At 43.7% G+C, this 57,671-nt stretch carries 45 protein-coding genes, 11 tRNA genes and 6 rRNA genes (1 of these 62 only partly in view); all 62 read right to left on the bottom strand.

Annotated elements, in window-relative coordinates:
• Positions 1-974 carry the 5' portion of a glutamate--tRNA ligase gene (gltX, locus tag MKY11_RS00615; RefSeq protein WP_007496275.1) on the bottom strand. Its footprint begins 478 nt before the window's first position, so only the first 974 of its 1,452 coding nucleotides appear in the window; the start codon lies at positions 972-974; its stop codon lies beyond the left edge, outside the window.
• Positions 975-1,068: 94 nt separating this feature from the next.
• Positions 1,069-1,545: a 2-C-methyl-D-erythritol 2,4-cyclodiphosphate synthase gene (gene ispF / locus MKY11_RS00610; protein ID WP_007496273.1), complete on the bottom strand. Its 477-nt coding sequence runs from the start codon at positions 1,543-1,545 to the stop codon at positions 1,069-1,071.
• A 3-nt stretch (positions 1,546-1,548) separates the two neighbouring features.
• Positions 1,549-2,238: a 2-C-methyl-D-erythritol 4-phosphate cytidylyltransferase gene (ispD, locus tag MKY11_RS00605; protein ID WP_008345432.1), complete on the bottom strand. Its 690-nt coding sequence runs from the start codon at positions 2,236-2,238 to the stop codon at positions 1,549-1,551.
• A gap of 13 nt (positions 2,239-2,251) precedes the next feature.
• Positions 2,252-3,352 carry a PIN/TRAM domain-containing protein gene (locus MKY11_RS00600; protein WP_047946821.1) on the bottom strand — a complete coding sequence of 367 codons (1,101 nt, stop codon included), beginning with the start codon at positions 3,350-3,352 and terminating at the stop codon, positions 2,252-2,254.
• 153 nt (positions 3,353-3,505) lie between these two features.
• The gene (disA, locus tag MKY11_RS00595) at positions 3,506-4,585 is read right to left on the bottom strand and encodes a DNA integrity scanning diadenylate cyclase DisA (protein WP_007496267.1); all 1,080 of its coding nucleotides are present in this window, start codon (positions 4,583-4,585) and stop codon (positions 3,506-3,508) included.
• A 2-nt stretch (positions 4,586-4,587) separates the two neighbouring features.
• A complete protein-coding gene (gene radA, locus MKY11_RS00590; RefSeq protein ID WP_017359160.1) occupies positions 4,588-5,967 on the bottom strand; it encodes a DNA repair protein RadA in 1,380 nt (459 codons plus the stop codon).
• A 93-nt stretch (positions 5,968-6,060) separates the two neighbouring features.
• Positions 6,061-8,496 carry an ATP-dependent protease ATP-binding subunit ClpC gene (gene clpC, locus MKY11_RS00585; protein WP_007496263.1) on the bottom strand — a complete coding sequence of 812 codons (2,436 nt, stop codon included), beginning with the start codon at positions 8,494-8,496 and terminating at the stop codon, positions 6,061-6,063.
• Positions 8,493-9,584 carry a protein arginine kinase gene (locus MKY11_RS00580; protein WP_024718295.1) on the bottom strand — a complete coding sequence of 364 codons (1,092 nt, stop codon included), beginning with the start codon at positions 9,582-9,584 and terminating at the stop codon, positions 8,493-8,495. The genes clpC and MKY11_RS00580 overlap by 4 nt, the downstream gene beginning before the upstream one ends.
• A gap of 4 nt (positions 9,585-9,588) precedes the next feature.
• Entirely contained in the window at positions 9,589-10,146 is a 558-nt protein-coding gene (locus tag MKY11_RS00575; RefSeq protein ID WP_007496258.1) for a UvrB/UvrC motif-containing protein, read from the bottom strand.
• A 14-nt stretch (positions 10,147-10,160) separates the two neighbouring features.
• Positions 10,161-10,625: a CtsR family transcriptional regulator gene (locus MKY11_RS00570; protein ID WP_003217184.1), complete on the bottom strand. Its 465-nt coding sequence runs from the start codon at positions 10,623-10,625 to the stop codon at positions 10,161-10,163.
• A gap of 177 nt (positions 10,626-10,802) precedes the next feature.
• Positions 10,803-10,918: ribosomal RNA gene (rrf, locus tag MKY11_RS00565) — 5S ribosomal RNA — on the bottom strand.
• Between the two features lie 61 nt (positions 10,919-10,979).
• Positions 10,980-13,910, bottom strand: a 23S ribosomal RNA gene (locus tag MKY11_RS00560).
• 183 nt (positions 13,911-14,093) lie between these two features.
• Positions 14,094-15,642 (bottom strand): 16S ribosomal RNA (locus tag MKY11_RS00555).
• A 124-nt stretch (positions 15,643-15,766) separates the two neighbouring features.
• Positions 15,767-15,842: transfer RNA gene (locus MKY11_RS00550), tRNA-Ala, on the bottom strand.
• 8 nt (positions 15,843-15,850) lie between these two features.
• Positions 15,851-15,927 (bottom strand) — tRNA-Pro (locus tag MKY11_RS00545).
• Positions 15,928-15,934: 7 nt separating this feature from the next.
• Positions 15,935-16,011: transfer RNA gene (locus MKY11_RS00540), tRNA-Arg, on the bottom strand.
• 11 nt (positions 16,012-16,022) lie between these two features.
• Positions 16,023-16,108 (bottom strand) — tRNA-Leu (locus MKY11_RS00535).
• A gap of 12 nt (positions 16,109-16,120) precedes the next feature.
• Positions 16,121-16,192 (bottom strand) — tRNA-Gly (locus MKY11_RS00530).
• A gap of 30 nt (positions 16,193-16,222) precedes the next feature.
• Positions 16,223-16,305: transfer RNA gene (locus MKY11_RS00525), tRNA-Leu, on the bottom strand.
• Between the two features lie 7 nt (positions 16,306-16,312).
• A tRNA-Lys gene (locus tag MKY11_RS00520) sits at positions 16,313-16,388 on the bottom strand.
• 37 nt (positions 16,389-16,425) lie between these two features.
• Positions 16,426-16,501: transfer RNA gene (locus MKY11_RS00515), tRNA-Thr, on the bottom strand.
• A gap of 33 nt (positions 16,502-16,534) precedes the next feature.
• Positions 16,535-16,610, bottom strand: a tRNA-Val gene (locus MKY11_RS00510).
• A gap of 782 nt (positions 16,611-17,392) precedes the next feature.
• A 5S ribosomal RNA gene (gene rrf / locus MKY11_RS00505) occupies positions 17,393-17,508 on the bottom strand.
• A gap of 61 nt (positions 17,509-17,569) precedes the next feature.
• Positions 17,570-20,500 (bottom strand): 23S ribosomal RNA (locus MKY11_RS00500).
• 183 nt (positions 20,501-20,683) lie between these two features.
• A 16S ribosomal RNA gene (locus MKY11_RS00495) occupies positions 20,684-22,232 on the bottom strand.
• The 16S, 23S and 5S rRNA genes sit together here with 9 tRNA genes alongside, the layout of an rRNA operon.
• 342 nt (positions 22,233-22,574) lie before the next feature.
• On the bottom strand, positions 22,575-24,074 hold the full coding sequence (gene lysS, locus MKY11_RS00490) for a lysine--tRNA ligase (protein ID WP_024719373.1): 1,500 nt from the start codon (positions 24,072-24,074) through the stop codon (positions 22,575-22,577).
• Between the two features lie 90 nt (positions 24,075-24,164).
• Positions 24,165-25,166, bottom strand: a complete 1,002-nt coding sequence (gene dusB, locus MKY11_RS00485; RefSeq protein ID WP_008341796.1) for a tRNA dihydrouridine synthase DusB — start codon at positions 25,164-25,166, stop codon at positions 24,165-24,167.
• On the bottom strand, positions 25,159-25,392 hold the full coding sequence (locus MKY11_RS00480; protein ID WP_008341798.1) for a helix-turn-helix transcriptional regulator: 234 nt from the start codon (positions 25,390-25,392) through the stop codon (positions 25,159-25,161). The genes dusB and MKY11_RS00480 overlap by 8 nt, the downstream gene beginning before the upstream one ends.
• Positions 25,344-25,847 (bottom strand): 2-amino-4-hydroxy-6-hydroxymethyldihydropteridine diphosphokinase, encoded by a 504-nt coding sequence (gene folK, locus MKY11_RS00475; protein WP_007496156.1) that lies wholly within the window; start codon positions 25,845-25,847, stop codon positions 25,344-25,346. The genes MKY11_RS00480 and folK overlap by 49 nt, the downstream gene beginning before the upstream one ends.
• Positions 25,844-26,206, bottom strand: coding sequence for a dihydroneopterin aldolase (gene folB / locus MKY11_RS00470; RefSeq protein WP_342502102.1), 363 nt, complete (start codon positions 26,204-26,206; stop codon positions 25,844-25,846). The genes folK and folB overlap by 4 nt, the downstream gene beginning before the upstream one ends.
• Positions 26,199-27,056: a dihydropteroate synthase gene (folP, locus tag MKY11_RS00465; protein WP_024719371.1), complete on the bottom strand. Its 858-nt coding sequence runs from the start codon at positions 27,054-27,056 to the stop codon at positions 26,199-26,201. The genes folB and folP overlap by 8 nt, the downstream gene beginning before the upstream one ends.
• 9 nt (positions 27,057-27,065) lie before the next feature.
• A complete protein-coding gene (pabC, locus tag MKY11_RS00460; RefSeq protein WP_342501740.1) occupies positions 27,066-27,914 on the bottom strand; it encodes an aminodeoxychorismate lyase in 849 nt (282 codons plus the stop codon).
• Positions 27,911-28,504 (bottom strand): aminodeoxychorismate/anthranilate synthase component II, encoded by a 594-nt coding sequence (gene pabA / locus MKY11_RS00455; RefSeq protein ID WP_008341810.1) that lies wholly within the window; start codon positions 28,502-28,504, stop codon positions 27,911-27,913. Before pabA ends, pabC begins: the two co-directional genes overlap by 4 nt.
• Before the next feature lie 13 nt (positions 28,505-28,517).
• Complete coding sequence (locus MKY11_RS00450) at positions 28,518-29,936, bottom strand: anthranilate synthase component I family protein (protein ID WP_342501739.1); 1,419 nt, start codon at positions 29,934-29,936, stop codon at positions 28,518-28,520.
• Between the two features lie 124 nt (positions 29,937-30,060).
• Positions 30,061-30,984, bottom strand: a complete 924-nt coding sequence (gene cysK, locus MKY11_RS00445) for a cysteine synthase A (protein ID WP_017359310.1) — start codon at positions 30,982-30,984, stop codon at positions 30,061-30,063.
• Between the two features lie 77 nt (positions 30,985-31,061).
• The gene (locus tag MKY11_RS00440; protein WP_326378208.1) at positions 31,062-31,964 is read right to left on the bottom strand and encodes a peptidyl-prolyl cis-trans isomerase; all 903 of its coding nucleotides are present in this window, start codon (positions 31,962-31,964) and stop codon (positions 31,062-31,064) included.
• 52 nt (positions 31,965-32,016) lie between these two features.
• On the bottom strand, positions 32,017-32,892 hold the full coding sequence (hslO, locus tag MKY11_RS00435) for an Hsp33 family molecular chaperone HslO (protein ID WP_007496169.1): 876 nt from the start codon (positions 32,890-32,892) through the stop codon (positions 32,017-32,019).
• Positions 32,893-32,906: 14 nt separating this feature from the next.
• Positions 32,907-33,683: a type III pantothenate kinase gene (locus MKY11_RS00430; RefSeq protein WP_008341820.1), complete on the bottom strand. Its 777-nt coding sequence runs from the start codon at positions 33,681-33,683 to the stop codon at positions 32,907-32,909.
• A gap of 164 nt (positions 33,684-33,847) precedes the next feature.
• Positions 33,848-35,752: an ATP-dependent zinc metalloprotease FtsH gene (gene ftsH / locus MKY11_RS00425; protein ID WP_024719367.1), complete on the bottom strand. Its 1,905-nt coding sequence runs from the start codon at positions 35,750-35,752 to the stop codon at positions 33,848-33,850.
• A 95-nt stretch (positions 35,753-35,847) separates the two neighbouring features.
• Positions 35,848-36,387 (bottom strand): hypoxanthine phosphoribosyltransferase, encoded by a 540-nt coding sequence (gene hpt, locus MKY11_RS00420; RefSeq protein ID WP_007496175.1) that lies wholly within the window; start codon positions 36,385-36,387, stop codon positions 35,848-35,850.
• A gap of 15 nt (positions 36,388-36,402) precedes the next feature.
• Positions 36,403-37,806 carry a tRNA lysidine(34) synthetase TilS gene (gene tilS / locus MKY11_RS00415; protein WP_017366442.1) on the bottom strand — a complete coding sequence of 468 codons (1,404 nt, stop codon included), beginning with the start codon at positions 37,804-37,806 and terminating at the stop codon, positions 36,403-36,405.
• A 96-nt stretch (positions 37,807-37,902) separates the two neighbouring features.
• On the bottom strand, positions 37,903-38,913 hold the full coding sequence (locus tag MKY11_RS00410; protein ID WP_342501738.1) for a protein kinase family protein: 1,011 nt from the start codon (positions 38,911-38,913) through the stop codon (positions 37,903-37,905).
• The gene (locus tag MKY11_RS00405; protein ID WP_342501737.1) at positions 38,897-39,631 is read right to left on the bottom strand and encodes a VWA domain-containing protein; all 735 of its coding nucleotides are present in this window, start codon (positions 39,629-39,631) and stop codon (positions 38,897-38,899) included. The genes MKY11_RS00410 and MKY11_RS00405 overlap by 17 nt, the downstream gene beginning before the upstream one ends.
• A gap of 76 nt (positions 39,632-39,707) precedes the next feature.
• Entirely contained in the window at positions 39,708-42,191 is a 2,484-nt protein-coding gene (gene spoIIE, locus MKY11_RS00400; protein WP_342501736.1) for a stage II sporulation protein E, read from the bottom strand.
• Between the two features lie 203 nt (positions 42,192-42,394).
• A tRNA-Glu gene (locus tag MKY11_RS00395) sits at positions 42,395-42,466 on the bottom strand.
• 25 nt (positions 42,467-42,491) lie between these two features.
• A tRNA-Met gene (locus MKY11_RS00390) sits at positions 42,492-42,565 on the bottom strand.
• A 179-nt stretch (positions 42,566-42,744) separates the two neighbouring features.
• Positions 42,745-43,143 (bottom strand): S1 domain-containing RNA-binding protein, encoded by a 399-nt coding sequence (locus MKY11_RS00385; protein ID WP_003217901.1) that lies wholly within the window; start codon positions 43,141-43,143, stop codon positions 42,745-42,747.
• 82 nt (positions 43,144-43,225) lie between these two features.
• The gene (locus MKY11_RS00380) at positions 43,226-43,600 is read right to left on the bottom strand and encodes a septum formation initiator family protein (protein ID WP_007496186.1); all 375 of its coding nucleotides are present in this window, start codon (positions 43,598-43,600) and stop codon (positions 43,226-43,228) included.
• Between the two features lie 18 nt (positions 43,601-43,618).
• Complete coding sequence (gene yabQ / locus MKY11_RS00375) at positions 43,619-44,257, bottom strand: spore cortex biosynthesis protein YabQ (protein WP_342501735.1); 639 nt, start codon at positions 44,255-44,257, stop codon at positions 43,619-43,621.
• Positions 44,254-44,562 carry a sporulation protein YabP gene (yabP, locus tag MKY11_RS00370; RefSeq protein WP_342501734.1) on the bottom strand — a complete coding sequence of 103 codons (309 nt, stop codon included), beginning with the start codon at positions 44,560-44,562 and terminating at the stop codon, positions 44,254-44,256. The genes yabQ and yabP overlap by 4 nt, the downstream gene beginning before the upstream one ends.
• A gap of 74 nt (positions 44,563-44,636) precedes the next feature.
• Positions 44,637-44,897, bottom strand: coding sequence for an RNA-binding S4 domain-containing protein (locus MKY11_RS00365; protein ID WP_008341839.1), 261 nt, complete (start codon positions 44,895-44,897; stop codon positions 44,637-44,639).
• Positions 44,894-46,378 carry a nucleoside triphosphate pyrophosphohydrolase gene (mazG, locus tag MKY11_RS00360; protein WP_342501733.1) on the bottom strand — a complete coding sequence of 495 codons (1,485 nt, stop codon included), beginning with the start codon at positions 46,376-46,378 and terminating at the stop codon, positions 44,894-44,896. Before mazG ends, MKY11_RS00365 begins: the two co-directional genes overlap by 4 nt.
• Positions 46,368-47,972: a polysaccharide biosynthesis protein gene (locus MKY11_RS00355; protein WP_217967624.1), complete on the bottom strand. Its 1,605-nt coding sequence runs from the start codon at positions 47,970-47,972 to the stop codon at positions 46,368-46,370. The genes mazG and MKY11_RS00355 overlap by 11 nt, the downstream gene beginning before the upstream one ends.
• A gap of 204 nt (positions 47,973-48,176) precedes the next feature.
• The gene (gene spoVT, locus MKY11_RS00350; RefSeq protein ID WP_007496196.1) at positions 48,177-48,713 is read right to left on the bottom strand and encodes a stage V sporulation protein T; all 537 of its coding nucleotides are present in this window, start codon (positions 48,711-48,713) and stop codon (positions 48,177-48,179) included.
• A 139-nt stretch (positions 48,714-48,852) separates the two neighbouring features.
• Complete coding sequence (mfd, locus tag MKY11_RS00345; RefSeq protein ID WP_342501732.1) at positions 48,853-52,386, bottom strand: transcription-repair coupling factor; 3,534 nt, start codon at positions 52,384-52,386, stop codon at positions 48,853-48,855.
• 67 nt (positions 52,387-52,453) lie between these two features.
• A complete protein-coding gene (locus tag MKY11_RS00340) occupies positions 52,454-52,684 on the bottom strand; it encodes an anti-sigma-F factor Fin family protein (RefSeq protein WP_003217967.1) in 231 nt (76 codons plus the stop codon).
• Positions 52,685-52,739: 55 nt separating this feature from the next.
• Positions 52,740-53,306 carry an aminoacyl-tRNA hydrolase gene (gene pth / locus MKY11_RS00335; protein ID WP_024719358.1) on the bottom strand — a complete coding sequence of 189 codons (567 nt, stop codon included), beginning with the start codon at positions 53,304-53,306 and terminating at the stop codon, positions 52,740-52,742.
• 140 nt (positions 53,307-53,446) lie between these two features.
• Positions 53,447-54,073 carry a 50S ribosomal protein L25/general stress protein Ctc gene (locus MKY11_RS00330; protein ID WP_017359319.1) on the bottom strand — a complete coding sequence of 209 codons (627 nt, stop codon included), beginning with the start codon at positions 54,071-54,073 and terminating at the stop codon, positions 53,447-53,449.
• A 138-nt stretch (positions 54,074-54,211) separates the two neighbouring features.
• Entirely contained in the window at positions 54,212-55,165 is a 954-nt protein-coding gene (locus MKY11_RS00325; RefSeq protein ID WP_003217907.1) for a ribose-phosphate diphosphokinase, read from the bottom strand.
• 22 nt (positions 55,166-55,187) lie between these two features.
• The gene (glmU, locus tag MKY11_RS00320) at positions 55,188-56,558 is read right to left on the bottom strand and encodes a bifunctional UDP-N-acetylglucosamine diphosphorylase/glucosamine-1-phosphate N-acetyltransferase GlmU (protein WP_041506539.1); all 1,371 of its coding nucleotides are present in this window, start codon (positions 56,556-56,558) and stop codon (positions 55,188-55,190) included.
• Positions 56,559-56,756: 198 nt separating this feature from the next.
• Positions 56,757-57,053 carry a septation regulator SpoVG gene (gene spoVG, locus MKY11_RS00315; RefSeq protein ID WP_008357439.1) on the bottom strand — a complete coding sequence of 99 codons (297 nt, stop codon included), beginning with the start codon at positions 57,051-57,053 and terminating at the stop codon, positions 56,757-56,759.
• Positions 57,054-57,277: 224 nt separating this feature from the next.
• The gene (gene ridA / locus MKY11_RS00310; protein ID WP_008341860.1) at positions 57,278-57,655 is read right to left on the bottom strand and encodes a 2-iminobutanoate/2-iminopropanoate deaminase; all 378 of its coding nucleotides are present in this window, start codon (positions 57,653-57,655) and stop codon (positions 57,278-57,280) included.
• Between the last annotated feature and the right edge of the window lie 16 nt (positions 57,656-57,671).

The raw sequence follows: 57,671 nt of genomic DNA, 5'->3' as shown, positions 1-57,671 counted from the left end.
TTCACCCATTTTAGTTTATGCATATCGAAGAGAGCTGGTGACTTAGAAAGTCGATTGACATCGAAAATATCGATGAACTGCTCTTTTGTAAATAGTTCCTCTTCACCAACTGGAGACCATCCAAGCAGTGCAATGAAGTTAAACAAAGCTTCTGGTAAATAGCCCAAGTTCTTATACTGTTCGATGAACTGGATAATTGATTCATCACGCTTGCTTAATTTCTTGCGGTTCTCGTTTACAATCAGCGTCATATGTCCGAACAGCGGAACATCCCAGCCAAATGCATTGAAGACCATAATTTGTTTAGGTGTATTCGAGATATGATCCTCACCACGAAGAATGTGAGTCATTTTCATCAAATGATCATCCACCGCTACAGCGAAGTTATACGTTGGCGTACCATCTTTCTTCACAATAACAAAGTCACCGATGCCGTCTGTTTCAAATGAAATCTCGCCTTTGACCATATCGTCAAATTTGATGATTTCTCCTTTAGGCACTCGGAAGCGGATGCTTGGCTCTCTTCCTTCAGCAATCAGCTTGTCCTCTTCTTCTTTTGATAAATGACTGCATTTACCAGAATATCGAGGCATTTCACTGCGGGCAATTTGTGCTTCACGCTCTTCTTCTAATTCTTCAGCCGTACAATAGCACTTATATGCCAAATCTTTCTCTAGCAGCTCGTCATAATATTTTTTGTAAATATCATTACGCTCTGATTGTCTGTAAGGACCGTAGCCGCCATCTTTATCAATGCTCTCGTCCCAATCAATCCCGAGCCATTGCAGGTGGCGAAGCTGGCTTTCTTCTCCGCCTTCTACATTACGCTTTTGATCCGTATCCTCGATTCGAATAATAAATTTGCCGCCTTGGCTGCGTGCGAACAAATAGTTGAAAAGAGCCGTTCTAGCATTCCCAATATGTAAATGACCAGTTGGACTCGGTGCATAACGAACACGCACTTCATTTCCCATGAGTTTAACTTCCTTTCATCTGCATCATGTTGTCTGACACCAATTTTTTATAAACGTATTTTATCATCAAAACCCATTCTCATCAAAACGGATTTTACTTTTTCTGAAGAAGTACGGTTGCTTGAGAGGCAATTCCTTCGCCTCTTCCTGTAAATCCAAGTTTCTCTGTTGTTGTTGCTTTGACATTCACCTGTGTGACATCTGCCTCAAGGGCTTCTGCGATTTTCTCACACATTGGCTGAATGTATGGTGCCATCTTTGGTTTTTGCGCCATGATCGTGCAATCGATATTCACCAGTGTATAGCCTTTTTCTTTTACAAGTGCCCACACGTGTTGAAGTAATTTAAAAGAGTCTGCATCTTTAAACTCCGGATCCGTGTCTGGGAAATGTCTGCCGATATCTCCTTCTGCAATCGCACCTAGGCAGGCATCCGCCACAGTATGAAGCAGTACATCCGCATCTGAATGCCCAAGTAGACCCTTTTCATAAGGGATCGTCACACCACCAATAATAAGAGGTCTTCCCTCTGTTAATTGATGCACATCAAAACCTTGTCCTATTCTAAACATGTTCTAGTACCCTCTTTCCGCATCCATAATTGCCTTGGCAACCAATAAATCATCCGGTGTTGTCAGTTTAATATTGGTATAGTCTCCTTGGACAATATAAACACTCTCACCGTGTAATTGTTCCACAAGACTGGCGTCATCTGTTCCAAGAAAGCCTGTCCGCTCCGCATGTTCATGCGCTTCTTTTAAAATAGAATGACGAAAAGCTTGTGGGGTCTGGACTGCCCACAAGCTCTGACGTTCAATGGTTTGTTCCACTTTGCCTTCTTGAACGCGTTTGATTGTGTCTTTCACTGGTACCGCTACGACTGCGGAGCCTTTTTCAATCGCTGCTTTAACGAGCAAGTCAATCTGTGTATGCTTAATAAAAGGCCTTGCGCCATCATGAACAAGCACGATGTCCGCATCTTGCACAGCCTTCAATCCTTCGTATACACTTTGCTGCCGTTCTTCACCGCCAGTGACAAGTGAAACAGGCGTTTGAAAAGCGTGTACCTTCAGTAGCCTTTCAAAGTCACGACGCTCTTCTTCATTGATCGCTAAGATCATGCGTCTGCATTGTGAATGAGCGTCAAACACCTTCAGTGTGTGGATGATGACCGGCATTCTTTTCAATTCAATAAAAAGTTTATTGCGGCCGGCCTTCATTCGCTTCCCCTGCCCCGCAGCCGGAATAACTACTTCATAATACATGTTCGTTCTCCCTTTAGAGCGCCTTCTCCAGAAGTTTTGGCTTCGCAAAAATCATTCTTCCAGCAGCAGTTTGCAGCACACTCGTGACGAGCACATCAATGTCTTTTCCAATATAATTGCGTCCTTCTTCGACCACAATCATCGTACCGTCATCTAAGTAAGCAACACCTTGGTTATGCTCTTTCCCATCTTTAATGACCTGTACCTTCATTTCTTCCCCAGGCAGCACAACCGGTTTGACTGCATTGGCTAGATCATTGATGTTTAACACTGCTACTTTTTGAAGTTCGCATACTTTATTTAAATTAAAATCATTTGTCACAACAACACCTGAAGTTAACTTAGCGAGTTTCACAAGCTTGCTGTCAACCTCTTGAATATCTTCAAAGTCACCTTCGTAAATTTCAACTTTAATATCCAGTTCTTTTTGGATACGATTTAAAATATCAAGACCTCTTCGGCCTCTATTTCTCTTTAATACATCAGAAGAGTCTGCAATATGCTGTAATTCCTCGAGTACAAATTGAGGAATGACCATCACACCTTCTAGGAATCCAGTTTGACAAATATCTGCGATTCTTCCATCAATGATAACACTTGTGTCTAAAATTTTCAGCTTTTTATCTTCTATTTCAGGTTCATCATCAGCTGCTCCTTTTTTCTTTGTGACCTTTGCAGATCGAGAGAACAGCCCCATCATTTCATCCTTCTTCTTAAACCCTACCTGAAATCCAAGGTATCCTAAAAAGAAAGCCAGGAAAATCGGAATAATGGTACCAAAAATATGATATGGGATATTGTTTAGCGGGATCACGTTTACAATAAGATATGCTAGAATAAGTCCAAATACTAAACCGAAACTTCCAGATATAAGATCAGGAAGAGGCGCCTTCAATAGAGAATCCTCGATCCATTTCACCCAATTAACCACATAGCCTGTGCACCATTTACCAATGATAAAGAACACAGCGGCTCCTATTAGTGCTGAAGAGTAAGCATTTGTTATGAAAGGTATGTCCTTCAAATTTAACAGCAGAAATAACTCTGGAATGATAAAAATCCCTACAACTGCACCGAAAATGATAAAAAACGCCTGAACGATTCTTTTTAACATACCTTCACCTCCTTTATTTTTCATCTGTCAATCCACCTTCATCTGACATTGATATATGCTTAAGTTTCCTATCATCATGAACAGAAAACAAAACCATCATTAATATACCCATATTCATCCATTTTTAACCGTATTTAAGAAAAATTTCTCTTTTTATAGCTGACGGTCGATATAATGTTTTTCTTGCAGTCTTTTTAATCCTTTTTTTATCTTTTTCGCCCTTACTTCTCCAATTCCTTCTACTTCATCCAAATCTTGTACATCTGCTTCCATAATTCGATCTAGCACACCAAATGCTTCGACCACGTTTTCAACGATTGGCATAGGCAGTCTAGGGATTTTATGAAGTAATCTGTATCCTCTAGTGTATACATATTCGTCAATATTTGTAGATGCTGGATAGCCAAGTAACTTGTACAAAATGGAGTCATCTAAAAGCTCAAAACTCGACATATCTTGGAGCTGTTTCAGCAGCACATATGGATCTTTGATCTTTTCTTTCACGTAATCTTTAATAAATAACGCCGCTTCCTGCTCCATATCTGTAATCAGCTCATTGACTTGCAGACGGATCAAGTGTCCTTCTGTCCCAAGCTCTTTGATATACATATTGATTTCATTTTTGATTCTAAGTACCATTTCATAACGATGTAGCACGGATAATACATCACCAAAGGTCACAAGCTCTTCAAATTCTAAGGCGCTTAACGCAGAAATGGCATGATCTAAAATGGTTTTATATTTCTCAAGTGTTTGTATCGCTTGGTTGGCCTTCGTCAAAATAAAACCAATATCTTTCAGCGTATATCGTCGATTCCCTTGGTATAAGGTAATGACGTTCCGACGTTCAGAAATGGCAATGATTAAGCAACCTGTCTGCTTTGCTACACGTTCAGCCGTTCGGTGTCTCATGCCTGTTTCTGATGAATGAATGGTTGCATCCGGCATAAGCTGTGTATTCGCATACAAGATTTTTTGACCAGAGTCACTTAAAATAATCGCCCCATCCATTTTCGCCAATTCATATAAATGTGCTGGGGAGAAAGCAGAATTAATATGAAATCCTCCATCTACCACACTTTTCACTTTATCATTATAACCAACAACAATGAGCCCTCCAGTATTGGCTCTTAGGACGTTTTCAATCCCTGCCCGCAGGGGTGTCCCCGGTGCCACAAACTGGACAATATCTAAGAGATCGACTTCTCTCGCTCCTTTTTTCTCTTTTTCCATTTCTATGATCCCCCTAGTGAAATACGAAGTGCCTCTGCTACATTTTCTACACCGACTAACTCAATCCCTCTCGGTTTTTTCCATCCATCTATATTCGCCTGAGGAATAAACATTCGCTTAAATCCTAGTTTAGCAGCTTCCTGCACACGCTGTTCAATTCTTGATACTCTTCTGACTTCTCCCGTCAGACCCACTTCTCCTATAAAGCAATCTGCTTGATGCGGCGCTGCATCTTTAAAGCTTGATGCAATACTGACGGCAATAGCCAAGTCAATCGCTGGTTCATCAAGTTTCACACCACCTGCGACCTTTAAATAGGCATCTTGGTTTTGCAGTAGCAGCCCTACCCGTTTTTCTAAAACGGCCATAAGCAATGACACTCGGTTATGATCAAGGCCAGTAGCCATTCTCCGTGGATTCCCAAAGCTCGTCGGTGAAATAAGTGCTTGTATCTCCACTAGAACAGGTCTTGTTCCTTCCATTGAGGCAACAACACACGATCCAGATACACCTGCTGACCGCTCTTCTAAGAAGATTTCTGATGGGTTTAATACCTCTGTGAGCCCTTCCTCTCTCATTTCAAAAATTCCTAATTCATTCGTTGAACCAAAACGGTTTTTCACTGCCCTTAAAATACGAAACGTATGATGACGCTCCCCTTCAAAATAAAGAACTGTATCTACCATATGCTCTAAAAGGCGCGGCCCAGCAATCGAGCCCTCCTTCGTCACGTGACCAACGATAAAAATAGGAATACCATTCGTCTTGGCAATTTTCATCAGCTGGGCAGTGCATTCCCTCACCTGAGAAACAGATCCAGGAGCTGACGTGATATCGCTTTGATAAACGGTTTGAATTGAATCGACCACAACAAAAGCGGGTTTCATCTCTTGTATAGCAGACGTTATATACTCCATATCGGTTTCAGCCAAAACATGTAAAGAGGCACTTTCAATACCGAGACGGTCCGCCCTAAGCTTCGTTTGTTTGATTGATTCCTCACCAGATATGTACAACACATTCTGATTTTGATCTGATAGCTGTGCTGAAACTTGTAATAATAGTGTGGACTTCCCAATCCCAGGATCACCGCCAATAAGAACGAGTGAACCTTTGACAATTCCACTTCCTAATACTCGGTTAAATTCTTCTAAATTCGTTTTAATTCGGGGTTCTTCGGATGTTTCAATTGCAGATATAGGTGAAGGTTTTTGAATGGTTTGAACAGAATGATTAAACGCACTTCGACGATTTGCCGGCTCTTTACGAACGACCTCTTCTGTCATACTGTTCCAAGTGCCGCAGCCGGGACATTTCCCCATCCATTTGGCTGACTCATAACCGCACGATTGGCATATAAATTTTGATTTTGACTTAGCCATAGATTGAAGAATACAACTCCTTATACTGGTCAGAAAATAAGTAAAGGGAGGCATCCAACTTTCTGGTATGCCTCACACTTTTTTCTTACTATATTAGTTCGTAGCAGCCGTTGCTTTTACGACAATTTCTCCATCTTCTACATCTAATACGATATGTTGGCCCTTTTCAATATTGCCTTTCAGCAATTCCTCAGAAAGTCGATCCTCGACGTGCTTTTGAATCGCTCTTCTTAACGGACGAGCACCATACTCAAGATCTACGCCTTCGTCGGCAATCTTGGCTTTTGCTGCTTCCGTCAATTCAATTGAAAGGTCCTGCTCTTTTAGTCGTTTTGTCAATTGATCAGACATGAGAGAGACAATCTCTTTTAGATGTTTCTTTTCGAGTGAGTGGAAGACAATGATTTCATCAATACGGTTGATGAACTCCGGTCTAAACGCACGTTTCAGCTCACCCATTACTTTGCCTTTCATATCTTTGTAATTTTGACTTTCATCCTGCACGTTAAAGCCAACATATTTATTGCGCTTCAGCTCACTAGCTCCAACGTTTGAAGTCATAATCAAAATCGTATTTCTAAAGTCAACAGTACGACCTTTAGAATCAGTGAGACGACCATCTTCTAACACCTGAAGTAAGATGTTAAACACATCAGGGTGCGCCTTTTCAATCTCATCTAGAAGCACGACAGAATACGGCTTTCTTCTCACTTTTTCAGTCAGCTGGCCGCCCTCATCATAGCCCACATAGCCTGGAGGTGATCCAACAAGTCTTGAAGTCGAGTGTTTTTCCATGTACTCAGACATATCAATACGAATCATCGCTTCTTCATCACCGAAGATAGACTCAGCGAGTGCTCTTGCAAGCTCAGTCTTACCAACACCTGTTGGCCCTAAGAAAATAAAGGAGCCAATCGGACGTTTCGGATCTTTTAGTCCAGCACGGGCACGTCTTACAGCTTTTGCAACAGCAACAACTGCTTCATCCTGTCCAATGACGCGAGAGTGGAGCAATTGTTCCATGTTTAGAAGCTTATCTGTTTCTGTTTGAGCAATTTTTGAAACAGGTACTCCCGTCCAGCTAGAAACAACCATTGCGATATCATCCACAGAAACCTCTGAATTCTCTTGTCCCTGCTTTTCTTTCCAAGATTTCTTCGTCACTTCTACCTTTTCACGCAAACGTTGCTCCGTATCACGAAGAGAAGCGGCTTTTTCAAATTCTTGACTTTGAACAGCTGCATCCTTTTCCTTGCGTACTTCATCCAACTTTTGCTCAAGTTCCTTTAGATTAGGCGGTGTTGTGAAAGAACGTAAGCGAACTTTTGAACCCGCCTCATCAATTAAGTCGATCGCCTTATCTGGAAGGAAACGATCGGAGATATAACGATCAGAAAGCTTTACCGCCGCCTCAATGGCTTCATCTGTAATAGACACACGGTGATGTGCTTCATAACGGTCTCTAAGCCCTCTTAAAATTTGAATACTTTCATCAACAGATGGCTGGTCCACTTGAATTGGCTGGAATCGACGTTCAAGTGCAGCATCTTTTTCAATATATTTACGGTACTCATCTAACGTTGTTGCCCCGATACATTGAAGCTCACCACGTGCTAAAGATGGTTTTAGAATATTAGAGGCATCAATCGCACCCTCTGCTCCACCTGCACCAATCAGTGTATGAAGTTCATCAATGAAGAGAATGATATTTCCAGCCTGACGGATTTCGTCCATGACTTTTTTCAAACGATCCTCGAATTCACCACGATATTTCGTTCCCGCTACAACGGTTCCCATATCAAGTGTCATGACTCGTTTATCACGCAGAATTTCAGGCACTTCGTTGTGAATAATTTGCTGTGCGAGGCCTTCTGCGATCGCTGTTTTACCAACACCAGGCTCCCCAATCAAGACAGGGTTATTCTTTGTTCTTCTACTTAGGACCTCAATGACACGCTGAATTTCTTTGCTGCGGCCAATCACAGGGTCCAAGCTGTCCTCTTTCGCAATAGCCGTTAAGTCTCTTGCCAAGCTATCTAAAGTTGGTGTATTGGCATTGCTATTAGATCCTGCCGCAGATGCACCCGTTTCATTGCTGCCTAGAAGCTGCAATACTTGCTGGCGTGCTTTATTTAAGCTCACTCCGAGGTTATTTAAGACACGGGCAGCTACACCCTCTCCCTCACGAATAAGGCCTAAAAGAATATGTTCTGTCCCTACATAGGAATGACCAAGCTTTCTCGCTTCATCCATAGAAAGCTCCGTAACCTTCTTCGCTCTAGGTGTGTAATGAGGAATAGCTTGAGACACCTCTTGCCCTCTTCCAATCAAGCTCTCGACTTCTTTTTGGATTTTATCTGAAACAAGGCCCAGTGCTTCTAATGCTTTTGCGGCGATGCCCTCACCTTCACGTACAAGACCAAGTAAAATATGCTCTGTACCGATGTTCTTATGGCCTAGGCGAATGGCTTCTTCTTGTGCAAGTGCTAATACCTTTTGAGCTCTTTCAGTGAATCTTCCAAACATCATATCGTTTCATCCTCCTGTCCATTCCTATGCATTTCTAAGCGCAGCCTTTCTCTGATAATTGCTGCTCGTTTTATATCTCTTTCATTTGGTTCCAAGGCTCCTCCTGAATATTGCTGAAGGAAGCCAGGCTGTGTCAAAATCATGAGTTCATTCAGTATATTACTTGAAAGTCCCTTAATGATACCTAAATCAATTCCAAGTCGCACATCTGACAAACACTTAGCCGTTTCCTTAGATTCAATCATGCGACAATTAGCCAAAATCCCCAAGGAACGGTACACTCTGTCTTCAAGTTCAATTTTAGACGTCTGATATAATGCCTTACGTGCAGATCGCTCTTGTTCAATGAGCTGCGCTGTCACACTATTCAAGTCATCTACAATATCTTCTTCTGATTGACCCAGTGTCATTTGATTTGAAATTTGAAAGATGTTTCCTATTGCTTCGCTACCCTCACCATAAATTCCTCTGACCACAAGACCTAATTGATTAATTGCAGGAATAATGCGATTCATTTGTCTTGTCAGGGCTAGTGCTGGTAAGTGCATCATGACTGAAGCCCTAATACCTGTACCTACATTGGTCGGACAGCTCGTTAAGTATCCTCGCTTTTCTGAAAACGCATAATCCACTTGCTCTTCAATCCAGTCATCTATTTGGTTAGCTGCTTTTAGTGCATTAGCCAGCTGAAATCCTGGGAACAAGCATTGAATACGAATATGGTCTTCCTCATTCAGCATGACACTGATTTCTTCATTTTCTGAAAGCAAACAGCCGCCAAATCTTGATTCTGCTAAATTGGGGCTAATCAAATGCTTTTCAACAAGTACCCTTTTAGCCAAAGGCTGCGTTTCATTCATTCGAATCAGAACAAAGTTTCCAATGTCCTTCACTTCCTGGCTCGCAAACTTTTGCTCGAATTGCTGAAGAACAGCTTCAGCCTCCTCTTGAGAAAACTGAGTTGGGAAACGAACATGCTCTAGATTGCGTGCCAGTCGAATACGACTGCTTAGAACAATGTCACTTTCTGGTCCTTTCTGTTTCATCCATTGACTTAATGCGTCTTGAATAAAATGCTGGAGCGACATGTCGTTAATCTCCCTCCCTCTGCTGAGATTGCTCATGCTCTAATGCACGAATTTGATCTCGAACTTCCGCTGCTTTTTCAAACTCTTCCTGTTCAATCAGCTGCTTCAGTTCTTGCTGCATTAACTCAAGTTTCCGGCGAACATGCAGACTGCCGGCAATCCGTTTAGGGACTTTTCCATTATGGACTGTATTTCCACTATGGACTTTCCTTAAAACAGGATTTAAATACTGATCAAAGGTTCGATAACATTCTGCACAGCCAAAACGGCCTGTTTTCCTGAATTGCTGAAAAGTTAAGCCACACTTAGGACATTGATCCACTTCTCTTGCCTCTTGAAAAATAGATGATCCTTTATTCGCACTTGTGGTAAAGCTAGGATCAATATTCAATAAGCCTGATAATAAGTTGTGAATCGAGAAACCTTGGTTTCCACTCATAGCATATGAATCACTGTTTTCTTTTGCACATTGTTCACATATGTGCATTTCTTGTTTTTCTCCATTTATTACTTTCGTAAAGTGAAAAGTGGCTGGTCTCTCATTGCATTCTTGACAAATCAATCTTTTCACCCGCTTTACTTTAATTTCAAAGCATTTAACATCGCTTTCATCATCCGAGCCCGCAGTTCATCTCGTTCAGGTAAATCAATGTGTAAAACAGAACGGTCCATGACACTAATCATCATCTTTGCTTCTCTTTCGGATAAAATGTTGTTCTCAACAAGACGCATGATGATATGATCAGATGCAGCCTGTGATAAACGATGATATATTTGGGAAATAATGTTGTTCAATAAATCGACTTCATCATTCATTTTGACTTTAATGATACGGATATAGCCACCGCCGCCACGCTTACTTTCGACGATATAACCTCTTTCGCTCGTAAAGCGTGTATTGATAACATAGTTAATTTGTGAAGGTACGCATTGAAACTTATCTGCAATTTCATTGCGTTTAATTTCTAATATTTCTCGACCATTCTGATCCAAGACTTCCTTCAAATACTGCTCGATGATATCAGAAATATTTTGTGCCACTCCGCCTCCTCCTCCATTGACTTTGACTATATTTGACTTTAATCTTACTATAAATTTTTTCGATCGATTTTTCAAGATAATCGCTCAACTAACAATATTATTTCCACATTTATCTGGTGCCAAACGTCCCAAAAACACAAAAAAGACCAGTTCCGATTGGAACTGATCCTTTGAAAAGCTTGGCGGCGTCCTACTCTCACAGGGGGAAACCCCCAACTACCATCGGCGCTGAAGAGCTTAACTTCCGTGTTCGGTATGGGAACGGGTGTGACCTCTTCGCTATCGCCACCAAACCTGATGGAGAGAATGTTCTCTCAAAACTAGATAACAATGTTCATTTTTCACATTAGAATATAGGTTAAGTCCTCGATCTATTAGTATCTGTCAGCTCCACGTGTCACCACGCTTCCACCTCAGACCTATCAACCTGATCATCTTTCAGGGATCTTACTTCCTTGCGGAATGGGAAATCTCATCTTGAGGGGGGCTTCATGCTTAGATGCTTTCAGCACTTATCCCGTCCGCACATAGCTACCCAGCGATGCCCTTGGCAGAACAACTGGTACACCAGCGGTGCGTCCATCCCGGTCCTCTCGTACTAAGGACAGCTCCTCTCAAATTTCCTGCGCCCGCGACGGATAGGGACCGAACTGTCTCACGACGTTCTGAACCCAGCTCGCGTACCGCTTTAATGGGCGAACAGCCCAACCCTTGGGACCGACTACAGCCCCAGGATGCGATGAGCCGACATCGAGGTGCCAAACCTCCCCGTCGATGTGGACTCTTGGGGGAGATAAGCCTGTTATCCCCGGGGTAGCTTTTATCCGTTGAGCGATGGCCCTTCCATGCGGAACCACCGGATCACTAAGCCCGACTTTCGTCCCTGCTCGACTTGTAGGTCTCGCAGTCAAGCTCCCTTGTGCCTTTACACTCTGCGAATGATTTCCAACCATTCTGAGGGAACCTTTGGGCGCCTCCGTTACATTTTAGGAGGCGACCGCCCCAGTCAAACTGCCCACCTGACACTGTCTCCCTGCCCGATAAGGGCAGCGGGTTAGAAGGTCAATACAGCCAGGGTAGTATCCCACCGATGCCTCCACCGAAGCTAGCGCTCCGGTTTCCAAGGCTCCTACCTATCCTGTACAAGCTGTACCAACATTCAATATCAGGCTGCAGTAAAGCTCCACGGGGTCTTTCCGTCCTGTCGCGGGTAACCTGCATCTTCACAGGTACTATAATTTCACCGAGTCTCTCGTTGAGACAGTGCCCAGATCGTTGCGCCTTTCGTGCGGGTCGGAACTTACCCGACAAGGAATTTCGCTACCTTAGGACCGTTATAGTTACGGCCGCCGTTTACTGGGGCTTCAATTCGCACCTTCGCTTACGCTAAGCGCTCCTCTTAACCTTCCAGCACCGGGCAGGCGTCAGCCCCTATACTTCGCCTTACGGCTTCGCAGAGACCTGTGTTTTTGCTAAACAGTCGCCTGGGCCTATTCACTGCGGCTTCTCGGGGCTTTAACACCCTAAGAAGCACCCCTTCTCCCGAAGTTACGGGGTCATTTTGCCGAGTTCCTTAACGAGAGTTCTCTCGATCACCTTAGGATTCTCTCCTCGCCTACCTGTGTCGGTTTGCGGTACGGGCACCTCTCACCTCGCTAGAGGCTTTTCTTGGCAGTGTGGAATCAGGAACTTCGCTACTAAATTTCGCTCGCCATCACAGCTCAGCCTTCACGGGAAACGGATTTGCCTATTTCCCAGCCTAACTGCTTGGACGCGGATATCCAATACCGCGCTTACCCTATCCTCCTGCGTCCCCCCATTGCTCAAATGGTGAGGAGGTGGTACAGGAATATCAACCTGTTGTCCATCGCCTACGCCTTTCGGCCTCGGCTTAGGTCCCGACTAACCCTGAGCGGACGAGCCTTCCTCAGGAAACCTTAGGCATTCGGTGGACGGGATTCTCACCCGTCTTTCGCTACTCATACCGGCATTCTCACTTCTAAGCGCTCCACCAGTCCTTCCGGTCTGACTTCACTGCACTTAGAACGCTCTCCTACCACTGTTCGTAAGAACAGTCCGCAGCTTCGGTGATACGTTTAGCCCCGGTACATTTTCGGCGCAGAGTCACTCGACCAGTGAGCTATTACGCACTCTTTAAATGGTGGCTGCTTCTAAGCCAACATCCTGGTTGTCTAAGCAACTCCACATCCTTTTCCACTTAACGTATACTTTGGGACCTTAGCTGGCGGTCTGGGCTGTTTCCCTTTCGACTACGGATCTTATCACTCGCAGTCTGACTCCCAAGGATAAGTCATCGGCATTCGGAGTTTGACTGAATTCGGTAACCCGGTAGGGGCCCCTAGTCCAATCAGTGCTCTACCTCCGAGACTCTTACCTTGAGGCTAGCCCTAAAGCTATTTCGGAGAGAACCAGCTATCTCCAGGTTCGATTGGCATTTCACCCCTACCCACACCTCATCCCCGCACTTTTCAACGTGCGTGGGTTCGGGCCTCCATTCAGTGTTACCTGAACTTCACCCTGGACATGGGTAGATCACCTGGTTTCGGGTCTACGACCACGTACTCATGCGCCCTATTCAGACTCGCTTTCGCTGCGGCTCCGCATCTTCTGCTTAACCTTGCACGGGATCGTAACTCGCCGGTTCATTCTACAAAAGGCACGCCATCACCCGTTAACGGGCTCTGACTACTTGTAGGCACACGGTTTCAGGATCTATTTCACTCCCCTTCCGGGGTGCTTTTCACCTTTCCCTCACGGTACTGGTTCACTATCGGTCACTAGGGAGTATTTAGCCTTGGGAGATGGTCCTCCCGGATTCCGACGGAATTTCACGTGTTCCGCCGTACTCAGGATCCACTCTGGAGAGAACAACATTTCAGTTACAGGGCTGTTACCTTCTTTGGCGGGCCTTTCCAGACCTCTTCGCTTATATCGTTCCTTTGTAACTCCGTATAGAGTGTCCTACAACCCCAAGAGGCAAGCCTCTTGGTTTGGGCTGTTCCCGTTTCGCTCGCCGCTACTCAGGGAATCGCATTTGCTTTCTCTTCCTCCGGGTACTTAGATGTTTCAGTTCCCCGGGTATGCCTTCTCATACTCTATGTATTCAAGTATGGATACTACTCCATTACGAGCAGTGGGTTTCCCCATTCGGAAATCTCCGGATCAAAGCTTGCTTACAGCTCCCCGAAGCATATCGGTGTTCGTCCCGTCCTTCATCGGCTCCTAGTGCCAAGGCATCCACCGTGCGCCCTTTCTAACTTAACCATTTCTTACTTTAGAAAGAATCACTATGTGTGATGAACTTTGCATTGCATTCAATGTGAATGTATTACTTATTGTTATCTAGTTTTCAAAGAACAATCCTGTCTCGCTAGAGACATGTTTTGAAGGAATGATCCTTCAAAACTAAACAAGACGAAAAACGTACGCTGCTCCATATATCCTTAGAAAGGAGGTGATCCAGCCGCACCTTCCGATACGGCTACCTTGTTACGACTTCACCCCAATCATCTGCCCCACCTTCGGCGGCTGGCTCCATAAAGGTTACCTCACCGACTTCGGGTGTTGCAAACTCTCGTGGTGTGACGGGCGGTGTGTACAAGGCCCGGGAACGTATTCACCGCGGCATGCTGATCCGCGATTACTAGCGATTCCAGCTTCACGCAGTCGAGTTGCAGACTGCGATCCGAACTGAGAACAGATTTGTGGGATTGGCTAAACCTTGCGGTCTCGCAGCCCTTTGTTCTGTCCATTGTAGCACGTGTGTAGCCCAGGTCATAAGGGGCATGATGATTTGACGTCATCCCCACCTTCCTCCGGTTTGTCACCGGCAGTCACCTTAGAGTGCCCAACTGAATGCTGGCAACTAAGATCAAGGGTTGCGCTCGTTGCGGGACTTAACCCAACATCTCACGACACGAGCTGACGACAACCATGCACCACCTGTCACTCTGTCCCCGAAGGGAAAGCCCTATCTCTAGGGTTGTCAGAGGATGTCAAGACCTGGTAAGGTTCTTCGCGTTGCTTCGAATTAAACCACATGCTCCACCGCTTGTGCGGGCCCCCGTCAATTCCTTTGAGTTTCAGTCTTGCGACCGTACTCCCCAGGCGGAGTGCTTAATGCGTTAGCTGCAGCACTAAGGGGCGGAAACCCCCTAACACTTAGCACTCATCGTTTACGGCGTGGACTACCAGGGTATCTAATCCTGTTCGCTCCCCACGCTTTCGCTCCTCAGCGTCAGTTACAGACCAGAGAGTCGCCTTCGCCACTGGTGTTCCTCCACATCTCTACGCATTTCACCGCTACACGTGGAATTCCACTCTCCTCTTCTGCACTCAAGTTTCCCAGTTTCCAATGACCCTCCCCGGTTGAGCCGGGGGCTTTCACATCAGACTTAAGAAACCGCCTGCGAGCCCTTTACGCCCAATAATTCCGGACAACGCTTGCCACCTACGTATTACCGCGGCTGCTGGCACGTAGTTAGCCGTGGCTTTCTGGTTAGGTACCGTCAAGGTGCAAGCAGTTACTCTTGCACTTGTTCTTCCCTAACAACAGAGCTTTACGATCCGAAAACCTTCATCACTCACGCGGCGTTGCTCCGTCAGACTTTCGTCCATTGCGGAAGATTCCCTACTGCTGCCTCCCGTAGGAGTCTGGGCCGTGTCTCAGTCCCAGTGTGGCCGATCACCCTCTCAGGTCGGCTACGCATCGTCGCCTTGGTGAGCCGTTACCTCACCAACTAGCTAATGCGCCGCGGGTCCATCTGTAAGTGACAGCCGAAACCGTCTTTCATCCTTGAACCATGCGGTTCAAGGAACTATCCGGTATTAGCTCCGGTTTCCCGGAGTTATCCCAGTCTTACAGGCAGGTTACCCACGTGTTACTCACCCGTCCGCCGCTAACATCCGGGAGCAAGCTCCCTTCTGTCCGCTCGACTTGCATGTATTAGGCACGCCGCCAGCGTTCGTCCTGAGCCAGGATCAAACTCTCCGAAAAAGTACAAAACCGAAGTTTTGCTTTTCGCCAGTTTGACTGACTACCTATGATGTATCATAGGATTTTTTATAAAAACTCGAATTAACAGGTACGTTTTGTCTTGTTTAGTTTTCAAAGATCATATTGGTGGAGCCTAGCGGGATCGAACCGCTGACCTCCTGCGTGCAAGGCAGGCGCTCTCCCAGCTGAGCTAAGGCCCCATAAAAGATGGTCGGGAAGACAGGATTCGAACCTGCGACCCCTTGGTCCCAAACCAAGTGCTCTACCAAGCTGAGCTACTTCCCGATCTTAATGGCGCGCCCGAGAGGAGTCGAACCCCTAACCTTTTGATCCGTAGTCAAACGCTCTATCCAATTGAGCTACGGGCGCTTATTTTATAATGCCGAGGGCCGGACTTGAACCGGCACGGTAGTCACCTACCGCAGGATTTTAAGTCCTGTGTGTCTGCCAATTCCACCACCCCGGCGTGGATGGTATAAGCGGAAGACGGGATTCGAACCCGCGACCCCCACCTTGGCAAGGTGGTGTTCTACCACTGAACTACTTCCGCATTACAGGATTTCTTTATGTTGTTTGGCAATGCGGGTGAAGGGACTTGAACCCCCACGTCATAAAGACACTAGATCCTAAGTCTAGCGCGTCTGCCAATTCCGCCACACCCGCATGAAAATGGTGAGCCATGAAGGACTCGAACCTTCGACCCTCTGATTAAAAGTCAGATGCTCTACCAACTGAGCTAATGGCTCGCTTTTAAAGCGACTTGTCTATCTTACCATATGAAAGTGGTGCCGGCAAGAGGACTTGAACCCCCAACCTACTGATTACAAGTCAGTTGCTCTACCAGTTGAGCTACACCGGCTTTATCTATCCTAACATTATGTAAGAATAAATATGGTGGAGGATGACGGGCTCGAACCGCCGACCCTCTGCTTGTAAGGCAGATGCTCTCCCAGCTGAGCTAATCCTCCATATTATGTCGTTTCGAATGTCTCTCGATCTGACAAATAGTATTATATAACGATAAGATATTGTTTGTAAAGACTTTTTTAAAATAATTTTTGAATTTATTTTAAAGCTATTTTTTCACATCTTTTCGTTAAGGCACCTAAAGAAGTTTACCACTTGTCTCTTCATTTTAAAAGTCTTTTTTTCATTTTTTTTATGTTTTTTGTTAAAAAGGGCATTAATAGCGCTTTTTCAATGTAAAAACAGCTCTTTTAAAGCTGAAAAATGTTTGTTTTATTCCTTAAATCCTCAGATAACGTGCATATAGAAACGAATTTTTTTATTATTTTATTTTTCCGAGAAACCATTTTGTATATTTGCTTTATATTAAATTGATCCTGGTCATTTTCCAAAAATTCGTCTCAGTGTTCCCTTGCCTCATCAAACATTGTGGTGCTTAACTCAAATCTTCCTCCCCTCTCTCATTAGCAAACCAAGATGCCCTTTGCTCTCTTATGTAGGTTTCAATGATCTAGCAGCAAGCGCAGTTCGCTACATATGGTTGCCAGAGGAGAAGATCCTTTTTAGACATGTTTACTCTTTCGATGTTGACTCTTAGCAAGATGAGCGAGCGACGAGATTGGATGATAAGAATTTTATAGAATGTCTAGAATTCCAGTGAAGGGGATGAAATGAATGAGTTATTGAGAATGTAGTGAAAGACCACTATTTTTAATATAAATAGATATATCATTTATTAAAACACAAAAAAGACCAGTTCCGATTGGAACTGATCCTTTGAAAAGCTTGGCGGCGTCCTACTCTCACAGGGGGAAACCCCCAACTACCATCGGCGCTGAAGAGCTTAACTTCCGTGTTCGGTATGGGAACGGGTGTGACCTCTTCGCTATCGCCACCAAACCTGATGGAGAGAATGTTCTCTCAAAACTAGATAACAATGTTCATTTTTCACATTAGAATATAGGTTAAGTCCTCGATCTATTAGTATCTGTCAGCTCCACGTGTCACCACGCTTCCACCTCAGACCTATCAACCTGATCATCTTTCAGGGATCTTACTTCCTTGCGGAATGGGAAATCTCATCTTGAGGGGGGCTTCATGCTTAGATGCTTTCAGCACTTATCCCGTCCGCACATAGCTACCCAGCGATGCCCTTGGCAGAACAACTGGTACACCAGCGGTGCGTCCATCCCGGTCCTCTCGTACTAAGGACAGCTCCTCTCAAATTTCCTGCGCCCGCGACGGATAGGGACCGAACTGTCTCACGACGTTCTGAACCCAGCTCGCGTACCGCTTTAATGGGCGAACAGCCCAACCCTTGGGACCGACTACAGCCCCAGGATGCGATGAGCCGACATCGAGGTGCCAAACCTCCCCGTCGATGTGGACTCTTGGGGGAGATAAGCCTGTTATCCCCGGGGTAGCTTTTATCCGTTGAGCGATGGCCCTTCCATGCGGAACCACCGGATCACTAAGCCCGACTTTCGTCCCTGCTCGACTTGTAGGTCTCGCAGTCAAGCTCCCTTGTGCCTTTACACTCTGCGAATGATTTCCAACCATTCTGAGGGAACCTTTGGGCGCCTCCGTTACATTTTAGGAGGCGACCGCCCCAGTCAAACTGCCCACCTGACACTGTCTCCCTGCCCGATAAGGGCAGCGGGTTAGAAGGTCAATACAGCCAGGGTAGTATCCCACCGATGCCTCCACCGAAGCTAGCGCTCCGGTTTCCAAGGCTCCTACCTATCCTGTACAAGCTGTACCAACATTCAATATCAGGCTGCAGTAAAGCTCCACGGGGTCTTTCCGTCCTGTCGCGGGTAACCTGCATCTTCACAGGTACTATAATTTCACCGAGTCTCTCGTTGAGACAGTGCCCAGATCGTTGCGCCTTTCGTGCGGGTCGGAACTTACCCGACAAGGAATTTCGCTACCTTAGGACCGTTATAGTTACGGCCGCCGTTTACTGGGGCTTCAATTCGCACCTTCGCTTACGCTAAGCGCTCCTCTTAACCTTCCAGCACCGGGCAGGCGTCAGCCCCTATACTTCGCCTTACGGCTTCGCAGAGACCTGTGTTTTTGCTAAACAGTCGCCTGGGCCTATTCACTGCGGCTTCTCGGGGCTTTAACACCCTAAGAAGCACCCCTTCTCCCGAAGTTACGGGGTCATTTTGCCGAGTTCCTTAACGAGAGTTCTCTCGATCACCTTAGGATTCTCTCCTCGCCTACCTGTGTCGGTTTGCGGTACGGGCACCTCTCACCTCGCTAGAGGCTTTTCTTGGCAGTGTGGAATCAGGAACTTCGCTACTAAATTTCGCTCGCCATCACAGCTCAGCCTTCACGGGAAACGGATTTGCCTATTTCCCAGCCTAACTGCTTGGACGCGGATATCCAATACCGCGCTTACCCTATCCTCCTGCGTCCCCCCATTGCTCAAATGGTGAGGAGGTGGTACAGGAATATCAACCTGTTGTCCATCGCCTACGCCTTTCGGCCTCGGCTTAGGTCCCGACTAACCCTGAGCGGACGAGCCTTCCTCAGGAAACCTTAGGCATTCGGTGGACGGGATTCTCACCCGTCTTTCGCTACTCATACCGGCATTCTCACTTCTAAGCGCTCCACCAGTCCTTCCGGTCTGACTTCACTGCACTTAGAACGCTCTCCTACCACTGTTCGTAAGAACAGTCCGCAGCTTCGGTGATACGTTTAGCCCCGGTACATTTTCGGCGCAGAGTCACTCGACCAGTGAGCTATTACGCACTCTTTAAATGGTGGCTGCTTCTAAGCCAACATCCTGGTTGTCTAAGCAACTCCACATCCTTTTCCACTTAACGTATACTTTGGGACCTTAGCTGGCGGTCTGGGCTGTTTCCCTTTCGACTACGGATCTTATCACTCGCAGTCTGACTCCCAAGGATAAGTCATCGGCATTCGGAGTTTGACTGAATTCGGTAACCCGGTAGGGGCCCCTAGTCCAATCAGTGCTCTACCTCCGAGACTCTTACCTTGAGGCTAGCCCTAAAGCTATTTCGGAGAGAACCAGCTATCTCCAGGTTCGATTGGCATTTCACCCCTACCCACACCTCATCCCCGCACTTTTCAACGTGCGTGGGTTCGGGCCTCCATTCAGTGTTACCTGAACTTCACCCTGGACATGGGTAGATCACCTGGTTTCGGGTCTACGACCACGTACTCATGCGCCCTATTCAGACTCGCTTTCGCTGCGGCTCCGCATCTTCTGCTTAACCTTGCACGGGATCGTAACTCGCCGGTTCATTCTACAAAAGGCACGCCATCACCCGTTAACGGGCTCTGACTACTTGTAGGCACACGGTTTCAGGATCTATTTCACTCCCCTTCCGGGGTGCTTTTCACCTTTCCCTCACGGTACTGGTTCACTATCGGTCACTAGGGAGTATTTAGCCTTGGGAGATGGTCCTCCCGGATTCCGACGGAATTTCACGTGTTCCGCCGTACTCAGGATCCACTCTGGAGAGAACAACATTTCAGTTACAGGGCTGTTACCTTCTTTGGCGGGCCTTTCCAGACCTCTTCGCTTATATCGTTCCTTTGTAACTCCGTATAGAGTGTCCTACAACCCCAAGAGGCAAGCCTCTTGGTTTGGGCTGTTCCCGTTTCGCTCGCCGCTACTCAGGGAATCGCATTTGCTTTCTCTTCCTCCGGGTACTTAGATGTTTCAGTTCCCCGGGTATGCCTTCTCATACTCTATGTATTCAAGTATGGATACTACTCCATTACGAGCAGTGGGTTTCCCCATTCGGAAATCTCCGGATCAAAGCTTGCTTACAGCTCCCCGAAGCATATCGGTGTTCGTCCCGTCCTTCATCGGCTCCTAGTGCCAAGGCATCCACCGTGCGCCCTTTCTAACTTAACCATTTCTTACTTTAGAAAGAATCACTATGTGTGATGAACTTTGCATTGCATTCAATGTGAATGTATTACTTATTGTTATCTAGTTTTCAAAGAACAATCCTGTCTCGCTAGAGACATGTTTTGAAGGAATGATCCTTCAAAACTAAACAAGACGAAAAACGTACGCTGCTCCATATATCCTTAGAAAGGAGGTGATCCAGCCGCACCTTCCGATACGGCTACCTTGTTACGACTTCACCCCAATCATCTGCCCCACCTTCGGCGGCTGGCTCCATAAAGGTTACCTCACCGACTTCGGGTGTTGCAAACTCTCGTGGTGTGACGGGCGGTGTGTACAAGGCCCGGGAACGTATTCACCGCGGCATGCTGATCCGCGATTACTAGCGATTCCAGCTTCACGCAGTCGAGTTGCAGACTGCGATCCGAACTGAGAACAGATTTGTGGGATTGGCTAAACCTTGCGGTCTCGCAGCCCTTTGTTCTGTCCATTGTAGCACGTGTGTAGCCCAGGTCATAAGGGGCATGATGATTTGACGTCATCCCCACCTTCCTCCGGTTTGTCACCGGCAGTCACCTTAGAGTGCCCAACTGAATGCTGGCAACTAAGATCAAGGGTTGCGCTCGTTGCGGGACTTAACCCAACATCTCACGACACGAGCTGACGACAACCATGCACCACCTGTCACTCTGTCCCCGAAGGGAAAGCCCTATCTCTAGGGTTGTCAGAGGATGTCAAGACCTGGTAAGGTTCTTCGCGTTGCTTCGAATTAAACCACATGCTCCACCGCTTGTGCGGGCCCCCGTCAATTCCTTTGAGTTTCAGTCTTGCGACCGTACTCCCCAGGCGGAGTGCTTAATGCGTTAGCTGCAGCACTAAGGGGCGGAAACCCCCTAACACTTAGCACTCATCGTTTACGGCGTGGACTACCAGGGTATCTAATCCTGTTCGCTCCCCACGCTTTCGCTCCTCAGCGTCAGTTACAGACCAGAGAGTCGCCTTCGCCACTGGTGTTCCTCCACATCTCTACGCATTTCACCGCTACACGTGGAATTCCACTCTCCTCTTCTGCACTCAAGTTTCCCAGTTTCCAATGACCCTCCCCGGTTGAGCCGGGGGCTTTCACATCAGACTTAAGAAACCGCCTGCGAGCCCTTTACGCCCAATAATTCCGGACAACGCTTGCCACCTACGTATTACCGCGGCTGCTGGCACGTAGTTAGCCGTGGCTTTCTGGTTAGGTACCGTCAAGGTGCAAGCAGTTACTCTTGCACTTGTTCTTCCCTAACAACAGAGCTTTACGATCCGAAAACCTTCATCACTCACGCGGCGTTGCTCCGTCAGACTTTCGTCCATTGCGGAAGATTCCCTACTGCTGCCTCCCGTAGGAGTCTGGGCCGTGTCTCAGTCCCAGTGTGGCCGATCACCCTCTCAGGTCGGCTACGCATCGTCGCCTTGGTGAGCCGTTACCTCACCAACTAGCTAATGCGCCGCGGGTCCATCTGTAAGTGACAGCCGAAACCGTCTTTCATCCTTGAACCATGCGGTTCAAGGAACTATCCGGTATTAGCTCCGGTTTCCCGGAGTTATCCCAGTCTTACAGGCAGGTTACCCACGTGTTACTCACCCGTCCGCCGCTAACATCCGGGAGCAAGCTCCCTTCTGTCCGCTCGACTTGCATGTATTAGGCACGCCGCCAGCGTTCGTCCTGAGCCAGGATCAAACTCTCCGAAAAAGTACAAAACCGAAGTTTTGCTTTTCGCCAGTTTGACTGACTACCTATGATGTATCATAGGATTTTTTTATAAAAACTCGAATTAACAGGTACGTTTTGTCTTGTTTAGTTTTCAAAGATCATCTTCGTTATCGCTCGTAAGCGACTTTAATATCTTAACATTTCGCTTTGGTTGAAGTCAAGAACTTTTTCCATTTTCTTTTTTCAACCTCGTTGCTGTTTTGCGGCAACGAATAATAATATACCATCTGAATTCTTTTCTTGCAATAGTTTTTTTAAAAAAAGTTTCATTTTATGAAAAATAAAAAGCGCCACAGATCAAATGGCGCTTTTGTTGATGTATTAACGGTTTCTCATTTGCGGGAAAAGCAGTACATCTCTGATTGATGGAGAATTTGTTAGCAGCATGATTAATCGGTCGATACCGATTCCTAGTCCACCTGTTGGCGGCATGCCATATTCTAATGCTTCAACAAAATCGTCATCCATGAGATGCGCTTCGTCATTTCCTTCTTCACGTTCTTTTAATTGAGCTTCAAAACGTTCTCTTTGGTCGATTGGATCATTCAGCTCGGTGAATGCATTTGCATGCTCGCGGCGCACGATGAATAGCTCAAAGCGGTCCGTGAAGCGCGGGTCTTCAGGATTTTTCTTAGCTAATGGAGAAATCTCAACTGGGTGCCCGTAAATAAAGGTAGGCTGAACCAGTGTTTCTTCTACTTTTTGCTCGAAGAACTCATTGATAATATGACCTACTGTCATGTTTTTTGTGATTTCAACATCGTGATCAGCAGCATGCTGTTTTGCTTCTTCTACAGACATCTCCTGCCAGAAGTCTACACCTGTTGCTTCTTTGACTGCTTCAACCATATGGAGTCTCTTCCATTCAGGTTTTAGATCAATTTGATCTTCTCCATATTGAATCGTTGTTGTTCCTAGTACCTCTTGGGCAATATGAGCAATCAAGTTTTCCGTTAGGTTCATGATGTCTTTATAGTCTGCATATGCTTCATACAGCTCAATCATAGTAAATTCCGGGTTATGACGAGTTGAGACTCCTTCATTACGGAATACGCGGCCAATCTCGTATACTTTCTCTAGACCACCGACAATTAGACGTTTTAAATGCAACTCGATCGCAATACGCATATAAAGCGGCATATCAAGTGCATTGTGATGAGTTATGAAAGGACGAGCTGATGCACCACCAGGGATGCTATGCATTGTTGGTGTTTCAACTTCTAGGTATCCTTTTGAATCTAAGTATCTTCTCATTGATTGAATGATTTTGCTTCGCATGATGAACGTCTGCTTACTTTCTGGATTGACAATCAAGTCAAGGTAACGCTGACGATAGCGTTGTTCTACATCTTTTAGTCCGTGATATTTATCAGGAAGCGGGCGAAGTGCTTTTGTAAGAACCTCAAAGCTAGTCGCTTTAATTGAAAGTTCTCCTACATTCGTTTTAAATACGGTTCCCGTCACACCGATAATATCGCCTAGGTCCGAGCTTTTGAATAATTCGTAAGCTTCTTCTCCTACACTATCTTTACGTACATAGATTTGAATTTGTCCTTCTAAGTCTTGAATGTGTGCAAAGCCAGCTTTCCCTTTTCCGCGTTTTGTCATCATACGGCCAGCAATTGTTACTTGAGCTGCTTTTTCTTCTAAGTCTTCTTTTGAAAACTCGTCATATTCAGCAATAATTTGTGCGGATTGATGAGAACGGTCATATCGTTCACCGAATGGATCGATACCCTCTTCTCTCATTTTATTCATTTTGTCACGTCTTACTTGGAATTGATCATTTAATTCTTCGTTATTAAGCCCTTCATTACTCATTTATATCACTCCAATAATGTATTTTGCAGAGAAAAGCAGAAAAACTGCCAGTACGTGCACTAGCAGTGAGCTACAAAAAGAAAGATAGTCTTATCCTACTTTTATTCTTTGAAGCTCTTTTGCCTCGGCTTCGATCGTAAAGTCATCTAGAACTTTTACAAGCTCCGCTCTCGTTTCACTTTGATTGATTTGGTTTCTTACATCAGCATTGCCTCGGACACCTTTTAAGTACCATGCTGCATGTTTTCTCATTTCTCTGACAGCCACATGCTCGCCTTTCAGGTCTATGAGTCTGTCTAAGTGAAGTTTGCACACAGACATTTTCTCACGCACATTAGGCTCTTCTTTTAGTTCACCCGTTTCTAAATAATGAACCGTCCGGTAAATCATCCACGGGTTTCCTAGTGCGGCTCTTCCGATCATGACAGCATCTGCACCCGTTTCATCAAGCATACGTTTTGCATCTTGAGGGGTTTTGACATCTCCATTGCCGATGACTGGAATGGAAACAGATTGTTTGACCTCTTTTATAATATCCCAATTCGCTGTTCCTTCGTACATCTGCACACGTGTCCGTCCGTGAAGCGCAACCGCTTGTCCACCTGCTCGTTCAACAGCACGGGCATTGTCGATAGCGAAGATATGGTCTTCGTCCCAGCCCATTCTCATTTTCACAGTAACAGGTTTATCTACAGCTTCTACGACTGCGGATACCATTTCGTAAATCTTGTTTGGATCCAGCAGCCATTTCGCTCCTGCGTCACATTTCGTGATCTTTGGTACAGGACATCCCATATTAATATCAATAATGTCCGCCGTTGTATTCTGGTCTACAAACTTGGCCGCTTCCACGAGCGTGTCCTTTTCTCCCCCAAATATCTGAAGGCTCAACGGTTTTTCACGTTCATCAATGTACAGCATGCCCATCGTTCTGGCATTATTAATCAAGATCGCTTTGTCACTGACCATTTCAGCGCAGACTAAGCCCGCTCCAAACTCTTTCACAGTGAGTCTGAAAGCAGAGTTACACACACCAGCCATTGGTGCGAGCACTACTTTGTTTTTAATTTCGATATCTCCGATTTTAAACATCATGTCCCCTCCTTTCTTCTTCAAGTATTGGTGAAAGTTCTTCCACCGTTATATTTAAAGCATCTGCTATTTGACCAACCATTTGGTTTGTTGGTAATCGATTGCCTCGCTCAATTTCCCCTAAGACAGAGACAGAGATGCCCAGTCTTTTGGCGAACCCTTCCTGAGTATACCCTTTTAGCTTTCGGTATGCACGAATTCTTCTACCCCACATGTCTTTTTCCATATGCTTACACCTTCTTGGTCTGTTACGGCGTTTATCTGGGCTTCGCCGATTTCTGGGCAAATCTCACTCATCGGAACAAGAACGAATAAACGTTCGTACATTCTAGGATGCGGCACTACAAGTTGTTCTGTTTCAATATTTTCACGATTATAAAGTAAAATGTCAAGGTCAGCTGTCCGTGGACCCCACCTCACTTCTCTTGTTCTGCCTAACTCCTGCTCAATGTTCTGAGTCAGTGATAGAAGTTCTTCAGGACGAAGCGAGGTGGAAATCTTCACAGCCATGTTCAAGAAGTCATCCTGATTCTCGTAACCTACAGGTGTTGTCTCATATATAGATGAAATGGATTCAACTTGAACACCTGGATGTTCGTGAAGTTTTTTGACAGCTTCTTTTAAGTAGGTTTCCTTTTTTCCTATGTTTGAGCCTAAAGCGATATAAGCTGTATTGTTCATGCGCGTGATCTCGTCATTTCAATGGCAACGGACTGATAGTGTCCTGGAATTGGCGGATCTGGTTTGATTACTTTTACTGTACATTCTTGAACTGTCGGAAAGTCCTTTAACACTTGATTTGCAATTCTTTCTGTCAGCGTTTCAACGAGGTTCACTGGGTCCCCTTCTACAATATTTTTGCAGATGTTGTAGAGCTCAGCATAGTTGATGGTCTTATTTAGGTCATCCGTTTGTCCTGCCGTACTTAAATCAAGTGAAGCTGTTAGGTCCACACGAAAGCGCTGGCCTAGTTTATTCTCTTCTGCAAATACACCGTGATAGCCGTAAAATTCCATTCCGTTTACATATACTTTATCGATGATAAGCGCCTCCTTTATTCAGCATGGCATCCATCATTTTTGCCATTCTTGCGATTTCTTTTACATCGTGCACTCGGACCATCGCGCTGCCCTTTTGAATCCCAAGACAGACCGTCGCACCCGTTCCTTCAGTACGTTCTTCAGGCGGCAGGTCTAAAACTGCACCGATGAATCGTTTGCGGGATGTTGCTAGAAGCAGCGGATACCCTAGGTGGCAAAAATGTTCAAGTTCATTCATGACCATGAGGTTGTCAGTTTTATTTTTCGCAAATCCTACACCAGGATCTAATATGATCATGTCATCACGGACACCCGCTTGTTTCACAATTTGAACACTTTCTTTCAGATCTGCGATCATATCTGAAATCAGATGGGTGTAATTCCGCTCTGGTCGATTGTGCATTAAGATGATTGGCACGTTGTGCTTCGCTGCCACATGCGCCATTTGAGGATCAGCTTTCGCCCCCCATACATCATTAATGATTGAGGCTCCCGCTTTCACTGCCTCATCTGCGACATGGGCTTTATACGTATCAATAGAAATAGGTATGTCCAATTCTTTTGTGATCTTCTCAATGACAGGAATGACCCTTGAAAGCTCCTCTTGCTCTGAGACAAGTGCCGCTCCCGGCCGAGTCGATTCACCGCCAATATCAATAATATGCGCCCCATCTTCTATGAGTTGCGTTGCATGAGCCAGCGCTTTATCAATTTGATTGAATTTTCCTCCATCTGAAAAAGAGTCCGGTGTGACATTTAAAATGCCCATGACCAATGTCTTCTCTTCATAACTAAGGGTATGGTGCTTGGCTTGTATGATTTTAGGCTGTTTTATCAATTGTTGTGTCATTGTGTCCACCTACTCTTTATGTTCTAGACGTTCTTTTGTATATTCTGTTCTCAGCTTGGTCGAAATCGTTCGGTTGTGGTTTTGCAGGACGGTGTCTCCGATATTTTTAAAAGGCACAATTCCCTGAACCGAATTGGTCATCCACGCCTCATCAGCTGAGAGCAAGTGTGAGAGTGGATATCTTCCTTCTATTAGTGGGATCCCCGAAGCTTGCAGCGTTTCGATACAATATCGACGGGTAACCCCGTTTAAAATGCCGGTATCAAGTGAAGGTGTATAGATCACATCTTTTTTTCGCCAAAATAGATTTGACGTAATTCCTTCTGCCACATCGTCTTCTTTTGTTAAAAAGATCCCTTCTACAGACGGATCGTTCCCTACTTCTCTTTTCGCCAGCAGGTTGTTCATGTAATGATGCGACTTGAGCCGACTTGGACCTTCCGGTGTGTTTCTTCTTGTATCAAGAATGATTCCCTGTTTTTCATCTACTATTGATTCAGGCCGGAATGGGGAGATCATCACAAAAACAACAGGCTCCTCATAAGGGTCTGCAGAAAATCCATTGCCTCTGCCCGCAGAAACATTGAAGCGGATCCTCGCATGACCGTCCGTTATTTGGTTTTGATTGAATAATGTATGAATGATGTCGAGTACAAATGGTTTCTCTATTGTGGATTCGATGCAAAGGTCACGCAATGATTGATTGAGCCTTTCAAGATGCCAGTCTAACAAGAAGACTTGTCCTGCTAGAGAGGTAAATGTTTCGAATACACCGATGCCATATAGAAAACCATGATCAAAAGGAGAAAGAGTCGCGTCTTTCTCCTCTATATACTGACCGTTCAGGTAAATGATCATGCGTTTACTTCATTCCCCTTTTTACGATAGGTTTCAATGAAATTTCTGAGCATTTCCTTACCGAAGGATGTCATAATTGATTCTGGATGGAATTGAACACTTTCAATCGGAAGTTCTTTATGGCGAATGGCCATGAGTTCGCCTTCCTTTGTGCTCGCTGTTCTGACAAAGCACTCCGGCAGCGTCTCGTCTTTAACAATTAATGAATGATATCTCGTTGCGACGAGCGGATTTTGGAGTCCCGTGAAGACACCTTTGCCGTCGTGTTCAATCTCTGATGTTTTCCCATGCATTAACCGCTCCGCACGAATGACGTCTCCACCAAATACTTGTGCAATGGATTGATGACCTAAGCAGACACCGAAGATCGGAATCTTCCCAGCAAAATGTTTGATCGCTTCCATACTAATTCCTGCTTCATCCGGACTGCAAGGTCCTGGAGAAATCATCAGAAAGTCTGGCTTGAGCTCTTCGATTTCTTGAATAGTGACTTGATCGTTTCGTTTTACAATCAGTTCTTCTCCAAGCTCACCTAAATACTGGACCAGGTTGTACGTAAATGAATCGTAATTATCAATCATTAATATCATACTCTGCTCACCTCTAACTCAAAATAGTCTCTTCTTTGCTCAACTGTAATGCTTTTTTCACTGCATAGGCTTTTTTAATCGATTCTTTGTATTCGTGCTTTGGTACAGAATCGATGACAATGCCTGCACCTGACTGCATGAAGGCTCTGCCCCCTGTACAATAAGCCGTGCGAATGACGATATTAAAATGCATATCTTGATTGAATCCAAACCAGCCTATAGATCCAGTATAAAGCCCACGCCTTGTCGGCTCAAGCTCTTCTATGATTTCCATTGTTCTCACTTTTGGCGCACCTGTAATTGTGCCGCCTGGGAATACAGCTCTCATGACATCTACTGCATCACAATCATCACGTAGCTCCCCTTGGACATTTGATACAATGTGCATCACGTGTGAATATTTCTCAATGGCCATAAACTCGTTCACCTTGACTGAGCCATAAGTAGACACTCGTCCAAGATCATTCCGCTCAAGATCAACGAGCATCACATGTTCTGCACGTTCTTTTTCATCTTCAATGAGTTCTTTTGCCAGCGCTTGATCTTCCGCATCATCCTTGCCTCTTGATCTTGTGCCAGCGATCGGTCTTGTTTCGAGCTGAATGCCTTTTTTCTTAATAAGCAGCTCTGGAGATCCACAGACAATTTGGAAATCTGGCGTGTGCAGATATGACATATATGGAGATGGATTCACGTGACGTAATGTTTTGTATAAATGATATGGGTGGGTATGAAGCTGTTCATCTTGTCTAATCGATAGGTTCACTTGGAACACGTCACCGTTTGCGATATATTGTTTAATCGTTTCTACAGCTTCCCCGAAAGCTTCTTCAGTAAAAGGTGCAGCAGGTACACATTCCGAAGGAGACACATTGACAGGTGAATGTGCTGATTCTTCTGATGTGCTTGTCCAGCTTTGCTTTAATTCTTCGAGTCTTTGATGAACTTCACTGATAGGTTCATCTCCTTCTGTATGAGTGATCAGCCAGAGGGCATCTTTATTATGATCAAAGACAGCGACATCATTGAATACGAGGAAATACAAATCAGGCGTCTTCAAATCATCGATGGACAGCATTTTAAAATGCTCGATATATCTTGCGTAATCATAGCTTAAAAATCCAATCGCTCCACCTTGGAAGTCAGGGTATTCGTCGTTCGTTTCGGTTTGTAGGGTTTGAAACCAATCAGCAAATGCCCTAAAAGGATCTCCCTCTTTGAACAACACCTCATTCTGATAATGGATGGTGGTCATCCCGTCCTTCCCTTTCGCTTTAGCGATCGGATGAATGCCGGCAATACTGTATTCTCCGCCACGTGCACTTTCAAGAAGGACGTGATGTGATTCATGAGCCGTTAATTGTTCGTATCGTTTCAAGAATGCATCTTTCGTAAAAGGAATTTTGATGCCCATCGGCCTACGTTGTGTCATGTAATCATCCTTTTTCATTTTCATTAATCTTATTGTAATGCAATCCAATTTATTTAGAAAATAGTATTTGCTTTCCATCTTCAGAATTCATAAAAAAACCCCAGCAAATGCTGGGGTGTATTGTTTAATCAAATTGATAAAGCGGCGTACTAAGGTAACGTTCACCGTTACTTGGAATAATCGCTAGAACCTTTTTCCCTTTACCAAGCTTCTTCGCTGTTTGAAGCGCTGCATAAATGGCTGCTCCTGAAGATATACCACCAAGGATTCCTTCTTCTTTCGCTGCCTTTCTTGCAAGTTCAAATGCATCTTCGTTTTTCACTTGGATAATGCCGTCATATACTTCTGTGTTCAAGATAGATGGAACAAACCCTGCTCCGATGCCTTGAATTTTATGCGGACCTGGTTTCCCGCCTGATAGTACAGGAGAATCTGTTGGTTCTACCGCATAAAGCTGAATAGATGGAATGGCTTCTTTCAGGACTTCACCAGCACCTGTAATCGTACCACCCGTACCAACTCCTGCAATAAATGCATCAAGTTCGCCGTCAAACTGTTCAAGAATCTCTTTCCCTGTTGTGCGGCGGTGAATCTCAGCGTTGGCTTCATTGCTGAACTGCTGAGGCATGAAGTATCCGTGCTCTTCCGCTAATTCTTCTGCTTTTTTGATGGCACCTTTCATTCCTTCTGCACCCGGTGTTAAGACAAGCTCTGCACCGTAAGCGCGTAAAAGGTTGCGGCGCTCCTGACTCATTGTATCCGGCATAACTAAAATCGCATTGATTCCTTTTGCAGCCGCGACCATCGCAAGACCGATTCCTGTGTTTCCGCTTGTTGGCTCAATGAGTGTGTCACCAGCTTTTAATGTACCTTTTGCTTCAGCATCTTCGATCATCGCTAACGCAATACGATCTTTTACACTGCTGCCTGGGTTCATATATTCAAGTTTCAAGTAGACATCCGCACTGTCTTCATCTACTAAACGGTTTAATTTAACGACTGGTGTATTTCCTATTAGTTCAAAAACTGAATTTGCAATACGAGCCATCACTAACACCTCTATCTCCGAGTAATTTTATTGTATTAATATTAAATTATCAATTTCGAAAAATTTTGTCAATGCTTTTAGTCCTGCTCTCCATCGTAAAACCATGTGACTTTTGCTTCTTTCCACAGGGTTTTGACATTCGCCTTTTCACCCAGATCTTCCATGGCGATCTGTCTTTTGATCTGATCTTTGACTTCTTCATAAGAGAAGGAGCGGCCATTTAATTTTTCTTTTAATTGTATGATGGCATAACCATTTTTGATCTCGATCGGCTCTTTCGTCCATTCATCCGGCTGAAGCTTTCGGGCTTCTTGTATGTATAGGGCTGGAATGCTTTCTTGCTCTTCTGTGACAAATCCAAGATCTCCGCCGTAAGGAGAGGTATATCGATCGGTGGATCGTTCAGCTGCTACAGCTTCGAAACTAGATCCGCCCTTTAAATCTTTTAATACACTTTGTGCCTCGTCTTTTGTTTTCACAACAATGTGGCGAATTCGGTATGAGTCATCATATTGATACAAGTCTTTGTTTTTTTCATAAAAGGATTTGGCTTCTTTTTCAGAAACGACCGCATCTCTCGTTAGAAGCTGTTCTAATAAAATTTGATAACGAATCTGCTCTTTCCATTCCTTTTCACTTGTATGACCGTCTTCGTAGAAATTATTAGATACCGCTTTCAGCATCAGCAGCTCACGATTGATCTCTTTTGAAGATACCTCCAGCTTGTTTTCTTTCGCAAGCTGATTGACTACCTTCTGATTAATCATTTGTTCAAGTGTTGCCTTTCCGTAGCGGTCTTCCATTTTCTTTAACCATTCTTGACGTGTGACTTTCTCTTTCCCAATAGAAGCAATTTCTTCACCGCTCTTCCCATTTGAAGAAGCCTGCGACATTTGTGACTTTGTTAATACATATGCAATGACAACGGCATTAATCATGAGCAGAACGAGGATAAATGTCCATACCACTCTTGCTTTCAGTCTCATCTTTCGTCTCCTTTCCATTCTAAAAAGAAAACCCGCTGCTTAGAGCTTAGCGGGTTATTTCTTCACGTAGCTCTTCTAGCTCTTCTTTTGTAAATACATACGTTTCGTTACAAAAATGGCATTGAGCTTCTGCTTGTCCGTCTTGTTCAATCATATCCTCAATTTCGGCTTTCCCTAGGCTGATAATACCGTTGGCAAACCGTTCTTTTGAGCAGTTACAAGAAAATTCGACAGGTACAGTTTCTAAGATTTGAGGTTTTTCACCGAGCACTTCTTCTAAAATTTCTTCAGGAGTCATCCCTTTTTCAATCAGTTTAGAGATCGGTTCAATGGTTGATAATCTCTTTTCGAGTCTTTCGATGACTGCATCTTCTGTTCCAGGCAGCAATTGAATGATGAAACCGCCTGCTGCAAGGATCGAGTTGTCTGGATTGACAAGAACACCCACACCTACTGAGGATGGCACTTGTTCAGAGGAGACCAGGTAATAAGTAAAGTCATCTCCAATTTCACCTGAGACAATTTCCGTTTGCCCTGTAAAGTGGTCTTTCAGTCCGATATCTTTGACAACACTTAACGTTCCAGATGTTCCAACAGCACGTCTAACGTCCAGCTTCCCATGTTCATTTAAATCAAAGTGAACTTGTGGGTTTGAGACATATCCGCGCACCTGACCTTTTGCGTTTCCATCTGCAATGATGGCTCCGATCGGCCCACCGCCTTCAATTTTGACAGTTAATTTATTCTCGCCTTTCAGCATGGCTCCCATCATGACAGTCGCTGTCATGGTTCTGCCGATTGCAGCTGAAGCAGTTGGCCACGTATGGTGTCTTCTCTGCGCTTCGTTGATTGTATCTGTTGTGTTCGCAGCATACGCACGGACTTTCCCGTCATATGCTAACGCTTTAACTAAATAATCCATTTTGATTAAACCTCCTATAATACACCGACACGATTACGTTCATAAATTAATTGGAGTCCTTTTAATGTGAGGAACGGATCGACAATATCAATACAGTCTGATTCATTTCCAATCAATGTAGACAAACCGCCTGTTGCAATGACTTTCGGTGTTTGTTTGGCTTGCTGCTTCATCCGTTTCACTATGCCCTCGACTTGCCCAACATATCCATAAAGGATGCCGGATTGCATCGCACTGATGGTATTTTTTCCAACAATGTGATCTGGACGGACAATTTCAATTCTTGGCAGCTTAGCCGCTCTTGTATATAAAGCCTCTGTTGAGATGGTAATACCAGGTGCAATCGCCCCACCCATGTATTGTTTTTGTTCATTGATATAGCAGTAGGTTGTGGCTGTTCCAAAGTCTACCACAATGAGAGGTGCCCCATACAGGTGAATGGCCGCCACTGCGTTCACAATTCGATCAGCGCCGACTTCCTTTGGATTGTCACACATAATGTTTAATCCAGTCTTCATGCCAGGCCCAACGATTTGAGGAGTAATGTGAAAATACTTTTCGCACATTCTTTCCAGAGCAAACATCATTGGCGGGACAACAGAAGAAATGATAATCCCTTCTATCTGGTCAAACATCAGCCCTACATAGTCAAATAAGGATCGGATTGCCATACCAAATTCATCTTCTGTTTTATGACGGCTTGTTTCAATCCGCCAATGGTAGTTCAAATCGCCATTATGATAAACACCTAAAACGGTATTTGTGTTTCCTACATCTATCACGAGTAACAACTTCATCACCACTTTGAATAGTGTCTCAAAAAGAGCATTTTTCGACTTTCTATCATACCATACACGAATTGAGTTCCATTTGTAAACAATTCGAAACCGATCCATTCATGAATCGAAATAAAAAAAAGCTGCCGGTGAGCCCGACAGCTTTTTATAGAAGGAGATTAGATCTCCTCGTCTTCTTCTTTTTTCTTGATGTTCACTTTCACATCATCGTTTTTCTCTTCGTCATCTGCGTATACACGCTCTGGAAGCTTTCCAGTTTCGTAAAGAGATTTAATTTGTTCAGCATCTAATGTTTCCACTTCTAGAAGAGCTTGTGCGATGATTTCTAGCTTATCTTTATTCTCAGTGAGAATTTGTTTCGCACGTTCGTAGCTTTCTTTGATGAAGCGCTGAACTTCTTGGTCAATTTCATAAGCGATCGCTTCACTATAATTCGGCTCGTTGTTGAAATCACGGCCAAGGAATACTTGACCTCCTTGTGCTTGACCGAATTGTAGAGGACCAAGTTTATCAGACATACCGAATTCTGTCACCATTCTTCTTGCAATACCTGTTGCACGCTGGAAGTCGTTGTGTGCGCCTGTACTTACTTCACCAAACGTAATTTCCTCTGCAACACGGCCGCCGAGCAAGCCGACGATTTTATCAAGAAGCTCTGGCTTCGTTTGGAAATAACGGTCTTCTCTTGGAAGCATGACCGCATATCCGCCTGCCTGACCACGAGGAACGATCGTTACTTTATGCACCATATCCGCTTCGTCTAGGATAAGCCCAATGACGGTATGACCTGCTTCATGGTACGCCACGATATTACGTTCTTTCTTCGAAATGACACGGCTTTTCTTAGCCGGTCCAGCAATGACACGGTCAGTCGCTTCGTCGATATCACGCATATCAATTTTCTTTTTGTTTTGACGGGCAGCAACAAGTGCTGCTTCGTTTAGTAAGTTCTCAAGATCTGCCCCAGAGAACCCTGGTGTTCTGCTTGCAATGGCTTTCAAGTTGACTGTATCATCAAGCGGTTTGTTTTTCGCATGAACCTTCAGTACTTCTTCACGGCCAATGACATCTGGGCGGTCAACCGTAATTTGACGGTCAAAACGTCCCGGACGTAGCAATGCAGGATCTAGGATATCTGCACGGTTCGTTGCAGCAATGATGATAATCCCTTCGTTGGCACTAAAACCATCCATTTCAACAAGAAGCTGGTTAAGCGTTTGTTCACGCTCATCATGACCACCGCCAAGACCTGCTCCACGCTGACGACCCACTGCATCAATCTCATCAATAAAGATTAAGCAAGGTGCATTCTTTTTCGCATTTTCAAACAAATCACGTACACGTGATGCACCGACACCGACGAACATCTCGACGAAGTCAGAACCACTGATGCTGAAGAAAGGAACGCCTGCTTCTCCTGCAGATGCTCTCGCAAGCAATGTTTTACCTGTACCTGGAGGTCCTACTAGTAAAACCCCTTTAGGGATTCTTGCGCCAAGCTCCGCAAATTTACGTGGATCTTTTAAGAATTCAACCACTTCTACGAGCTCTTGTTTTTCTTCATCCGCACCGGCAACATCTTTAAATTTCACACGTTTCTTCTCTTCTGTGTAAAGCTTTGCCTTACTCTTACCAAAGTTCATGACACGGCTTCCACCGCCTTGAGCTTGGTTCAATAAGAAGAAGAACAGGATAAAGATGATGATGAATGGAATGATGGTTGTCAGAACTTGCAGCCATCCATTTGTTTCAGGTGCTGGTTCTACTTTTACATCTGTATTCTTCAGTGCACTGTAAATCTGGTCAACACCTTGACCATCTGGAACATGGGTAATGAAGTATTCATCTTTCTTCGCGCCATCTAATTGACCACGAATTTCATAAACCCCTCTTACAGGCTGGATGGAGATACTCTCCACTTTTCCCGCACTTAAATTTTGCGAAAATTTGCTGTAAGACATGTTCTCAGGCTTTTGATTAGGGGATCCTAACCAACTGACAACCCCTATCACAAGTAATAAAATAAGTATATAAAAAATCGTATTACGAAAAACCCGATTCATTCCTTACCTCCTCCCACAGTAAGCACAACTATGTTCAATAGTATCATAGAAAATCATTCCAACACAACCAATAACCTCATGTAAACGTGTGCTCATTAGCCTTCGTAAACAGATGGTTTTAACACTCCAATATACGGGAGGTTTCGGTAACGTTCGGCAAAATCCAATCCATAGCCAACAACAAATGCATCTGGTACTTCAAACCCAACATAATCTGCTTTGATGTCTGCTTTGCGGCCGCTTGGTTTATCAAGCAATGTCACAATTTTAATGGAGTTTGCTTTACGGTATCGGAAAAGCTCTACCAGATAACTCAAAGTTAACCCACTGTCGATGATATCTTCCATAATTAGAATATCTCTTCCTTCAACAGAAGTATCTAGATCTTTGATGATCTTCACTTCTCCAGAAGATACGGTAGACTTTCCGTAGCTAGATACATCCATAAAATCAAGCTCTAAATATGTATCAATGTGTTTGATCAGGTCTGCCATGAATGGAAGAGCCCCTTTCAAAACACCAATAGCCAGGGGAAATTTACCATCATAATCGCTGGTTAATGTTGCACCCAGTTCTTTCACTTTTAGCTGGATCTCTTCTTCTGAGATCAAAATCTTTTCAATATCTTGTTTCATGCTTTTGCTTGCCCCCTACAAATTTTCGTGCTGTCTATATTGTAATACAATGAGATCGCTGTTTGTCATATCAATTTCTTCAAAAACGGATTTTTTCAGACCTGGGATCCAGATGATTTGATGATCCGAGTCAGTGACGATCGGCCAGCTGTCTCTTTCTGCAAGAGGCACTTTTTTATCAATAAATATATCTTTCACCTTTTTTGATCCATTCATCCCTTTAAGTTTGATTCGATCACCGTTTTTTCGTGAGCGAATGATCAAAGGAAGACGAACATGATCTTTTTGAAGCAAGAAAAAATGGTTTCCGTTCCGTGCATCCTTCGGAACATGATTTGATACCAAGATAGACTGTCCATTCGGGAGAAAAAGTTCCTCGCCAAGCTCACCTTTTAAATGATGAGTATATGACTGATCTATGACAAGCGATCGTTCAAAGGTAAACATACAGTGATCATAAGATTTGACAGCTTGTAAACCTTTTGGCAAATCTAATGATCCAGACGGTTGATCAGTATGAGATAACCAGTCCAAAGTCCCTAGAATATGCTGGTTTGAAAACGCTGATTGAGTGTTTTCATAAAGATAGTTTAATATTAGTTGAATGCCTCTTCTTTGTAAAGGCAAAGGCAGGTCAAGCAAAGGCTTCGTTTTGATCTCAATTTGCTTAGGCGTTTGATTCGTAATGACTTGATGCATTTGATCCTTTGTTAATGCCTGCAAGTACTGCTCATCCTCAGTCAGCATGTCACTTACAAACTGAAAGCTTTCATGCACATGAGGTGCCTCTTCTTTTAACACGGGAAGAACGTGTCTTCTGATCCGGTTTCTCAAGTAATCATCGGTGTGATTGCTTTGATCAATGACATAAGGAACTTGTTCTTTTTCGCAAGCAGTGAGTACATCATCCTTAGAATATCCAATCAGCGGACGAATCAGCCACCCTTCTTGAAAAGGGCGCTTTGCTTGCATACCTGCGAGTCCTATTCCAACAGTCCCTCTTGTCAGCCTCATCACCATTGTTTCTACTTGATCGTCTCCATGATGTGCAAGCGCTATAAATTGAGCGTTGTACTGTTCCATCAATTGACGAAAGAAAGCATATCTGCACTCTCTTGCAGCTGCCTGTTTGTTTAAACGGTTTTCTTTTGCATATTGGGTGACCTGTATACGAGCCGATTCAAAAAGGATCTCATGCTCTTTACAGTACGCTTCAACAAATGCCAAATCAGCAAAGGATTCTTCTCCTCTGAACATGTGATCTACATGGGCTGCAATCAGCTGAAAGGAACCTTTTCGACGTTTGTTTAGTTCATGCAGCAAGAGCATAGAATCTGGTCCGCCAGAAACCCCGACAATGACTGTCGTATTTTCAAGGAAAACATCATGTTTTTTCAAAAAAGATTCAATTCTATTCACAACTTCCTCCTCACAAAGAGCAGGTAATTTAAAGATATACATATCCTATCACTTTCATTAGCTCCAAGCAAAGAAGAAGCCTGCTTTTTTACAGCTCTATAATAGGAATAAAACCACATAGGCACAGTAAAGAGCGAGCACACTGCATAAGATGAGAATGGTTTCAAAAAGACCGCCTGATTTTTTGCGTACTGATGTTCTTTTCGCAGCAGCAGCTCTTGATCGTGAAGGTACGGTCTGTTGATGTTGAGGAACAGCTGACTTTTGCCTATTTTGCTGTGATGGCTTCTTTTGTCGTGATTTTCTTGAAGCAAGCAATTGTCCTTCTTTCAGCATCGCGCTTTTCATGTCTGCCGCTGATTGATATTTGCCTTGGAGAGCCGCTTTTAACACCCTCTCATATCGCTTTAATAAAGGATGTCCTTCAATCGCTCGATATAGCTGCTTTTCTGGTTCTGCCCCTTTTTTAAATTCTTTTTTATAGGCACAGTTCACCATGACCATACTTAAGGCAAATAGATCATAAGAAGGTTCTGCTTTTCTTGTACCGAAGCCCCAGTAGCCGCGGTCAAAAAACTCGGTGTATTCCTTAATCGCCCTTCCTGCCTTCGTTGTTCCTCCAACATCAATACATCGAATCGTAGCTGGGGGGCCTGAAACGATGAGATTATCAGGCTTCAAGTCACCGAAGATCCAGCCTTCCTTATGTAAGTGAGCAAGGTTAGACAACAGTTGAATCATGAGAACGACGATCCATTCATCGCCTTTTTGTTTCACAAATTCAAGCAGCAATGGTCCTCTGACATACTCCATGACATAAAACGACCGTTTCTCTGACATTCCAGGATAAAGAGCATCATCCATATCATAAAAAGAAGGCCCCATGGTTTTCACAGGAGCCTTTGAAAAGGATTTTAATACATTGACTTCAGATGCAATGAGCATACTGTCATCACTCACTTTAAGGGCCACTTGTCCCTTTGGCGATTCGGCCAGATAAACCACACCGTTCGCCCCTTTTCCCAGCTCTTTTACAATGCGGTAATGTTGATGATGCCACTTTCCCTTTATCATTGTACCTAATGGGATGTTAGAAGCCGAATTCATCATGTTCTTCCTTCGCTTCAAGCAGCCCTTTTCGTGAACGAACTGATTTGAAATGCTGGAGTGCTTCTCGAAGCGCTGGTCCAGTTGGAGTGATTCCTCCTGTGGTCAGTTTCGGGAAAATAGATGATAGTGAATCGAATCGAGGCGTCCAATTCAACACAATTTCAGCATCTGAGTTTTTCCCGGGAAATATACACATCCCAAACTGATTTTCACCAATTCTCGAATTTAGACTAATAGAGAGATCGATGAGTGCTTCTTTGACCGTTGGCAGCTTCGGTTTCATACTTGCACTTGTATCCACAAGCACAAGCACTTGAAGATGAACCGTCTCACCGAGCTCGTCCACAACTTCCATCACTTCTCCACGCTTATCTGGGGGAAGTTCTTCAATCTCAGTATCTTTGCCAAGAATTTGCTGCAATTCTTTATTCACAACACCTTGTAACGTTTGCGTCATCGCCTTTTTTGTAACCATTTGTACGGTTTGAGACAATTGCTGAACGTAGACAACCTGATGAATGCCTCCGCCTGCTAGAGCAATCCCCTCTACTTCTTTCATCGCTTCATGATCGTGTCTGTTCTCTTCCATAATGCCAATGACATTGACTGTGATCCCTTGCTCCTTTGCCAATGCGGCAATCGCAAGTGGGTCTTCCCCATGATTTGAGCAGCCATCTGTAATCAGTAAGATTTGGTTTACGTGACCTTTTCGCATCTTCATTCCTCCTGGGATTGTAACTGAATGCTTATATCCCCATCATCGCCAGAAGAAATTCATATTATACGATATTTCAAGAAATCTCTTGTTTCTGGAGATAGAATGTACCTGTCGGAATGGATGCCCATTTTGGTGTATTGTGGTCGAGCCTAATGACGACAACCGTCATATCGTCATCGATTTGACCTGCTCTTGTGCGAATGACCTCCTCCATTAATAAATCAGCAATCTCTTGCGGATCTTCTGTTTTAAAGCTCTTCATTTTTCGTTTGACCCACAAATCATGATTTTCGATATGCTTTGGTCCTTCAAAGATACCGTCGCTCATCATGATAAGGAGATCTCCTGCCTTCATCTGTTCACTCACCACTTCTACTTCGAATTCATCAATAATGCCAATAGGCAAGTTGCTGGCCTGTACCTTCATCACTTGATCACCACGTTTAATAAAACTTGGGGTGGAGCCAATCTTGAGGAACTTACAGCTCGCATCCTGTAAATCAATGATGGATAAGTCTAATGTGGAATAGACTTCATCTGTTGTCCGTAAAGATAAAATGCTATTAATCGTTTTAATCGCTACTTTTTCATCAATACCAGACGCCAAGATTTTTTCTAACAGCTTGATCGTTTCATTGCTTTCAAAATGGGCTCTTGCTCCATTTCCCATCCCATCACTAATAGCTGCGGCATATTTACCTGCACCCAGCTCCATCATGCTGTAGCTGTCTCCAGATACTAATCCTCCGCCTTTCGCTGCATGTGCTACACCTGTAGACACTCGATACGATTTTGCAGAACCGAATACAACATGACAATAACCTGTTGGATGCTCCGCACACTGCTCTGCTTTGACTAAAACTTGTTCTTCTAAAATATCCGAGAGCATTGGAGCGATGATTTTTTCGCATTCCCCATGACCTTGGCAATAAGGAATTCTCATCTCTATATCAACATTTCCCTGTTCTAAGCTATAAATTTCAACTTGCTGAATTTCAATTCCAAAGTTCTGAAGTGCTTCTATCATCTGCTCTTCCTGAATAAAATGCTGCTCTCTTTCTCGTTTTATTTCCCGGGAAAAATCCTCCATGACTTGTGAGACACCCATCAGTTGTTCGGCCACAAGGCGTCTGCTGTCTTGGACCTTTTTCTTTAAGGTCTGATTTGCTTTATAGTAAGCTATCTCCTCTTCAATCAATTCTTCTACATGCTTTGATTTTGAGCAGTGCTGACTGAATTTCTTTTTCAACTTCCGGTTATGCTCGTACGTTTTTTCATCAGATTCATGCATAACTTGTTTCATGAGTTCATAGGTTGTATCAAAGTTCTGCACCCAGCATTTATTTTTCTTATAGCACGTTTGACAGGAACGTTCTGTGATCGTACTTAAAAAAAGATCTACATCCTCTTCCTGCTTCTTCTCCTCAGGAATGGATTCGTAAAATGTCGCAAAACTCTCAGACAGCGCATGAAATACATTAGAGAATTGATCTACCTTTTTTGCTGTCACGTCTCGTACTTTTCTGGCATATTGCTGCTGTTCCTGTACATGCTCTACCGTACCAGGAATATATTTTGCCACCTTGGACGTTACTGACTGTGGCGTGAGCAAAAACAGTGCAACTGCGATGAGTGATTCATATAGCGTTGTTATCAGCCCTGCTGACCCTTCACCGTAGAGGGAGATTAGTAAAGACCCCACAATCAAGCCGATGGCGGCTCCTGCTTTTTTCCCCTCTTTTAGTAATCCGCCTAATAAGCCCGAAAAGGCAAGCAGACTCATCTGATAAAGGTTGCCGATGTTGGCGAGACCAAGAATTAATCCAGTTACAACACCCACTGTACAACCAATACTCGCTCCTCCAATAAAGGCAAAGCTCAGCACTACATATCGTGACAAAATATGCTCTGCCTGCATTCCTTGAAATGTGATCCCAGCCAGACCTGTTAAAACTGAAGCGATTAATATCATAAAGCAAATAATTTCTTCAACCTTTAAGGAATGTTTGATTTTCCTGACTGTAAAAATCGGCAAACTTTGAAGAAAAATCAGTGTCAAAATGAAGGCAAGTCCAGCTTCAACCCCTGCCATCACATAGTCATAGCTTTGAACCGCACCCTGCTCGAGGTATACAAAAGTTCCCCTGGTCATCAGCATTGAGAGCACAATCACTACCGGTAATGTTTTCACCGGGTCTTTGATGATAAATGAAACGACCTTTGACATGAGGAGGAACACGATCAATGACGCAAACACGAATAATGCATTTTGAGGTGATATCGTCATCGCTCCAGCGAGTAAAGCAAGACAAGCAAGCATCGCTTTATCCCTTTTAATGAGCAGCATGGATCCAAAGAAAGGCAATGCAAACGGCATAATTTCAGATAAGATAAAGGCTCGTCCCAATAAAAAGCCCAGAACAACATAAATAAACCCTTTATAGAAAAAAAGAGAATGCGTATGATGAAGAAACAGGTTTTTCATCTTTTTTAACCCTGCACTGATTCTTTCAAACCCGGCTCCCGTTAAATCAGTTCTTCTTTCTAGTTTTTCCATCTTTTCATCCCCCACCTGATATTCGTTGCTTGTCATTATAGCGAAGGTGAAAAAGAAATTTTGTCAAAAGAAGTTGTCGTTTCCATAAAACGTTCGACGCTTTATTTGCCAAAAAGGCATACTTTCTTGAAAGTCGATGTCTTTCATCAGAATTTTACGAAAGCACAAAAAAACAGCTTTCCTATAGAAAGCTGTTTTGAAGATGACCCGTACGGGATTCGAACCCGTGTTACCGCCGTGAAAGGGCGGTGTCTTAACCGCTTGACCAACGGGCCTTGCTTATTGTTCTTTTTAAAAGGATAGCGGCGGAGGGGATCGAACCCCCGACCTCACGGGTATGAACCGTACGCTCTAGCCAGCTGAGCTACACCGCCATAATATAAAATGCGCTAAGAAGCACAAGAACTATAATACAAAGGATTCGCTTGTCCGTCAATAGAAAGTTTTAAATTAAATGGCGAAATCACAAAAAACGTTGAATTTGTATTGAAAAAAAGCACCCGCTAAACAGCAGGTGCTTTGTTGTGAAAGATATATAGAAAGCAGCAACAAGTTAACCTCTTCTTGCTCCGCGTCCCCCACGTTTTGATTCCGTGTTACGTTTTAAAGATGTTAAGCGGTCTTCACTATCTTTTAAGAATTTGTTCATTTTTTGCTCAAACGATTCCTTCGGACGGAAATCATTTCTGCTCGGTCTTGATTGTTGTTGTTGAGGACGATCTTTTGCTTTTTTAATGGACAAGCCGATTTTACCGTCTTTTTCAACGTTAATCACTTTCACTTCAACTTGTTCACCGACTTTTAAATGCTCATTAATATCTTTTACATAGTTATCGGCTACCTCACTGATATGAACGAGACCAGTTGAACCGCCTGGCAACTCCACAAAAGCTCCAAAATTTGTAATGCCCGTAACTTTCCCTTGTAACTTGCTGCCAACTTCAATCGACATAAAAAAAGTGCTCCTCCTTAGACTTATAAAAAAATCTCATTTGTTCAATTATACATAAACTGAATTTTAAGTGTCAACAAGGCTAATCGCTCTTATTGCCCACATCAAAGATTTTTTCGCCTTTTTTAGACATATAATAGTCCCGTCGTGCCAGTTCGAGTACGTATTCTTTGCTTTTCAGCTTTTTGATTTCATCAGAAATATCTTCCTGCTTTGTTTGTAATTGCTTCAATTCTTTTTCAAGCGCAACCTTCTTCTCTTCTTTTTCTTTCAATGCAGACGATTGCGACCAGAGGGCACTTGTTACCAAAACAGCAAACATGAGCACAATGACTCCAAACACGGTAAGCCTTCTAAGGAGTCCCCGGCGTTTGCGTTTTAGGCGCTGCGCTTGCTGTTCCATTTGTTTTTGATAATCATTTTGAATTTGTGCGATATTTCTTTTTCTCTCGTTCAAGGATGAAGGCCTCCTCTCTTACTTTGTCCAGAATTGTTTCCATTTCGTTTTCATGGTACGAGATAATTTCTTGATCCCTTGTAAAATTCCTGCTCCTTTTGAGAAAAACAACCTCATTGATGTTCGCCATTTTTCGGGAATTCGATGAATAATGGTTATATTGAGTAACCAAATAAGCGGATAACAAACAATATACAGCACCTTCCACACGAGTCGAAACGCAAAACGAACAAGGCGTAAGAGCGAGTGGAACAAGAACAGAAGAGCACTTATGATCAAACCAACGATCCAGCGAATGGGCTGGAAAACCATCGACATGATCAGCCTTTTCAGGACGAGAACAGTCTGATAAATACACCTCATCACAAACTTGAGGATGTTCATATACAGCTGTTTCATCAATGCCTGGTACATCGAGAAACCTAAAGCAACAGCTAGAAAAATATAAAGCCTGAATTCTCCCTCATTGGTCAGCAGCAGGACATAAAAGAATAAGAGACCCTGCACCACCCAAAAAAGGAGGTCGTGAATGGCCAGCAGCCATTTTGCTGTTTTTTCCCGGTTCACAAACAGCTTGTACGTATCCAGCGATGCGCCCAGCCAGATGCCCATCGCCGCCATCGAAAGCATCGTATAAAACTGGACCGTCAGTGTCATTTAAACAGCTTGCTAAAAAATCCTTTAGCTTTCTCCCCGTGCTGCTCATCTACATAGATTAAGTCAAAGACATGCCCTTTAATGGACACAACGCCCTTTTCTACATCTAAGTTTTTCATTTGCAGATTTTCTCCGCGAATGGCGAGGACTCCCATGACAGTCTCAAGCAGAAATTCTTCATTATCAAAGCTCTCGACTTGTTTGACCCCGGTAATATCTAAATGCTTTCTGTTGCGCATTGTGACATGATGCTCGGCTTCTGATGACAACTTCGTGCCTTGAGGTTGATTATAATATTGATTCATTTATACATCCCCCATATCTCATACTTGCATTGTTACTGCATTGTATGTGACAGGCGGGACATTTAGAACAAGCCCTATTCTGCTGTTTTCTCTTCTTTTAGCACGGTATACATGCCAGCAGCTTCTTCTTTTTTCGTTGTGTCTTTTAACTCGTTGACTTGAACAGTCACAAGCTTTTGGCCAAAGCGAATTTGAAGCTCGTCCCCTTCTTTCACGTCAGAGCTGGCTTTCGCCTGAGTGCCATTAATGGAAATTCTCCCTTGATCGGCTACTTCTTTTGCCAATGTTCTTCTTTTGATTAAACGAGACACTTTTAAGAATTTATCTAGTCTCATATATGTTCACCTCTTTCTATGCGTTTAGCATCGTTCCACAGATCGTCCATTTCTTCTAGGGTCAAGTCCTCTAGTGAACGCCCTATGTCCTTTGCTTTTTGTTCAATATGCTGAAAGCGCCGCATAAATTTTGTGTTTGCAGAAGAGAGGGCGGTTTCAGGCTCTAGGTGATAAAATCTGCCGATGTTGACGAGAACAAATAAAAGATCCCCAAATTCATCCTTCATCTGCTTTGTTGCACCTTCATCCGTTTTCTCTGCCACTTCCACAAGGAATTCCTGCTTTTCCTCTTCGTATTTGTTCCAAATATCCTCTACTTCTGTCCAATCGAAGCCCACTTTCGCTGCTTTCTTTTGGAGCTTATAGGCTTTTGTTAAAGCTGGAAGAGTCGTTGGAATGGATTGCAAAATAGATGCTGCACGCTCCGGTTTTTCCTGCTGCTTGATTTTTTCCCAGTTGGCGACTACATCTGATGCTTCAGACACATCCGTATCACCAAACACATGCGGATGTCGTCGAATCATTTTTTCTGTGACATGCTGGATGACGTCATCCATTGAGAAGTAACCATCATCTTCACCAATTTGAGCATGGAGTAAAACTTGAAGCAGTACATCTCCGAGTTCTTCAACCATATGATCTGGATCGTCTTCATCTATGGCTTCCAGCAACTCATAACATTCTTCAATTAAATATGGTTTGAGCGACTCATTCGTTTGTTTTTGATCCCAAGGACAGCCGCCAGGACCTCTTAATGTACGAATGACTTCACGGAAAGTGTCAAATTGTTGATAGAGTAGCTTTTCATCTTGGATTGGAGGCACATAAACACTCGTTAAGTTATTTATCGACACATCTCGATCAAGTTCAAATAAAGGAACACCTGTAATCTGTTCCTGACTGCTTCCAGCTGCCGTTACGATAAAGACTTCATAATCGTCAGGTAGCTTTTCCATGAGGGTCAGCTTCACATTCGAGGCTGTCATCTGATCATATACTTGACAGATCAGCACATGCTGGGTCAACTTCAGATCATCCGCTCTCATATCCCCTGCGTCAACGAATTGCAGCCCTTCAATTGGGTCAATCTGTAAGGAATTAAACGTCGCATCCAAAAAGCTTTGTCCACCAGCCACGTACACCTCAACCCCGCGCTCCTTCTGTTGTGAAACAAGAAGCTGCACTGTCTTTTCCGCTACAAACGGGTGACCTGGTACTGCATAAACAATATCTTTCTCCTCAGCCTCTCGGAAGAGAATGTCTGTGATTTCCTCATACACTGCATCAAACTGATCATGCTTTTCATATATCTCATCAAAAAAGGTCAGAGACGGGACTTCCTGCATCAATTCTGCGGTGAGTGGATGATCCTGCGTTCTCATGTATATTTCTTTCGCCTGCTTCAGCTGCTTATATACACCGAGCGTTAGCTGATCCATGTCGCCTGCCCCAAGACCAACGACTGTAATCTTACCTGCCATTTCGATTCCCTCTCATCTGTTTAAAATATAAAATCTTTTCTCCTAATGGAATGAGTCTCCATTCCTCTTCCGTAAATACGTCTAGCTTAAGAATACTATATAAAAAGGCGAAACCACCAATAAAAACTGAAGTCAGGCTCTCTAAAACAGAAAACGGACGTTTCTCAAAGGGAATGACCCAAGAAAACAATGCCTGATATCCAATTAAAACAACGGCCATGAATGCTGCTGATAAAAGAATTTTCACTGGGAATAGCTCTCTTATTGAAATCCACCCTTTATGCTTCAAATACACCGCATTGAGCGCAGCGGCGGCGAGAAACCCACAAACAGTCGACCAAGCAGCTCCATAAATGCCGAATAACGGGACAAGAGCCAGCGTCAGCCCCCATTTCACCAGTACACTGATCAGGACCACAACAGCCGGGTAAACGGTATGTCCCAGACCCTGAAGTAAAGCGGTTTGCGTAATCGCCATTGATGTAAAGGCAATGGATATGCAAAATATTTGCAGCGCATCTGTCCCTAAGTCATTACGAAAAAGCATAATGTTCACAGACGATAAAATACATATAAGCCCGACAGCTGAACCAATCCCCAGCACCGATGTTGCCTTAAACGATGTACGTACTTTTTCACGAATTGCTTCATGCTGCCCTTTTCTTAAGGCCGACGACAAAAACGGAACAAGAGACGTCCCGATACTAATTGCAAACACCGTCCCGAGCTGCAGGAACGGCTGACCTCGGTCATATACGCCTTTTGCCGCCTTTGCAGCTGCTTCACTCAGTCCCTCACTGCGCAGCAGCGCATACAAGTGAAAAGCATCGATCATTTGCATCCATAGGATCAGCAATCCACTCACACAAATCGTCAATGTATACAGCACCAAACTCTTCAGCACATCTTTTTTCCGCAGTGTAGCCTGTTTTAATGTCTTGCTCGCTGACAACCGCTTCCGATAGGTCAGCCAAAGGAAAAGAAGCAAAATGAGTGAAGCAGCACTTCCAGCTATAGAAGAGAACACCGCACCCGCTCCTGTTTCATAAAGCGAATAGCCATGTCTCACAAAATAGAAAGATAAAACAAGCAGGACGCCTACTCTGATGAGCTGCTCAGCCAATTGAGAGACCGCAGTGGGGAGCATCAGCCCATCACTCTGAAAAACACCCCTCAGCATCACGGTAAGTGGCAGAAATAAAAACACAAACGAACTCATCTGGATGAGAAGCATTAATTGACTGTCTGCCATGAGATTCGCAATTGTGCCTGCTCCTATATATAAACAAAGAAATAAGACCAAGCTCAGCAAAGTGATATACACCAAGGATACCTTTGTAATAATTCGGCGATTCTCCTCACCATGCTCGCTCAGGAGCTTGGACACCATCACAGGAAAACCAGTGGTGCCGAGCATGATCGCAATGCCAAGAAAGGGATAGACCTGCTGATAAATATAAAAACCTGTGTCTCCTACGATATTTTGAAAAGGGACACGATATACGGCACTCAGTACCTTTGATAACAAGCCTGCGATGGTTAAAATCACCGCACCTTGGAAAAGCCAATGCGGCTGATTCACAGCATTTTTCATGGATGACTCCTTTATGTTCAATCAAAAAATATACCTGCATTTAAACGCACTCATTATATCATAAGTGACTGGCAAGCCGTTTCTTTCTAAGGAGTAGACGATACATTCATTATTTTGTTTCATCCCATATAAAAAACGCCGACAAAATCAGATGATTTCATCGGCATTCTTTCTTTTTATCAAGATGATATAGAATTATTAGACCTAATGTTCCATTTGACGGGCTAAGAAGCCAGCTGCCGTTTCTGCCGCTTTATGCTCCACTTCTCCCATTGAACGCTCTTTAGAAAATAAAACGACGGCGCCAATTGGATCTCCGTTTGCAACAATAGGTGCAATGGTATAGGCTGATACATCATCATCAATACCATCCACAAGCTGAATTTCTTTCTTGCTGTCCTCTAATACAGAATTACGCTGATCCATTGTTCGTTCAAGTAAATCACTAATGGATTTGTTTAAGTACTCTTTTTTTGAACTGCCGGATACAGCAATATACGTATCACGATCACAGATGAGGATAGAATGACCCAAACTGTCGAATAAAGCATCAGCATATTCCTTCGCAAAGTCTCCTAGCTCACTAATCGGTGAATACTTCTTCAAAATGACTTCTCCATCGCGGTCGACAAAAATCTCAAGTGGATCTCCTTCCCGGATACGCAATGTTCTGCGAATCTCCTTCGGTATAACCACTCTACCTAGATCATCGATGCGGCGTACAATTCCAGTTGCTTTCATTCACTGCTGCCTCTCTTTCGTTTGATGATGTGTTGGGTGAATGGAACAAAAGCGTCCACTTTATGCAACATTCACCACTTGACCCTGAGATTAGTATCCGTCACATCAAACGTAATATACACGAGAGACCAACAAAATTTTATGAAGATGGAATGGTTTCTTTTTTCACATCTTGAAGACCTCGAAGCATACGAAGAACGACTTCAAGCCACTCCTCCGTTTTCTTGCCTTTTGTTTGGACAGAAATAATCAGCTTGCTGCCTTCCATGCCAAGACCGATATCACGTCCATATTGACTGCCAAGCTCAAATAATTTTTGACCATCGATGTCGCTGCTTGCTTTTTCATCGAGAGTGAGTCTGACAATGCCTTTCTCCATCTTGATCAACTCGACACGTTCCTGCACAGCGTACACCTTCATCGTCGCAATCGTGAACAAATCAGCCACTTCTTGCGGATATTCTCCGAATCGGTCAATCATTTCATCTTGAAGCTCTTTCCGCTCTTCTATAGATCCAATCGCTCTAAACTGTTTATACATCTCGATCTTTTGTTTGCCATCAGAAATATAGCTATCTGGAATGTAGGCATCAATTTGGAGATCAATTTCCGGCTCAAATTTTTCTTGAGCAGTCGTATCGCCTCTTCTTTCTTCAATGGCTTCTTTCAGCATTTGAGAGTAAAGGTCGAATCCAACAGAATCAATAAATCCATGTTGCTGTGCACCAAGTAAATTTCCTGCTCCTCGAATCGTTAAGTCACGCATCGCAATCTTAAAGCCTGATCCGAGCTCAGTGAATTCTTTAATAGCTTGAAGTCTTTTCTCTGCTACTTCAGAAAGCACTTTATCTTTTCGATAAGTGAAATAAGCATAGGCCACACGATTCGAGCGCCCAACTCGTCCTCTTAACTGGTACAGCTGCGAAAGCCCCATTTTATCAGCATCGTGAACAATGAGCGTGTTCACATTTGGTATGTCTACGCCCGTTTCGATAATGGTTGTACTGACGAGTACATCCGATTCACCTTCTAGGAAATTAATCATCACGGATTCCAGCTCGTTCTCACTCATTTTCCCGTGTGCGTAGCTTACTTTTGCGTCTGGAACAAGCATCGAGATTTCATCTGCTTTTCGTTCAATATCCTCCACTCGGTTATAAAGGAAGTACACTTGACCGCCTCTTGCCAGTTCTCGCTCAATGGCTTCTCTAACTAACGCACCATTGTACTCGACAACATAGGTTTGAACTGGGAAACGGTTCTCAGGTGGCGTTTCAATAACAGATAAGTCACGTACGCCAAGCATCGACATATGAAGCGTACGAGGAATTGGCGTTGCCGTTAACGTCAGCACATCAATATTGGCTTTCATTTGTTTAATTTTCTCTTTATGCGTCACACCAAAGCGCTGCTCTTCATCGATAATTAACAGTCCTAAATCCTTGTACACAATGTCTTTTGAAAGAAGACGATGCGTCCCAATGACCATATCAATCGTTCCATTTTTCAGCCCTTTTAAGGTTTCTGTTGTTTCTTTTCGTGTACGGAAGCGGCTAAGCTGAGCGATTTTAACAGGATAGTCTTGGAATCTGTCCATAATCGTGTCAAAATGCTGCTGCGCTAAGATCGTTGTTGGTACAAGCAGTGCCACCTGCTTCCCGTCAGCAATGGCTTTGAAGGCTGCTCGAATCGCCACCTCTGTTTTTCCATAGCCCACATCTCCACAAAGCAGACGATCCATCGGGCGCTCCCGCTCCATGTCTTGTTTGATTTCATGAATCGAGCGAATTTGATCGTCTGTTTCTTGGTAAGGGAATGCAGATTCAAACTGGCGCTGCATCTCATGGTCAGGCGAGAAGGCATACCCTTTGCTTGCTTCACGTTCTGCGTACAGCTTAATTAGATCATCTGCAATGTCCTGCACAGATGATTCTACTTTTTTCTTCACGCGCTTCCAGTCGCTACCGCCTAGTTTGTATAGCTTTGGTTCTTTTCCTTCTGACCCTACATACTTCTGCACCTGATCAATTTGTTCAACAGGGACATAAAGCTTGTCGCTTCCTTGATAATGAATATTTAAATAATCTTTATGAATGCCGCCAATTTCAAGCGTTTCAATTCCTAAATACTTACCGATCCCGTGGTTAATGTGCACCACATAATCGCCCACTTGCAGCTCTGAATAGCTTTTGATTCGCTCTGCGTTCGTCAGCTTTTGCTTACGTGCCTGCTTCTTCACACGTTTCTTGAAAAGTTCACCCTCTGTAATGACAGCAATTTTGGATAAAGGCAGTTCAAAACCGGTTTGCAGCTCACCTTGTAAAATATATACTTGCCCGCTGACAAGCTCAGCATCAGGTTTAGCAAGAGCTGCTTCAATGTCATAATCATGCAAGACAGATGACAGCTTCTCTGTCCGCTCTTCATCCGCACCTAAAAAGACAACCGTATAATTCTGCTTTTTGTAGCGTTCAATTTCACTTGCAAGCACATTCATCTGCCCATGGAAATTCTGCATTTGCTTACTAGATACATTGACGATATTTTGCGGATTGGTCTGCTGAACATGTCTCAAAAATAAGGAATAGTACAGAATCGATCTCGATTGCTGATTGAACAGCTCTTGAAATGGGAAGGAAAGGGCTAGATCATGCAGGATATTCCCTTCTTCCAGCAGACTAATTGTCCAATCTGCTTCTTCCTGTTCAAGCTGTTCTTCCATCTCCTGAATTCTGCTGATTTCATCTAGAATGATAATCGTATCCTGCGATGTATAATCTAGCAAACTAGCAGGCTTTTCATAGAAATAGGACAGATACTTCGTCATTTCTTGTGTCACAATACCTTCTAGCAGCTTCTCACGATCAGAAGAAATATTCTGATGGAGCAGTTCTTTTTGTTTATCCGAGTTGAATTTCTTTAAGCTACTGGCAAGACCTTCGTCAAGCTGTTCAATCGCTCTCACTCGTTCAGGCCCTCTTACAATCAGCTCTTTCGCCGGGCCAATCTTGATTTCTTGAAGTGTTTCCAATGAACGCTGCGTGTCAGAGTGGAAGGACCGAATAGAATCCACTTCTGTATCAAACAGCTCAATACGGATCGGGTGGTCTTCCGTTAACGCATAAATGTCAATGATTCCTCCGCGCACACTAAAGTCTCCGGGCGCAGCGACCATGGACGTCCGGTCATAACCGATTTGCACGAGTTGTTTTGAAAACGCCTCCAAATCAATTTCTTCACCAACCTTTAAATGGATCTGACTCTCCTTCCAGAGCTCAACAGGAGGAAGCATTCTACGCACTGCAGCTGCTGGGGTCACGACAATCGGATTTTCTCCATTCGCGAGACGATTCAATACATCAAGACGCTGCGCTCTAAGCTCCGGGCTTGCCACAGCAATTTCAGATGCAATGAGTTCATTGACAGGATAAAGAAGGACCGAGCGATCTGGCATCACACTAGCTAGATCATCTGTGACCTTCTGCGCTTGATATAAGTTGTGTGTCACAATAAACATCGGCCGCTTTAATTCGTCTGATATGGCGGCTGTAAATAAAGATCTGACGGAGCCTGATAGTCCGGCGAGCAGTTGTTCTTTTAAACCTTCCTTTAGCCCATTAAAAATGGACTGAAAATCATCACTTTGTTTGATAAATGATTGTATATTTTTCATTTGGCTCCTCCTCCCTGCTTGTTTAAAACAGAAAAACGCTTTGGTCTATTATCTACACCAAAGCTTTTTATTGAATAAAGGTATGATACTGATGGTAATCAGGATTTCTTTCGAGCGCCTCTTGGCAATCCTCACAAATGGTTTGTACATGTAAATCACCATTTTCCCTATAAGAAATCATATCGTTTCTTTCCTCATTTGTTAAGTGATGAAATCCAAGTGCTTCACTTTGGACAGCGGATTCATCTAGACTGCCAACCTTTACACCACAGTGCCGGCAGTAATAGTGCAAAGCCATACGTGATCCTCCCATGCTGAGATTTTATGATCAGTATGTGCTTTGCTTATCATTCTTATACCTTCTTGTTAAAATCATTCATCACTTCTAAAAATGGCTTTGTTAAAGCCGCTTCACAAGCTTCAACAGATGATTGAATAGCAGATGAGATATCAGGCTGTTCTTCCTCTGAGAAGCGTCCTAGTACGTAATCGACGACCTTCATGCCATTTTGTGGACGGCCGATGCCGATACGGAATCGGTCAAACTCTGGTGAACCTAAATGCTGAATCAACGATTTGATTCCGTTATGTCCGCCTGCACTTCCTTTAGTACGCAAACGAATCCGGCCCGTTGGCAAATCAAGATCATCATAGATGACCTTCAAATGTTCAAGGGGAATATCATAGTAATCCATCAGCGGACGCACACATTCCCCTGATAAGTTCATATATGTAAGAGGCTTCACAAGTAGAACCTTTTGCCCCGAAACAAACCCAGTTCCATATTGTCCATGGAATTTTGATTGATTTAATGGGATGTCCCATTTTTTTGATAGTTCATCTATTGTCATAAACCCGACGTTATGTCTTGTTTTTTCATATTCTTTTCCTGGATTACCCAATCCAACGAACGCAATCATGAAACCAATAACCTCCTTTGTCGCACATGCACACGCCTAAAAAATGAGCCAATGTGATTGCCTCATGCAAAACGTATGAATTCTTTTCATTCTAGCACAAAAGACGTAACCGCGGGAGGGTTACGTCTCTAATTGACCAGTTATTCTTCGCTGTCATCTTTTTCTTTAATGGCCTCAGGCTCTTGCGTTTCCTCTTCACTATCTGGCTCAGGAACCTCTGATTGCTGAGGCGGTAAGATCGAAGCAACAACTTCTTCTGGATCATTATTAATTTGATACGTAGATTGAACAGTCAGATCACCAACTGTTAGTACGTCATTTACTTCTAAGTTTGTAATATCAGCTTCAATATTTTGCGGGATATCCTTTGGTTTTGCTGTAATGGATAGCTCAAATAGTGGCTGCTGAAGCACACCGCCATCCTTTACACCTTTGGATTCGCCAATGAGTTGTACAGGTACATCTGCGTCAATTTCTCGCTGTAAGTCGACCACTTGGAAATCAGCGTGGACAAGCTCATTTTTCAACGGATCTGTTTGCAATTCTGTTACCATCACAGATTTTGTTTCACCGCCAACGTCTAATGTGATGATTGTGTTTTTTCCTTCATCACGTAATGTCTTTAATAAATCAATACTGTCTAATGAAACAGCAAGGTTGTCTGTATTTTTTCCGTATATGACACCAGGAACGTGTCCTGAATGACGGATTTTTTGCAGTGTGGAACGTTTGAAATCAGTTCTTTTATTTGCTTTTAAAGTTGCCATATTCAGCACCATCCTATTTCTTTTTTGTCACTACTTTCATAAATACCCATAACTGAATCATTTTAAACATGTTTGTCTTTCATTTATCACAGCAAAAAGACCCCAAGCTGATGCCTAGGGCCTTTTCCAATCAGAAAATTAGCTGAAAAGGTAGCTCACAGATTCTTCTTCATGTACACGGATGATGGCTTCTGCAAGCAAAGGCCCAACTGAAAGCGGAATGAATTTTCCAACTTTCTTGTCATCTGTTAAATGAATACTGTTTGTCACAACTAATTCTTTAATTTTAGAGTTTGTAATACGTTCTACTGCTGGTCCAGACAATACTGGGTGAGTACAACAAGCATAGACTTCAGCCGCTCCATTTTCCACAAGTGCATTTGCAGCAAGTGTAATCGTACCAGCTGTATCAATGATATCATCGATGAGAATCGCCGTTTTGCCTTCAATGTTCCCAATGATGTTCATCACTTCAGCCACGTTCGGCTTCGGACGACGTTTGTCGATAATTGCGATTGGTGCTTTCAGGCGGTCCGCCATTTTGCGCGCACGCGTAACACCACCGTGGTCAGGAGACACAACAACGATATCATTTAAGTTTTTCTGTTCAAAATAGTTTGTTAAGATTGGCACAGCCATTAAGTTATCGATTGGAATATCAAAGAAACCTTGGATTTGCGGCGCATGAAGGTCAAGTGCAATGACACGTGTAGCACCTGCTGTTTCAAGTAAGTTCGCAAAAAGCTTCGCCGTGATTGGCTCACGAGGTTTCGCCTTACGATCTTGACGTGCATATCCGTAATAAGGGATGACAATATTGACCGTTTTCGCAGAAGCGCGTTTTAGTGCATCTACCATAATGAGTAGCTCCATAATGTGCTCATTGACTGGCGCACTAGTAGATTGAATAACATAACAATCACAGCCACGGATACTTTCTTCAATATTGATTTGGACTTCACCGTCACTAAAACGTTTAACAGAGCTCTTTCCTACATCAACTCCGATACGATCGGCAATTTCTTTGGCAAGTTCAGGGTTTGAATTCAAAGAGAATATCTTTAAATTCGCATCAGCATAACGATTAGACATGGTAAACCTCCGGGTATTTGGATTATTTTTTATGAATATTTTTCACATAATCTTCTTTATTGACTTGTCTTGCTCTAGCAATAGACAATGCATCCTGCGGTACATCTTCTGTAACCGTTGAACCGGCTGCAACATATGCCCCTTTTCCGACAGTGACTGGTGCAACGAGATTTGAATTGCAGCCAATAAATGCGCCATCTTCAATCTTCGTTAAGAATTTGTTCTTCCCATCATAATTAACTGTAATGGATCCACAACCAAGGTTTACATCCGCTCCGACCTCTGCATCTCCAATATAGCTGAGATGAGACGCTTTGCTTCGGTCACCGAAAACTGTTTTCTTGATTTCGACAAAATTTCCGATCTTCACTTCATCGCCAATTTTCGACAACGGGCGAATATGAGCAAACGGTCCAATTGTCACATCTACCCCAACTTCACTATCGCAGACAACAGACTGCTTAATGACTGTCCGATCTCCAATTACGCTATCAACAATTTCAGTGTTCGGACCGATTGTGGCATCTGCACCAATCTTTACATTCCCTTTGATGACCGTCCCAGGATAAATCATTGTATCTTCACCGATGACTGCATCGGGCGAGATATACGTGTTCTCAGGATCAATCAAGGTTACACCATTCTTCATATGCTGATGATTAATACGTCGCTTCATGAATTGCTCTGCTTGTGATAGAGCGATACGATCATTGACTCCAAGTGTTTCTTCAAAATGCGGTGTTTGATACGCTGCAACCGTCTGTCCTTCATTCTTTAGAATTTCAATGACATCCGGCAAATAGTATTCACCTTGTGCATTTTCATTTGACACTTGCTCAATCACACGGAAGAGATCTTCATTTGAAAAGCAATAGGTCCCAGTATTAATTTCATTCACTTGACGTTCAGCATCATTTGCATCTTTATGCTCGACGATTTTTACTACAGCACCTGTTTCATCACGAAGAATACGTCCATAACCTGTTGGATCATCCGCGTGTGCTGTCAAAATCGTCACTTTCGCTTGTTGTTTTTGATGCTCGCTTAACATGGCTTCCATTGTTTCCGCTGTCAATAATGGTGTATCTCCACAAATGACAATGGTTGTTCCCTTTTCCTGCGCGAGGAACGATTTGGCTTGTTTGACGGCATGTGCTGTTCCCAGCTGTTCTTCTTGAAGTGCATATTCACTTCTGTCCCCAAGCTGCTTCTTGACGTCCTCTGCTCCATGACCGACAATCGTCACAAGCTTGGCTAAAGATAGCTTTAACGCTTGATCTGCCACATGCTCGACCATTGGCTTTCCGCAAACTGGATGAAGTACTTTGTATAACTTTGACTTCATTCTTGTTCCTTTTCCCGCTGCTAAAATCACTGCGAACCGCTTATCCATTGATTGGCCTCCAATATCCCTATTATCCATAGAAAAATATATCCTAAATAAGGACTGATTTCAAGGATACAAGAGGAAGTGCATTAATTTTCTAATGAACGGGAGACATAAGGAACAAGAGAAAAAACGCAAAAAAGACAGCATTTAAAAGAAAACATTCATTTTCTCTTAAAGCTGTCTTTTTAGGTTCACATATCTTTAAGAAGCTCCAGCTTCTTCATATTCAATTGTCTCTTCCTCTTCGCCTAAGCGATGATACTCATTTAAAACAGCATCTTGGATTTTACCCCGAGTGCTTGAATTAATTGGATGTGCAATGTCGCGAAACTCTCCATCAGGCGTACGTTTGCTAGGCATTGCAACAAACAAGCCATTGTTTCCATCAATCACACGAATATCATGAACAACAAATTCGTGGTCCAGCGTGATGGATGCAATCGCCCTCATGCGACCATCGGTATTCACGCGGCGTAATCTTACGTCAGTAACTTCCACAGTAGTTCACCACCTTTTCCCAATATAAAAGCATTAATTAGGTATTCAACGATTGTGGTGATTCTCCTGCTCTTTTTTTAAACTTTTTTTGAAATATCGGGATATTTATACATTTTTTGTCATTTTAATGACGGCGCTTACATCGGTTGCGTGAAAAAAGACATCATGACGATGCCTTTTCATACATATAATGAAACCAATCGGTTTCCAAAGAGATGGCCTGTTTATTTCACTAATGCCACAACTTCAATTTCTACAAGTGCATCTTTTGGAAGTCTGGCTACTTCTACACATGAACGAGCTGGCTTATGTGTATGGAAGTATTCACCGTACACTTCATTCACTTCAGCGAATTGTTCCATATCTTTAATGAAAACCGTTGCTTTCACGACTGTTTCAAAGGAAGCACCCGCTGCTTCAAGGACGGCTTTAAGATTATGAAACACTTGATGTGTTTGTTCTTTAATATCTCCATTCACAAAATCTCCAGCTGGCGTTAACGGAATCTGCCCTGAGCTGTAAAACATGTTATTGACGATAATCCCTTGAGAGTAAGGTCCAATGGCTGCTGGCGCGTTTTTGGTTTGAACAACTTTTGTCATATCAATCTCTCCCATT

The sequence above is a fragment of the Bacillus sp. FSL W7-1085 genome, assembly GCF_038595035.1.
GTDB lineage: Bacteria > Bacillota > Bacilli > Bacillales > Bacillaceae > Bacillus > Bacillus altitudinis.
This window is presented reverse-complemented; position numbering and strand designations above follow the sequence as displayed.

Bases quoted from the DNA above. Each gene is read 5' to 3' on its own strand.
- ispF (WP_007496273.1), bottom strand. From the start codon at position 1,545: ATGTTTAGAATAGGACAAGGTTTTGATGTGCATCAATTAACAGAGGGA.
- ispD (WP_008345432.1), bottom strand. From the start codon at position 2,238: ATGTATTATGAAGTAGTTATTCCGGCTGCGGGGCAGGGGAAGCGAATG.
- MKY11_RS00600 (WP_047946821.1), bottom strand. From the start codon at position 3,352: ATGTTAAAAAGAATCGTTCAGGCGTTTTTTATCATTTTCGGTGCAGTT.
- disA (WP_007496267.1), bottom strand. From the start codon at position 4,585: ATGGAAAAAGAGAAAAAAGGAGCGAGAGAAGTCGATCTCTTAGATATT.
- radA (WP_017359160.1), bottom strand. From the start codon at position 5,967: ATGGCTAAGTCAAAATCAAAATTTATATGCCAATCGTGCGGTTATGAG.
- clpC (WP_007496263.1), bottom strand. From the start codon at position 8,496: ATGATGTTTGGAAGATTCACTGAAAGAGCTCAAAAGGTATTAGCACTT.
- MKY11_RS00580 (WP_024718295.1), bottom strand. From the start codon at position 9,584: ATGTCGCTCCAGCATTTTATTCAAGACGCATTAAGTCAATGGATGAAA.
- lysS (WP_024719373.1), bottom strand. From the start codon at position 24,074: ATGAGTAATGAAGGGCTTAATAACGAAGAATTAAATGATCAATTCCAA.
- dusB (WP_008341796.1), bottom strand. From the start codon at position 25,166: ATGTTTAAAATCGGAGATATCGAAATTAAAAACAAAGTAGTGCTCGCA.
- MKY11_RS00480 (WP_008341798.1), bottom strand. From the start codon at position 25,392: ATGGAAAAAGACATGTGGGGTAGAAGAATTCGTGCATACCGAAAGCTA.
- folK (WP_007496156.1), bottom strand. From the start codon at position 25,847: ATGAACAATACAGCTTATATCGCTTTAGGCTCAAACATAGGAAAAAAG.
- folP (WP_024719371.1), bottom strand. From the start codon at position 27,056: ATGACACAACAATTGATAAAACAGCCTAAAATCATACAAGCCAAGCAC.
- pabC (WP_342501740.1), bottom strand. From the start codon at position 27,914: ATGATCATTTACCTGAACGGTCAGTATATAGAGGAGAAAGACGCGACT.
- pabA (WP_008341810.1), bottom strand. From the start codon at position 28,504: ATGATATTAATGATTGATAATTACGATTCATTTACGTACAACCTGGTC.
- MKY11_RS00450 (WP_342501739.1), bottom strand. From the start codon at position 29,936: ATGACACAACGTAGGCCGATGGGCATCAAAATTCCTTTTACGAAAGAT.
- cysK (WP_017359310.1), bottom strand. From the start codon at position 30,984: ATGGCTCGTATTGCAAATTCAGTTTTTGAACTAATAGGAAATACACCA.
- hslO (WP_007496169.1), bottom strand. From the start codon at position 32,892: ATGGATTATTTAGTTAAAGCGTTAGCATATGACGGGAAAGTCCGTGCG.
- ftsH (WP_024719367.1), bottom strand. From the start codon at position 35,752: ATGAATCGGGTTTTTCGTAATACGATTTTTTATATACTTATTTTATTA.
- hpt (WP_007496175.1), bottom strand. From the start codon at position 36,387: ATGAAACAAGATATTGAAAAGATTTTGATCTCAGAAGAAGAGATCCAG.
- MKY11_RS00410 (WP_342501738.1), bottom strand. From the start codon at position 38,913: ATGAATTCGGCTTCTAACATCCCATTAGGTACAATGATAAAGGGAAAG.
- MKY11_RS00405 (WP_342501737.1), bottom strand. From the start codon at position 39,631: ATGCGAAAAGGTCACGTAAACCAAATCTTACTGATTACAGATGGCTGC.
- spoIIE (WP_342501736.1), bottom strand. From the start codon at position 42,191: ATGGAAAAACTAGAAAGAAGAACTGATTTAACGGGAGCCGGGTTTGAA.
- MKY11_RS00385 (WP_003217901.1), bottom strand. From the start codon at position 43,143: ATGTCGATTGAAGTTGGCAGCAAGTTACAAGGGAAAGTTACGGGCATT.
- yabQ (WP_342501735.1), bottom strand. From the start codon at position 44,257: ATGACACTGACGGTCCAGTTTTATACGATGCTTTCGATGGCGGCGATG.
- yabP (WP_342501734.1), bottom strand. From the start codon at position 44,562: ATGAATCAATATTATAATCAACCTCAAGGCACGAAGTTGTCATCAGAA.
- MKY11_RS00365 (WP_008341839.1), bottom strand. From the start codon at position 44,897: ATGAGACTAGATAAATTCTTAAAAGTGTCTCGTTTAATCAAAAGAAGA.
- mazG (WP_342501733.1), bottom strand. From the start codon at position 46,378: ATGGCAGGTAAGATTACAGTCGTTGGTCTTGGGGCAGGCGACATGGAT.
- MKY11_RS00355 (WP_217967624.1), bottom strand. From the start codon at position 47,972: ATGAAAAATGCTGTGAATCAGCCGCATTGGCTTTTCCAAGGTGCGGTG.
- spoVT (WP_007496196.1), bottom strand. From the start codon at position 48,713: ATGAAAGCAACTGGAATTGTACGCCGCATCGATGATCTAGGTAGAGTG.
- mfd (WP_342501732.1), bottom strand. From the start codon at position 52,386: ATGAAAAATATACAATCATTTATCAAACAAAGTGATGATTTTCAGTCC.
- MKY11_RS00340 (WP_003217967.1), bottom strand. From the start codon at position 52,684: ATGGCTTTGCACTATTACTGCCGGCACTGTGGTGTAAAGGTTGGCAGT.
- pth (WP_024719358.1), bottom strand. From the start codon at position 53,306: ATGATTGCGTTCGTTGGATTGGGTAATCCAGGAAAAGAATATGAAAAA.
- MKY11_RS00330 (WP_017359319.1), bottom strand. From the start codon at position 54,073: ATGGCAACTTTAAAAGCAAATAAAAGAACTGATTTCAAACGTTCCACA.
- MKY11_RS00325 (WP_003217907.1), bottom strand. From the start codon at position 55,165: ATGTCTAATCGTTATGCTGATGCGAATTTAAAGATATTCTCTTTGAAT.
- glmU (WP_041506539.1), bottom strand. From the start codon at position 56,558: ATGGATAAGCGGTTCGCAGTGATTTTAGCAGCGGGAAAAGGAACAAGA.
- ridA (WP_008341860.1), bottom strand. From the start codon at position 57,655: ATGACAAAAGTTGTTCAAACCAAAAACGCGCCAGCAGCCATTGGACCT.